The organism is Archangium lipolyticum (genome assembly GCF_024623785.1).
Taxonomy (GTDB): domain Bacteria; phylum Myxococcota; class Myxococcia; order Myxococcales; family Myxococcaceae; genus Archangium; species Archangium lipolyticum.
In genome coordinates, this window is record NZ_JANKBZ010000005.1 from 57288 (window position 1) to 114178 (window position 56891).

52 protein-coding genes (2 of these 52 cut by a window edge) are annotated in these 56891 nt (G+C 69.0%); 24 read left to right on the plus strand and 28 right to left on the minus strand.

Going from position 1 to position 56891, the window contains the following annotated elements; all coding sequences use genetic code 11:
• Positions 1–75: the 3' portion of a single-stranded DNA-binding protein gene (locus NR810_RS13130; protein ID WP_257452236.1), read on the plus strand. It extends 441 nt beyond the left edge of the window; 75 of the gene's 516 nt are visible here — the last part of the coding sequence; the start codon falls outside the window, past its left edge; the stop codon is at positions 73–75.
• Positions 76–157: 82 nt separating this feature from the next.
• Here NR810_RS13130 and NR810_RS13135 read toward each other — a convergent pair whose 3' ends face one another.
• Positions 158–823 (minus strand): succinate dehydrogenase, encoded by a 666-nt coding sequence (locus NR810_RS13135; RefSeq protein ID WP_257452238.1) that lies wholly within the window; start codon positions 821–823, stop codon positions 158–160.
• 225 nt (positions 824–1048) lie between these two features.
• Between NR810_RS13135 and hslO the strand changes: the two genes are divergently transcribed.
• From hslO to NR810_RS13165, 5 genes are all read left to right on the plus strand, one after another.
• A complete protein-coding gene (gene hslO / locus NR810_RS13140; RefSeq protein WP_257452241.1) occupies positions 1049–1948 on the plus strand; it encodes an Hsp33 family molecular chaperone HslO in 900 nt (299 codons plus the stop codon).
• Between the two features lie 159 nt (positions 1949–2107).
• A complete protein-coding gene (locus NR810_RS13145) occupies positions 2108–2692 on the plus strand; it encodes a phosphoribosyltransferase (RefSeq protein ID WP_407653784.1) in 585 nt (194 codons plus the stop codon).
• A gap of 24 nt (positions 2693–2716) precedes the next feature.
• On the plus strand, positions 2717–4633 hold the full coding sequence (gene selB, locus NR810_RS13150) for a selenocysteine-specific translation elongation factor (RefSeq protein WP_257452245.1): 1917 nt from the start codon (positions 2717–2719) through the stop codon (positions 4631–4633).
• A complete protein-coding gene (locus NR810_RS52100) occupies positions 4630–7149 on the plus strand; it encodes an ATP-binding protein (RefSeq protein ID WP_306818143.1) in 2520 nt (839 codons plus the stop codon). Before selB ends, NR810_RS52100 begins: the two co-directional genes overlap by 4 nt.
• Positions 7146–8582, plus strand: a complete 1437-nt coding sequence (locus NR810_RS13165) for a sigma-54-dependent transcriptional regulator (protein ID WP_257452247.1) — start codon at positions 7146–7148, stop codon at positions 8580–8582. Before NR810_RS52100 ends, NR810_RS13165 begins: the two co-directional genes overlap by 4 nt.
• Before the next feature lie 1375 nt (positions 8583–9957).
• On the opposite strand, the gene NR810_RS13170 is transcribed toward NR810_RS13165, so the two are convergent.
• The 7 genes from NR810_RS13170 to NR810_RS13200 all read right to left on the minus strand — a co-directional run bounded on the left by NR810_RS13170 (position 9958) and on the right by NR810_RS13200 (position 18222).
• Positions 9958–11517, minus strand: a complete 1560-nt coding sequence (locus NR810_RS13170) for an NADH-quinone oxidoreductase subunit N (RefSeq protein ID WP_257452250.1) — start codon at positions 11515–11517, stop codon at positions 9958–9960.
• Positions 11518–11532: 15 nt separating this feature from the next.
• Positions 11533–13221: a complex I subunit 4 family protein gene (locus NR810_RS13175; RefSeq protein WP_257452253.1), complete on the minus strand. Its 1689-nt coding sequence runs from the start codon at positions 13219–13221 to the stop codon at positions 11533–11535.
• A complete protein-coding gene (gene nuoL / locus NR810_RS13180; protein ID WP_257452265.1) occupies positions 13218–15455 on the minus strand; it encodes an NADH-quinone oxidoreductase subunit L in 2238 nt (745 codons plus the stop codon). Before nuoL ends, NR810_RS13175 begins: the two co-directional genes overlap by 4 nt.
• A gap of 40 nt (positions 15456–15495) precedes the next feature.
• Positions 15496–15798, minus strand: a complete 303-nt coding sequence (gene nuoK / locus NR810_RS13185) for an NADH-quinone oxidoreductase subunit NuoK (RefSeq protein ID WP_257452267.1) — start codon at positions 15796–15798, stop codon at positions 15496–15498.
• A 62-nt stretch (positions 15799–15860) separates the two neighbouring features.
• Positions 15861–16376: an NADH-quinone oxidoreductase subunit J gene (locus NR810_RS13190; protein ID WP_257452270.1), complete on the minus strand. Its 516-nt coding sequence runs from the start codon at positions 16374–16376 to the stop codon at positions 15861–15863.
• Positions 16373–17707 (minus strand): NADH-quinone oxidoreductase subunit NuoF, encoded by a 1335-nt coding sequence (gene nuoF, locus NR810_RS13195; RefSeq protein WP_257452272.1) that lies wholly within the window; start codon positions 17705–17707, stop codon positions 16373–16375. The genes NR810_RS13190 and nuoF overlap by 4 nt, the downstream gene beginning before the upstream one ends.
• A 26-nt stretch (positions 17708–17733) precedes the next feature.
• A complete protein-coding gene (locus NR810_RS13200; RefSeq protein ID WP_257452275.1) occupies positions 17734–18222 on the minus strand; it encodes an NADH-quinone oxidoreductase subunit NuoE family protein in 489 nt (162 codons plus the stop codon).
• 103 nt (positions 18223–18325) lie between these two features.
• Here NR810_RS13200 and NR810_RS13205 point away from each other — a divergent pair, with 103 nt between their 5' ends.
• From NR810_RS13205 to serB, 3 genes are read left to right on the plus strand one after another with little or no spacing between them, the layout of a single operon-like run.
• Entirely contained in the window at positions 18326–19081 is a 756-nt protein-coding gene (locus tag NR810_RS13205) for a TIGR02266 family protein (RefSeq protein ID WP_257452277.1), read from the plus strand.
• 59 nt (positions 19082–19140) lie between these two features.
• Positions 19141–20631 (plus strand): serine/threonine-protein kinase, encoded by a 1491-nt coding sequence (locus NR810_RS13210; protein ID WP_257452280.1) that lies wholly within the window; start codon positions 19141–19143, stop codon positions 20629–20631.
• Between the two features lie 44 nt (positions 20632–20675).
• Positions 20676–21875, plus strand: a complete 1200-nt coding sequence (gene serB, locus NR810_RS13215; protein ID WP_257452282.1) for a phosphoserine phosphatase SerB — start codon at positions 20676–20678, stop codon at positions 21873–21875.
• Between the two features lie 6 nt (positions 21876–21881).
• Here the strand turns inward: serB and NR810_RS13220 are convergent, their stop codons facing one another.
• Positions 21882–22712, minus strand: a complete 831-nt coding sequence (locus NR810_RS13220) for a GspE/PulE/PilB domain-containing protein (protein WP_257452284.1) — start codon at positions 22710–22712, stop codon at positions 21882–21884.
• Positions 22713–22753: 41 nt separating this feature from the next.
• Between NR810_RS13220 and NR810_RS13225 the strand changes: the two genes are divergently transcribed.
• From NR810_RS13225 to NR810_RS13235, 3 genes are all read left to right on the plus strand, one after another.
• Entirely contained in the window at positions 22754–23113 is a 360-nt protein-coding gene (locus tag NR810_RS13225; RefSeq protein WP_257452287.1) for a DUF309 domain-containing protein, read from the plus strand.
• Positions 23113–23307: a CPXCG motif-containing cysteine-rich protein gene (locus NR810_RS13230; RefSeq protein ID WP_257452290.1), complete on the plus strand. Its 195-nt coding sequence runs from the start codon at positions 23113–23115 to the stop codon at positions 23305–23307. The genes NR810_RS13225 and NR810_RS13230 overlap by 1 nt, the downstream gene beginning before the upstream one ends.
• Before the next feature lie 182 nt (positions 23308–23489).
• Positions 23490–23936: an Hsp20/alpha crystallin family protein gene (locus NR810_RS13235; RefSeq protein ID WP_257452292.1), complete on the plus strand. Its 447-nt coding sequence runs from the start codon at positions 23490–23492 to the stop codon at positions 23934–23936.
• A gap of 173 nt (positions 23937–24109) precedes the next feature.
• On the opposite strand, the gene NR810_RS13240 is transcribed toward NR810_RS13235, so the two are convergent.
• The 7 genes from NR810_RS13240 to kdsB all read right to left on the minus strand — a co-directional run bounded on the left by NR810_RS13240 (position 24110) and on the right by kdsB (position 31106).
• Positions 24110–24703 carry a response regulator gene (locus NR810_RS13240; RefSeq protein WP_204221889.1) on the minus strand — a complete coding sequence of 198 codons (594 nt, stop codon included), beginning with the start codon at positions 24701–24703 and terminating at the stop codon, positions 24110–24112.
• Between the two features lie 85 nt (positions 24704–24788).
• Positions 24789–25367 carry a KdsC family phosphatase gene (locus tag NR810_RS13245; protein ID WP_257452297.1) on the minus strand — a complete coding sequence of 193 codons (579 nt, stop codon included), beginning with the start codon at positions 25365–25367 and terminating at the stop codon, positions 24789–24791.
• 42 nt (positions 25368–25409) lie between these two features.
• Positions 25410–26240 carry a 3-deoxy-8-phosphooctulonate synthase gene (gene kdsA, locus NR810_RS13250; protein WP_257452301.1) on the minus strand — a complete coding sequence of 277 codons (831 nt, stop codon included), beginning with the start codon at positions 26238–26240 and terminating at the stop codon, positions 25410–25412.
• Positions 26237–27865: a CTP synthase gene (locus tag NR810_RS13255; RefSeq protein WP_257452304.1), complete on the minus strand. Its 1629-nt coding sequence runs from the start codon at positions 27863–27865 to the stop codon at positions 26237–26239. The genes kdsA and NR810_RS13255 overlap by 4 nt, the downstream gene beginning before the upstream one ends.
• A 94-nt stretch (positions 27866–27959) precedes the next feature.
• Entirely contained in the window at positions 27960–28193 is a 234-nt protein-coding gene (locus NR810_RS13260; RefSeq protein ID WP_257452307.1) for a hypothetical protein, read from the minus strand.
• Between the two features lie 352 nt (positions 28194–28545).
• Positions 28546–30306 (minus strand): ABC transporter ATP-binding protein, encoded by a 1761-nt coding sequence (locus NR810_RS13265; RefSeq protein ID WP_257452309.1) that lies wholly within the window; start codon positions 30304–30306, stop codon positions 28546–28548.
• A gap of 62 nt (positions 30307–30368) precedes the next feature.
• On the minus strand, positions 30369–31106 hold the full coding sequence (kdsB, locus tag NR810_RS13270; protein ID WP_257452311.1) for a 3-deoxy-manno-octulosonate cytidylyltransferase: 738 nt from the start codon (positions 31104–31106) through the stop codon (positions 30369–30371).
• 94 nt (positions 31107–31200) lie between these two features.
• Here kdsB and wecB point away from each other — a divergent pair, with 94 nt between their 5' ends.
• Both wecB and NR810_RS13280 read left to right on the plus strand, forming a co-directional pair.
• Entirely contained in the window at positions 31201–32328 is a 1128-nt protein-coding gene (gene wecB / locus NR810_RS13275; protein WP_257452313.1) for a non-hydrolyzing UDP-N-acetylglucosamine 2-epimerase, read from the plus strand.
• Positions 32329–32357: 29 nt separating this feature from the next.
• Complete coding sequence (locus tag NR810_RS13280; protein ID WP_257452315.1) at positions 32358–33098, plus strand: hypothetical protein; 741 nt, start codon at positions 32358–32360, stop codon at positions 33096–33098.
• A 28-nt stretch (positions 33099–33126) separates the two neighbouring features.
• Here NR810_RS13280 and NR810_RS13285 read toward each other — a convergent pair whose 3' ends face one another.
• Positions 33127–34701, minus strand: coding sequence for a serine/threonine-protein kinase (locus NR810_RS13285; protein ID WP_257452317.1), 1575 nt, complete (start codon positions 34699–34701; stop codon positions 33127–33129).
• A 117-nt stretch (positions 34702–34818) separates the two neighbouring features.
• Between NR810_RS13285 and NR810_RS13290 the strand changes: the two genes are divergently transcribed.
• From NR810_RS13290 to NR810_RS13310, 5 genes are all read left to right on the plus strand, one after another.
• The gene (locus tag NR810_RS13290) at positions 34819–35838 is read left to right on the plus strand and encodes an RluA family pseudouridine synthase (protein WP_257452320.1); all 1020 of its coding nucleotides are present in this window, start codon (positions 34819–34821) and stop codon (positions 35836–35838) included.
• Between the two features lie 86 nt (positions 35839–35924).
• The gene (locus NR810_RS13295; RefSeq protein WP_257452323.1) at positions 35925–37088 is read left to right on the plus strand and encodes a phosphatase domain-containing protein; all 1164 of its coding nucleotides are present in this window, start codon (positions 35925–35927) and stop codon (positions 37086–37088) included.
• A 171-nt stretch (positions 37089–37259) separates the two neighbouring features.
• Positions 37260–37628, plus strand: a complete 369-nt coding sequence (locus NR810_RS13300; protein WP_257452325.1) for a hypothetical protein — start codon at positions 37260–37262, stop codon at positions 37626–37628.
• A 3-nt stretch (positions 37629–37631) separates the two neighbouring features.
• Positions 37632–37937, plus strand: coding sequence for a hypothetical protein (locus tag NR810_RS13305; protein WP_257452328.1), 306 nt, complete (start codon positions 37632–37634; stop codon positions 37935–37937).
• 59 nt (positions 37938–37996) lie between these two features.
• Entirely contained in the window at positions 37997–38497 is a 501-nt protein-coding gene (locus tag NR810_RS13310; protein ID WP_257452330.1) for a GNAT family N-acetyltransferase, read from the plus strand.
• Positions 38498–38522: 25 nt separating this feature from the next.
• Here NR810_RS13310 and purF read toward each other — a convergent pair whose 3' ends face one another.
• A complete protein-coding gene (gene purF, locus NR810_RS13315; RefSeq protein ID WP_257452334.1) occupies positions 38523–39917 on the minus strand; it encodes an amidophosphoribosyltransferase in 1395 nt (464 codons plus the stop codon).
• 148 nt (positions 39918–40065) lie between these two features.
• Between purF and NR810_RS13320 the strand changes: the two genes are divergently transcribed.
• Positions 40066–41370 (plus strand): hypothetical protein, encoded by a 1305-nt coding sequence (locus tag NR810_RS13320; RefSeq protein ID WP_257452336.1) that lies wholly within the window; start codon positions 40066–40068, stop codon positions 41368–41370.
• 9 nt (positions 41371–41379) lie between these two features.
• Here the strand turns inward: NR810_RS13320 and yhbY are convergent, their stop codons facing one another.
• The 3 genes from yhbY to NR810_RS13335 all read right to left on the minus strand — a co-directional run bounded on the left by yhbY (position 41380) and on the right by NR810_RS13335 (position 45205).
• Complete coding sequence (yhbY, locus tag NR810_RS13325; protein ID WP_257452347.1) at positions 41380–41670, minus strand: ribosome assembly RNA-binding protein YhbY; 291 nt, start codon at positions 41668–41670, stop codon at positions 41380–41382.
• Between the two features lie 54 nt (positions 41671–41724).
• Positions 41725–44325: a J domain-containing protein gene (locus tag NR810_RS13330; protein WP_257452359.1), complete on the minus strand. Its 2601-nt coding sequence runs from the start codon at positions 44323–44325 to the stop codon at positions 41725–41727.
• Positions 44326–44401: 76 nt separating this feature from the next.
• Positions 44402–45205 (minus strand): hypothetical protein, encoded by an 804-nt coding sequence (locus NR810_RS13335; protein ID WP_257452361.1) that lies wholly within the window; start codon positions 45203–45205, stop codon positions 44402–44404.
• Positions 45206–45292: 87 nt separating this feature from the next.
• Between NR810_RS13335 and NR810_RS13340 the strand changes: the two genes are divergently transcribed.
• The 3 genes from NR810_RS13340 (at position 45293) to NR810_RS13350 (ending at position 48006) form a co-directional block, all read left to right on the plus strand.
• Complete coding sequence (locus NR810_RS13340; RefSeq protein ID WP_257452389.1) at positions 45293–46060, plus strand: TSUP family transporter; 768 nt, start codon at positions 45293–45295, stop codon at positions 46058–46060.
• 273 nt (positions 46061–46333) lie between these two features.
• Positions 46334–47422, plus strand: coding sequence for an AHH domain-containing protein (locus NR810_RS52590; RefSeq protein ID WP_257452391.1), 1089 nt, complete (start codon positions 46334–46336; stop codon positions 47420–47422).
• A gap of 191 nt (positions 47423–47613) precedes the next feature.
• Positions 47614–48006 (plus strand): imm11 family protein, encoded by a 393-nt coding sequence (locus NR810_RS13350; protein ID WP_257452394.1) that lies wholly within the window; start codon positions 47614–47616, stop codon positions 48004–48006.
• Between the two features lie 22 nt (positions 48007–48028).
• On the opposite strand, the gene NR810_RS13355 is transcribed toward NR810_RS13350, so the two are convergent.
• The 7 genes from NR810_RS13355 to NR810_RS13385 all read right to left on the minus strand — a co-directional run bounded on the left by NR810_RS13355 (position 48029) and on the right by NR810_RS13385 (position 56307).
• On the minus strand, positions 48029–48544 hold the full coding sequence (locus tag NR810_RS13355) for a YfbM family protein (RefSeq protein ID WP_257453240.1): 516 nt from the start codon (positions 48542–48544) through the stop codon (positions 48029–48031).
• Positions 48545–48590: 46 nt separating this feature from the next.
• A complete protein-coding gene (locus tag NR810_RS13360) occupies positions 48591–50252 on the minus strand; it encodes an acyl-CoA mutase large subunit family protein (protein WP_257452397.1) in 1662 nt (553 codons plus the stop codon).
• Between the two features lie 21 nt (positions 50253–50273).
• Complete coding sequence (locus NR810_RS52110) at positions 50274–50783, minus strand: biotin/lipoyl-containing protein (RefSeq protein ID WP_306818147.1); 510 nt, start codon at positions 50781–50783, stop codon at positions 50274–50276.
• Positions 50784–50803: 20 nt separating this feature from the next.
• Positions 50804–52315, minus strand: a complete 1512-nt coding sequence (accC, locus tag NR810_RS13370; RefSeq protein ID WP_257452400.1) for an acetyl-CoA carboxylase biotin carboxylase subunit — start codon at positions 52313–52315, stop codon at positions 50804–50806.
• Positions 52316–52429: 114 nt separating this feature from the next.
• Positions 52430–53074: a hypothetical protein gene (locus NR810_RS13375; RefSeq protein ID WP_257452403.1), complete on the minus strand. Its 645-nt coding sequence runs from the start codon at positions 53072–53074 to the stop codon at positions 52430–52432.
• A gap of 112 nt (positions 53075–53186) precedes the next feature.
• Positions 53187–54749 carry an acyl-CoA carboxylase subunit beta gene (locus NR810_RS13380; protein WP_257452406.1) on the minus strand — a complete coding sequence of 521 codons (1563 nt, stop codon included), beginning with the start codon at positions 54747–54749 and terminating at the stop codon, positions 53187–53189.
• A gap of 145 nt (positions 54750–54894) precedes the next feature.
• The gene (locus NR810_RS13385) at positions 54895–56307 is read right to left on the minus strand and encodes a hypothetical protein (RefSeq protein WP_257452409.1); all 1413 of its coding nucleotides are present in this window, start codon (positions 56305–56307) and stop codon (positions 54895–54897) included.
• A 150-nt stretch (positions 56308–56457) separates the two neighbouring features.
• On the opposite strand from NR810_RS13385, the gene NR810_RS13390 reads away from it, so the two are divergent.
• Positions 56458–56891, plus strand: the beginning of a protein-coding gene (locus NR810_RS13390; RefSeq protein WP_257452411.1) for a M3 family metallopeptidase. Its footprint extends 1699 nt past the window's final position; the window shows 434 of its 2133 coding nt (coding positions 1–434); the start codon lies at positions 56458–56460; its stop codon lies off the right edge, out of view.

Here is a 56891-nt window from a genome sequence, read left to right on the forward strand (position 1 = left end):
CCTCCGATGGACGACGGTGGTGGCATGGGCGGCGGTGGCGGCAACGGCGGCGGGGACGACGACATCCCGTTCTAGGCCGGCAGTACGGAAGTGAAACGGCCGCTCCCGGAACCCCGGGGCGGCCGTTGTCGTTGCGGGGTTGCTCCGGGGAAGCCCCTCACCCGTAGGCGGCGCCGGCCTTGTACAACGCGAAGATGGCGCCCCAACCCATGGCCAGCAGCACCAGGAAGATGGCGATGGACCACGGCTCGAAGCGGCGCATGGAGCGCTCGGAGGCCAGCAGACCCCAGCCCATGGCGAAGCCCTGCAGGCCGTTGGCGATGTGGTACGCCGTGCCCAGCACGCCCAGCAGGTAGACGACGATCGTCGGCGTGTGGAAGTGCATCTCCCGCGCGATGTCCGAGAACGGCTCCGGGTGACCCTGCACCAGCCGCGGGTGCAGGAAGGCCAGCCACATGTGCGCGCCCAGGAAGAAGAGCACGCCGAGGCCGGCCACGCGCTGAACGATGTACTTGAGGTTGCCGTAGTACGGGTAGGCCGCGTTGTTCGGCTTGAAGCTCAGCATCCGCACGATGCCCCACCCGGTGTGGAGGAGCAGCGGGAGGAGGACGATCAGGAACGTGGCGGCCTGGGCGTAGGGGTGCTTGTACTGCGTCACCGCCGACTGCCAGGCCTCGGCGCCCTGCCAGGCGGCGAGGTTGTCCCACAGGTGGTTCACCACCCAGATGCTCAGCGGCACCACGGCGAGGAACGAGCCCAGGCGGGACTGGAGGAGCGGCGTCTTCTGCGAATTGGCGGGGGCGGCTGCGGCGTGGGTGCTCATCGGTACTCCGGAAGACGGACGGACAGACGGACAGTGGGTTATAGCCCGGTCCCGTCCGGGGGGAGCACTTTCCTCCATCAGCCGGCGGCAGCCGGGGCACACGGAGGTATTAGGTGGGACGATGCTTCCAAGGAGGCCCCTCCGCCCGGACCCCGGACGGGGGAGCCCGCGCGCTCATTGTCATTGGCGAGCGGCGCGCGGGTGGGCACGCTACTTCCACGACCTATGGCCGATGAACTCGTCAGTGGATTGTTGAAGGAAACCGACCTGCGCGTGGTGCTCGTCACCGCCAGCGAGCTCGCTCGCCGGGCGCGCGAGCTGCACCGCTCGGCGACGGCCTCGGCCTCGTTGATGGCGCAGGGACTCACCGCCGGTGCCCTGCTCGCCGCGCTGCAGAAGAGCGACTCGCGCATCAACCTGCAGCTCGAGTGCGACGGGCCCCTCCGGGGCCTCTTCGTGGATGGGGACACCTCGGGTGTGCTGCGCGGCTACGTGAAGAACCCCCTCGTGTCCCACCTGGGCGCCGAGGGCCAGTATCACTGGCGTCCGGCGCTGGGGAACAAGGGCTACCTCTCCGTGCTGCGCGACCTGGGTGGGGGCGAGTACTACCGCTCCTCGGTGGAGTTGGAGAGCTTCGACCTGGCCAGGGACCTGGAGCGCTACTTCACCATCTCCGACCAGCTGCCCTCGCGCGTCTACCTCACCGTGCTGCCGGAGAAGTCGGATGGGACCGGCGAGCCGCTGGGGCTGGTGGTGGGTCTGCTCCTCCAGCCGCTGCCCGATGGGGACCGGGGCGCCTTCCAGGCACTCGGCGACAGGCTCGTCAAGGACTTCGAGCCCGCCGTGCGGGCCCATGCGGCCCAGGGCGCCACGGCGCTCCTCAAAGCGTTGGTGCCCCAAGCGGATCTGGAGGTGATGTCGCGCTACCCCATCTCCTTCACCTGCAGTTGCAGCAAGGACCGGGTGAAGCGGGCCCTGATGTCCATGGGCCGCGAGGAGCTGGAGGACATCCTCGCCAAGGAGGGCAAGGCCGAGGCGGACTGCCATTTCTGCACCACGCACTACGTGGTCACCGGGGATGAAATCCGCGCGCTCCTGGCGGAGATGACCCAGTCCATGAGTTGAGGAGGGGGCAGGCAGGCTCCGGCGGGAGTGGCGGTACCGCGTTGCCCAGGGTATGACGGCACCGCACCCCACACTGGAGTCCTCGCCGTGGCCACCAAGCGGGCAACGCCGAAGGCAACGCCCAAGGGCACGAAGGGCAAGCCTTCCCAGAAGCACCAGGTGGAGACGCTCGTCTCCATCCCGTCGGACCTGATCCTCGCGCCTCAGGTGGAGGCGCCGCGCCAGCTCACCGGACGCGACCAGTCCCACAAGAAGACCCGGGTCCAGGAGTTGTCCTGGGCGCAGTTCGACCGATCGGTTCAGGGGCTCGCGCGGGAGATAGGCAAGAGCTACAAGCCCCAGGTGGTGGTGGGCGTGGCGCACGGAGGAGTCTTCGTGGGCGGAGCGCTCTCCAGCGCGCTCGGCTGCGAGTTCTTCCCGGTGCGCATCAGCCGCCGCAGCCGGGACAAGGGCGGGGCCAAGCCGAAGCTGAGCGGAGAGATGCCGCGGGAGCTCAAGGGCAAGCGCGTGCTCATCGTGGACGATGTGGCCTCCAGCGGGGACACCCTGGAGCTGGCCACGGCGCTGGCGCAGAAGGTGGGGGCCAAGGAAGTGAACACCGCGACGCTGGTGGCCCGTACCGGTGGCTTCGCCCCGGGCTTCAGCGCGCTGACCACCGAGGCGCTCGTCGTCTTCCCGTGGGACTACGAGGCCGTCACCGAGGACGGGCGCTTCGACGTGGACCCGGACAAGGCGGGGGCCTGAACCGAGGGAGAGCCGGGGGGTGAGATGATCATCGGCACCGCGGGGCACATCGATCACGGCAAGACGTCACTGGTCAAGGCGCTCACCGGTATCGACACGGATCGGCTCAAGGAGGAGAAGCGCCGGGGGATTACCCTGGAGCTGGGCTTCGCGCACTTGAAGCTCGACGATGGCACCGTGGCGGGTGTGGTGGACGTGCCCGGCCACGAGCGCTTCGTGAAGGCGATGGCCGCGGGCGCCGGCGGGGTGGACGTGGCGGTGCTGGTGGTGGCCGCGGACGAGGGCGTGATGCCCCAGACGCGCGAGCACCTGGACATCTGCCGGTTGCTGGGGGTGAAGGCCGGTGTCATCGCCCTCACCAAGTCGGACCTGCTGGCGGAGCTGGGCGCCGAGTGGCGCGCGCTGGTGGAGGCGGACCTGGCCACGCTGGTGGCGGGCACCTTCCTGGAGGGCGCGCCGGTGGTGCCCGTCTCCTCGAAGACGGGGGAGGGGCTGGAGGGGCTGCGCGCCGCGCTCACGCGGGTGGCCCAGGGGCTGCCCTCGCGTCCGTCCGAGGGTCCCGCCTTCCTGCCGGTGGACCGGGCCTTCACCATCAAGGGGTTCGGCACGGTGGTGACGGGCACGTTGCTGTCCGGAATCCTGGCGGTGGAGGACCCCGTGTCGCTGCTGCCGGGCCTGCCCGGTCCGCTGCGCGTGCGTGGGTTGCAGATGCATGGCGAGGCGGCGCCGAAGGTGGCGGCGGGCCAGCGCACCGCGGTGAACCTGACGGGCGTGGAGCCCGAGGCGATTTCCCGCGGCATGGTGCTGGTGAAGGCCGGCGAGGTGCCCGACACGCGCATGCTGGACGTGGAGCTGAGCCTGCTGCCCGCGGCGGAGGAGGCCCTGCCCCGGCGCCGCAAGCTGCTCCTGCACCTGGGCACCGCGCAGGTGGAGGCCACGGTGGCGCTGTTGGACCTGGAGAAGCTGGAGCCGGGGGAGACGGCGCTCGCGCAGCTGCGCCTGTCCGAGCCCATGGCCGCGCTGCCGGGCCAGCGCTTCATCCTCCGGGGCTCGCGTGCGCTGCCGGGGCGGGGCGCTACGCTGGCCGGTGGGCGCGTGCTGTCCATCACCCCGCCACGACGCCGCAAGGGCGGCTCCGAGGTGGTGGCCCCGCTGCTGGAGGCGGACGCGGGGGGCCAGGTGGCGTGGTTGCTGCGCCAGTCGGGCTACCGGGGCCTCACGCAGCAGGAGCTCTTCGCGCGCTCGGCGCTCGCGCCCAAGGTGTTGGGGCGGGCCCTGGAGCTGCTCGGCTCGCGCGGCACGGCGCTGCTGGTGGACCGGGAGCGGCGCCTGTACGTCTCCGGCGAGGTGTTCGAGGGCCTGCGGGCGCGGGCGCTGGCGCTGCTCGCCGCCTTCCACGAGCGCGAGCCCCTGCGCGAGGGCCTCTCGCGGGAGGAGCTGCGCCAGCGTCTGTCGGGCGAGCTGGACGCGCGCCTCTTCGCCCGGGTGGTGCAGGCGTTGATGGACGCGGGGAAGGTGGAGGCGGAGAAGGAAGTGGTGCGCCTCAAGGGACGCGGCCGGACGCTCACGCTGGACGAGGACGCGGCGCGCACGCGGTTGGTGGCCGACCTGTCGGCGGCGGGACTCGCGCCGCCCACGCTCAACGAGCTGGCGCAGCGGCTGCGCCTGCCGGCGGCCCGGGTGCAGGAGTTGCTCAAGGTGGCGGTGGCGGAGGGCAGGGTGGCGCGGGTGAGCGAGGAGCTGTTCTTCGACGCGGGAGCGCTGGCCGGGCTGAAGGAGCGGCTGGTTGCCCACCTGCGCGAGAAGAAGGAGATTTCCACCCAGGCCTTCAAGGAGCTGGTGGGGCAGAGCCGGAAGTTCGTCATTCCCCTCTCGGAGTACTTCGACCGCGAGAAGGTAACGCTCCGGGTCGGAGAGAAACGGGTCCTGCGGCGCGCATGACGACGAAGCGTTTCAACGAGACGGCCCTGCGGGCCCTGATCGAATCCTTTGGCAACCCCATGTATGTCGCCAGGGGAGGCCGGGTGTGGGCGGCGAACGAGGCCTACCTGGAGATGCTGGGCCAGGGCCGGGCGCAGGTGGAGGGCCGCCTGTTCCTGGACTTCGTCCGTCCGGAAGACCGGGCGCGTCTGGAGGCGCGCTACCGCAAGCGCGAGGAAGGGGTGCTGAAGGAGTCGGGCCCCCAGCGCTACCTGTTGCCCCGGGCGGGCGGGGGGTCGCTCGAGGTGGCGACCTACGTGCAGGAGGTGGAGCTGGAGGAGAGCGGCCGCGCGATGCTCATCAACCTCCTGGTGCTGGGCGAGCGGCCGGCGGAGCTGGTGGTGGCCGAGCGCCTGGTGGAGACGTCCGCGGAGCTGGTCGCGGCGCGCTCGGAGGAGGCGGTGCGGAGGGTGGCGCTGGCGGGCCTCACGGGCGCGGGGTTCTCCGCGCACTTCCTGGTGCGCGAAGGCGAGCGCTTCGTCATCCGGGACGGAGATGGGGCACTGCCTCCGGAGGACATGGCGCTGGGGCTGCGGGCACTCGCCGAGGGGCGGCCCACTTTCGGGCACCAGCCCGAGTGGGAGTCCAGCCACGTCTACCTCCCCCTGGGCACCACGCTGTCGGAGGTGCTGTGGGTGTCGGGGCAAGGGCTGTCGTCCTCGTACGGCTCGGTGCTGGCGCTCTTCGCCAAGGTGGTGGGCGCCGCGCTCACCGACGCGCGGCTGCTGGCGGAAGTGGAGCGGGGCCGGTTGGAGCTGGGGGCCGTGGCCGAGCTGGCGCGCTTCGTCGCCCAGCCGGAGCCGCCCTCGCCCGAGGCCTTCCTCTCGCGCCTGGCCACGCTGCTCAGCGCGGACGCCGCCCTGCTGTATGCCCCCGAGTCTCCAGAGGGGGAGCTGGTCCTCACGGCGCAGGTGGGACTGGATGGACAGCTGAGCGCCGTGCTCGCCGCGCCGCTCGGAGGCATGTCGCCGTCCCTGGCGGCGGCCCGGGGCGCGGTGCTCTCCAGCGAGGCCGAGGAGGGGGTGTTGATGGAGGCCACCGGCGGGCGCCTGGGCTGTGGCGCGGCGGTCCGCCTGGCCCATGGTGGCCACCCGCGGGGGTTGCTCCAGGTACTGCGTGCCCCGGGACGCCCCTTCGCCGGGGGAGATCTGCGGCTGCTGTTCCCACTGTCCGAGCTGATGATGACGCTGCTCGACCAGCGCCGCCTGCGCAGCGAGTCCGCCCGGCAGCTCGCCGATACGCGCCTGCTGCTGGACCTGGCCCGCACCACCACCGCCACGCTGGAGGTGGCCAGCATCCTGGACGTGGCCTCGGACTTCCTCGTCAAGCTGCTGGACGTCTCCAACTGCTTCATCCTGCTGCATGACGAGCAGTCGGGAGTCCTGCGCGGCGCCGCCGCCTCCGCCACCCACCGCGACTTCTTCCGCGGCGTGGTGATTCCGGTGGAGGAGCCCGTGAGCATCGCGGCGCGCGTGGCCCGCGAGCGCCGGCCGTTCGCAGTGCCGGACCTGTCGAAGGTCGCGGAGCTGGCGCAGCGCGAGCTCGTCCGCCGTTTCGATGAGAAGGCCGTGCTGGCCCTGCCACTCACCTCGCGCGAGGAGCTCATCGGCGTGGTGCTGCTGGACGACACCCGCCGCCCGCGCACCTTCCCGCCCGCCTTCATCGAGCTGGCCGAGGCCACGTGCGGGCAGATCGCCCTGGCCATCGCCAACGCCCGCCTCTACGAGTCCCTCTGGGCCTCCTACGCGGAGCTGGCCGCGGCGCGCGCGGAGATGGTCAAGCGCGAGCGCCTGGCCGCGCTCGGCGAGCTGTCCGCCATCGTGGCCCACGAGGTGCGCAACCCCCTGGGCGTCATCTTCAACGCCGTGGCCTCGCTGCGCCGCATGATCAAGGCCGAGGGCGACGCGGGCATGCTGCTGGACATCCTCGCGGAGGAGAGCGACCGGCTCAACCGCATGGTGGGGGACCTGCTGGACTACACCCGCCCGCGCGAGCCCATGCTGCACCCGGAGGAAGTCCCGCGCGTGCTGCAGGAATCGGCGGACTCCGCGCGGGCTCAGCAGGGGGGCTCCGGCCGCATCTCCTTCACCGTCGACGCGGACCCGGAGCTGCCGCGGGTGCCGATGGACCGGCGCCTCATCCGCCAGGCGCTCGTCAACGTGCTCATCAACTCCATCCAGTCCATGCCCCAGGGCGGCCCCATCCAGGTGCGCGCCCGGCGCGAGCCGCATGGCGGCAAGGACATGCTGCGCATCGACGTGACGGACCAGGGCTGTGGCATCCCCACCGAGCTCGTCCACCGCGTCTTCGAACCCTTCTTCACCACCAAGGCCCAGGGCACGGGCCTGGGGCTCGCCGTGGTCAAACGCATCATCGAGGAGCACCACGGGGAGATTTCCGTGGAGAGTGCTCCGGGCCGTGGCACCACCTTCACCCTCCGCCTTCCCCTCACCCAGCTGACGACGAGCCTGCCGTGACCGACGCACCCACTCAGCTCTCCCGGGGCCGCATCCTGGTCGTGGACGACCAGCGCAACCTGCGGACCACCACCGCGCTCCTGCTGCGCTCCGCGCAGTATTCCGTCTTCGAGGCCGCCAACGGCGAGGAGGCGCTCGCGACCCTGGCGAACAACGGGGTGGACCTGATGTTGACGGACCTGAAGATGGAGCCGATGGACGGGCTCACCCTCCTCAAGAAGGCGCTGGAGGTCAGCCCGCGTCTTCAGGTCATCATGATGACGGCCTTCGGCTCCATCGAGAGCGCGGTGACGGCCATGCGCGAGGGGGCGTTCGACTACATCACCAAGCCCTTCAAGGAGAGCGAGCTGCGCCTGCGGGTGGAGCATGCGCTGGAGCGGGCCCGGCTGCTGGCGGCGGTGGACATGTTCGCCGGTGAGTTCAACGAGCGCTACGGCCTGTCCGCGCTGGTGGGCCGCAGCCCGGCGATGCAGGAGCTGCAGTCGCGGTTGATCCGCGTGGCGCAGAGCGACGCCACGGTGCTGGTGCAGGGCGAGAGCGGCACGGGCAAGGAGCTCGTCGCCCGGGCGGTGCACGCGCAGAGCCGGCGCAAGGACAAGCCCTTCGTCCCGGTGAACTGCGCCGCCATCTCCGAGACGCTGTTGGAGAGCGAGCTGTTCGGCCACGCCAAGGGGGCCTTCACCGGCGCGGTGCGTGCCCGGCGTGGCCTCGTCGAGGAGGCGGACGGAGGCACGCTCTTCATCGACGAGGTGACGGAGACGACGCCCGCCTTCCAGTCCAAGCTGCTGCGCACCCTGCAGGAGGGCGAGGTGCGGCGCGTGGGCGAGTCCGTCCCGGTGAAGGTGGACGTGCGCATCGTCGCCGCCACCAACCGGGACATCGAGCTGGAGGTGCGCGAGAAGCGCTTCCGGCAGGACCTGTACTACCGGCTCAACGTGGTGTCGTTGCGCGTGCCACCCCTGCGCGAGCGCCTGGAGGACGTGCCGGCACTGGCCGAGCACTTCCTCAAGCGCGCCAACGCCCGCAGCCCGGCGCCCAAGCGCCTGTCGAAGGCGGCGGTGGAGCACCTGATGAACTACAGCTTCCCCGGCAACGTGCGCGAGCTGGAGAACCTGGTGGAGCAGGCGGCGGCGCTGGCCGAGTCGCCGGAGCTGCTTCCCGAGGACTTCCCCGTGCGCCTCGAGGCCCGCGTGGATGCCGCGGGCCCCGTGGGGGCCACGTCCTCAGCCCTGGTGGCGGACACCAGCACCCGGATGCCCACGCTGGCCGAGGCGGTGGATGATGCCGAGCGCCGGGCGATCGCCCAGGCCCTGGAGCGGCACGGGACGGACCTGGGCCGGGTCGCCGAGGAGCTGGCCATCTCCTCGACCACGCTGTGGCGGAAGATGAAGCGCCTCAACCTGCGTCCACCCGGGGCCGAACACCGGGACTGAGGCTGTACGGGCGATGTCTCCTGCTTCACTCCTTGTCAGGATTGCAAAGCGTATTCAATCCTGAAAAGCAGAAGTGCCCGGGATGAGGCCAGATTTTCAGATCTGGAAGTGGATTGCAGCGCTGCAATGGCTGGAGGGGGGGCCTGGGAGGCAGGGGGAATGCTAAGTGCCTGAAATTACTGGCCTCTGAGAGTCTGGGGGCCGTGGCATGGCGAGTGCTAAAGAGAAGACCCGGAGCACATCGAAGCGAGGCTGAAGGCGGTTCCCCCCCACCCCTTCAGCACTTCCGGTGAGCTTTTCGAGAAGAACCCGCGGCCCGGTATCCTCCATGAGGGTGCCGGGCCGCCTTCTTTTTGGGGCCTCGGGGCCCGGGTCCTTCTTTCCACTGCTGAAAGCCCTTTCACTTCTGCAAAGCGGATTTCAAGATTGCAATTCAAGGGTGAAAAGCAGGAGGGCGTGCTGGGGTCGAGCGGCGCCAAGTGCCCGGAAGGATTGGCCTTCGAGACCGTCTCCGGCTGGCATGGCGAGTGCTAAAGAGAAGATTCAGAGCACGTCGAAGCAGGCTGAAAGAGGTTCCCCCCCACCGCTTTCAGCGCTTCCGGTGAGCTTCCTGAGAAGAACCCGCGGCCCGGTATCCTTCATGAGGATGCCGGGCCGCCTTCTTTTTGCGGCTCTGCTCACGGCCCCCGCTGCTCGAGCGGAGTGGTTTTCACTTCTGAAAGCGGATTTCAAAGCTGCAATTCAAGGGTGAAAAGCAGGAGGGCGTGCCGAGGCCGAGCGGCGCCAAGTGCCCGGAACGACTGGCCTTCGAGGCCATCTCCGGCTGGCATGGCGAGTGCTAAAGAGAAGATCCGGAGCACGTCGAAGCAGGCTGAAGGAGGTTCCCCCCCACCGCCTTCAGCACTTCCGGTGAGCTTCCTGAGAAGAACTCGCGGCCCGGTATCCTTCATGAGGATGCCGGGCCGCCTTCTTTTTGGGCCTCGGGGGGCGGCGGAGATGGGCGTTTGCACTTCTGCAAGGCGGATTGCAAGGCTGCAATTCAAGGGTGAAAAGCAGGAGGGCGTGCCGGTGTCGAGCGGCGCCAAGTGCCCGGAAGGACTGGCCTTCGAGCCCCCCTCCGGCTTGGCATGGCGAGTGCTAAAGAAGACTCGGAGCACGTCGAAGCAGGTCGAAGGAGGTTCCCCCCCACCGCCTTCAACCGCTTCCGGTGAGCTTCCTGAGAAGAACCCGCGGCCCGGTATCCTTCATGAGGATGCCGGGCCGCCTTCTTTTTGCGGCTCCGCGGCTCTGCTTCGGCTTCCGATGCCTGTGCGCCCAAATGAAAACGCCCGGGCGGAAGCCGCCCGGGCGTCGGTGAATCCAGCGGACTGGGAGCTCAGCGGCTGAAGATCGAGCCGGCCTGGACGATCCACTCGCCGACGGGGCCGGGCATGATGCCCATCAGCACCACGGCGACGGTGGAGAGCACGAGGGCCAGCTCCGTCATCCAGTTGCGCTCGAGGGTGTGGGCGCCCTCGGGCACGGGCCGCATGTACATGTAGACGACCACGCGCAGGTAGTAATAGGCGCCGGCCGCGCTGGAGAGGACGGCGATGATGGTGAGGCCCACGAGGCCCGCGTCCACGGCGGCCTGGAAGAGGATGAGCTTTCCGATGAAGCCGACGGTGGGGGGGATACCGGCGAGCGACAGCATGAAGGCGGCCATGGCGAAGGCCCAACCTGGCCGGCGCTGCGCCAGGCCACTGAAGCGCTCGAGATCCCACGCGGTGCCCTTCTCCTCGTCCTCGCGGCGCTCCAGCATGGAGATGATGCCGAAGGCGCCCACCGCGGTGACGGTATAGGCGAGCAGGTAGAAGAGGATGCTGCGCAGGGCCTGGTTCTGGGCGATGGCCTCGGGGCTGGCGCCCACGAGCGCGGTGGGGCCCAGCAGGTTGAACTCCTGGCCCGGCTGCGACACGAAGAGGGCAGCCACGCCCAGCATGAGGTAGCCGGCGTGGGCGATGGAGGAGTAGGCCAGCATGCGCTTCACGTTGCGCTGCGGGATGGCCAGCAGGTTGCCCGCCACCATGGTGAGCAGCGCCAGGGCGGAGAAGAGCGCCAGGGGCAGCTCCGGGCTGATGCCCTTGCTCAGGACGACGAACACGCGCACCAGGGCCACGAAGGCGGCGGCCTTCACACCGGCGCTCATCAGCGCGGTGACGGGGGTGGGAGCGCCCTCGTACACGTCCGGCGTCCACATGTGGAAGGGCACCGCGGCCACCTTGAAGGCGAAGCCGGCGGCTACCAGCACCGCGCCCGCGTAGACGAGCGCCGGGTTGACGGTCATCGCGCTCTTGAGCGGGGCCGCCATGTCGCCCAGCAGCGTGGTGCCGGTGGCGCCGTACAGCAGCGCCGAGCCGTACAGCAGCACCGCCGAGGAGAAGGCGCCGAGGATGAAGTACTTGAAGCCCGCCTCGCTCGGCCGCGTGCCGCGCCGCAGGTAGGACGTCAGCGCGTACGTGGAGATGGAGAGGACCTCGATGTTGACGAAGAGCGTGATGAGCTCGTTGGACACGCCCAGCAGGCTCATACCGGCGCCCGCGAAGAGCATGAGCGCGTAGAACTCACCGCGCTCGGCGCCGCGCTTGCGCAGGAAGCCGGCCGAGGTGAGCGCCGCCAGCCCCACCGACACGCAGACGATGAAGGTGAGGAAGCTGGAGAACGGGTCCAGCACCCCGAAGCCGAGGAACACCTCGCGTGGCGGCTCGGCCAGCAGCGACAGCGACACGATGCCCGCGATGACGGACGTGACGGTGGCGAGCACCGCCTGATAGCCGCGCGACGAGGTGGCGGAGAGGAACACCTCCGACACCAGCAGGATGCACGCTCCCAGCACCAGGATGAGGGCGGGGATGAGCGGCAGGAAGTCCGCCGAGGTGAGGTTGGGAATGTTCATGGTGGGGACTCTCGACTAGCGCCGGTCGGCGAGCTGGCCCGACGGCTGGGCGGTGGGGGCGGCGGCCATTCCGGAGGGAGGCAGGGGCATCACGGTGATCTTCACGTCACCGGGCTGCACCTTGCTGCCGGGGGCGCCCAGGTTGGCGCGGGTGATGAAACGCTCGGTGGACGGGTTGATGCGGTCCAGGAAGGGCTGCGGCATCAGGCCCATCACCACCACCAGGATGAGGAAGGGCAGCACCGTGGCGAACTCGCGCAGGCTCAGGTCCGACAGGTGCTGGTTCTCGCGGTGGGTGAGGGGGCCGAAGAACACCTTCTGCACCATCCACAGCATGTACGCCGCGCCGAGGATGACGCCCAGGGCGGCCAGCGCACCGACGGCCAGGCCCAGGTTGCTCTTGAAGGTACCCAGGAGCACCAGGAACTCGCCCACGAAGCCGTTGGTGCCCGGCACCGCCACGGACGAGAAGGTGATGATGAGGAAGGAGGCCGTGTACACCGGCACCACCTTGGCGATGCCGCCGTAGTCGGACATCAGGCGGGTGTGGCGCCGCTCGTAGAGGAAGCCGAACAGGAGGAACAGCGCGCCCGTGGACACGCCGTGGTTGAGCATCTGGTAGGCGCTGCCGGTGGCGCCCTCGGCGGTGAGCGCCAGCATGCCCAGCATGCAGTAGCCCAGGTGGCTGACCGAGGAGTAGGCGATGAGCTTCTTGATGTCCCGCTGCGCCAGGCACATGAGCGCGCCGTAGACGATGCCGATGACGGCCAGGGCCGACAGGAAGGGCCGGGCCTGGTGCGTCGCCGCCGGGAAGAAGGGAATCGCGAAGCGCCAGAAGCCGAAGGTACCCATCTTCAGCATCACGCCGGCCAGGATCATGGAGCCCGCCACGGGCGCCTGCACGTGGGCATCCGGCAACCACGTGTGGACCGGCCACATCGGGACCTTGATGGCGAAGGCCAGCGCGAAGGCGGCGAACAGCCAGGGGCCCCAGCGGTAGAGCGTTCCGGCCAGACCCGCGAGCTGCCCGCAGTCACCACCGGTGGCCATGCAGGTGGAGATCTCCCGGTTGGCGGCCACCAGGCTGTTGTAGATGGCGGCGTAGTCGAAGGAGCGGTTCCCCGGCGTGCTGCTCATGAAGTACACGGCGACGATCGCCACCAGCATCAGCAGCGAGCCCACCAGGGTGTAGAGGAAGAACTTCACGGCCGCCATCTGGCGGTCCTCGCTGCCCCACACGCCCACCAGCAGGTACATGGGGATGAGCATGGCCTCCCAGAAGACGTAGAAGAGCAGCACGTCCAGGGACACCAGCGCGCCGAGCATCACCGTCTGCAGCGCGAGGAGCGACAGGTGGAACTCCTTCACGCGCTCGGTGATGTACGTCTGCGAGGCCATCACCACCAGGGGCCCGAGGAACACGGTCAGCAGCAGCAGGCTGATGGCCAGGCCGTCCACGCCGATGTGGTAGCTGACACCGAGCTGCTCGAGCCACCGGGTGCGGTACTCGAGCTGGAACTCGGCCCCTCCCGGCTCGAAGCGCATGTAGGCCCAGACGCCGAACACCAGGTCCACCAGCATGCCGATGAACGTGAGGGTGCGGATCTGCCCGCGCTCGGTGCCCGGGAGCAGCCAGATGAGGGCCGCGAAGAGCAGCGGCAGGTAGACGACGATGTTGAGCAGATGGGTATCGAAGAAGCTCATTGCAGCACCTGGATGAGCGCGTAGACCGCGCCGCCGAGCAGGGCCAGGGCCATCACCGCGGCATAGCCCTGTGCATCTCCCGTCTGCACGTAGCGCAGGGCGCTGCCCACGCGGGCCGTGACCCACGCGGTACCGCGCACCGCCACCGTGTCGATGAGGAGCGTGTCCACCAGCTTGTAGAGGATGCCGCTCACGTTCTTCACCGGCCGGATGACCAGGAACTCGTAGGCCTCATCCACGTAGAACTTGTTCTGGGTGAAGCGGCGCACCGAGCGGGCGAAGGCCGGAGCCGGCTTGCCCACCTGCGCGGGGAAGTACTTCATGTACAGGAAGGCCGCCGCGGCACCGCCCGTCAGCGCCACCAGCCAGGCGAAGAGGTAGTCCCCGAAGCCGGGAACGCTGTGGTCCAGCTTCACCAGGTCGGCGCGGCCGGCGATGCGCTCGGCGCTGGCGAACACGGGGCCCAGGAAGTTCTCCATCACCGGCTGGGGCCCGCTGCGGCCCGGCATCAGCGGCAGCGCGTACACCAGCGCCACCACGCTGAGCACCGCCAGCACCACCAGCGGCAGCGTCATCTGCCAGGCGCTCTCGTGCGCGTGGGCGATCTTCGCCTCCGGCGAGCGCTTGCCCTCGAAGGTGAGCAGGTAGGCGCGCGACATGTAGAAGGCGGTGCTCGCCGCGATGAGCAGGCCCACGTAGTACAGCGCGTGGGTGACGCTCTCGTAGCCGTGCAGGTGGTTGTGGTGCAGGCCGTGGAAGATGGCGTCCTTGGAGAAGAAGCCGGAGAGCGGGACGATACCGGTGATGGCCAGGGTGGCCACCAGGAAGGTGCCCCACGTCCACTTCATCTCGTGACGCAGGCCGCCCAGCTTCTTGATGTCCGTCTCGTCCGCGTTGCCGTGCATGACGCTACCGGCGCCGAGGAAGAGGCAGGCCTTGAAGAACGCGTGGGTGACGAGGTGCAGCACCGCCGCCCAGAAGATGCCGGCGCCCACGCCCATGAACATGATGCCCAGCTGGGACACCGTGGAGTAGGCGAGCACCTTCTTGATGTCGTCCTGCGCGAAGGCGATGAGCGCGGCCAGCAGCGAGGTGATGGTGCCGATGATGGCCACCGTCGTCATGGCGGTGGGGCTGAGCACCAGCAGGAAGCTCATGCGGCTGAAGAGGTAGACGCCCGCGGTCACCATCGTCGCCGCGTGGATGAGGGCGGAGACGGGGGTCGGACCGGCCATGGCGTCCGGCAGCCAGACGTACAGCGGGAACTGGGCGCTCTTGCCCGCCGCACCCAGGAGGAACAGGAGCAGCGCCACCGTCAGCACGCCACCGAAGGTGCGGCCGGCGAGCGGCCCCTCCGCGATGGGCGTCTCCAAGGTGACGGCCGCCTGGGCGTTGACCTTCGCGTTCTGCGGCAGCGCGTTGGCCAGGACCTCCAGGCCCTGGAAGGCCACGGGGCCCTTGAGCTGCTGGCCCTCGCGGAAGCGCACCTGGGCGGTCTCTGCGGCGCCGCTCACCGTGGTGAAGTTGGCCACGTTCGCCTGGCTGTTGAAGGCGCTGACCAGCAGCACGATGAGGAAGGTGGCGATGAGGAACGCGAAGTCACCGATGCGGTTGGTGATGAACGCCTTGCGCCCCGCCCACGCCTTGGCCGCGTCCGTGTACCAGAAGCCGATGAGCAGGTAGCTGGCCATACCGACACCCTCCCAGCCCACGAAGAGCAGGACGAGGTTGTCGGCCAGCACCAGCGTGAGCATGGCCGCCACGAACAGGTTGAGGTACGCGAAGTACCGCCAGTACCCGTCGTCGTGCTCCATGTAGCTGGTGGAGTACAGGTGGATGAGGAAGCCCACGCCGGTGATGACCAGCAGGAGCGTTCCGGACAGGTGGTCCACCAGCAGGCCGAAGTTCACCCGGAAGGTACCCACGGAGAACCAGGTGCCGTAGTCGTAACCGATGGCGTAGCGGATGGCGTTGGGCGAGTAGACGCTCTCCATGGCCACCGGAGTGCCGCCCTGCACGTGGCTGACGGACCAGAAGGCCAGCACGGACAGCACGAAGGAACCGGCCACCGTCGCGCACGCGATCAGGTGGACGTTGCCGCGGCCCAGCATCTTGCCGAACACGCCGCACACGAACGCGCCCAACAGCGGCAGCGCGATGATGAGCCACAGGGACTGCGCGAAGGTGGCGGGGTCCACCGGCGCGGTCATGAAGAATTGCTTGAGGGCTTCCATGGGCAGAGGGGCTCTCTTGGCGGAAGGAGGGGCCGGGCCGTCAGTGCTTCATCGTCCGGATTTCGTCGATGTTGACGGTGCCTCGGCTGCGGAACACGGCGATGACGATGGCGAGGCCGATGGAGGCCTCGGCCGCCGCGACCGCGATCACGAAGAAGGCGGACACGTGGCCCGTCAGGTCGCCGTTCTGTTTGGCGAAGGCGAGAAACGTCAGGTTCGCCGCGTTGAGCATCAGCTCCACGCACATGAACACCACCAGGGCGTTGCGGCGGATGAGCACGCCGAACATGCCGAGGCAGAACAGGGCTGCGGCGAGGATCAGGTAGTACGAGATCGGGACCATGGCCGGACTTGGGGGAGGGCGAGCGCCGCCCGCCTTCTAGCAGAGGGTTGAAGGGGACGGGCTCAAATCCGCGACTTGGCCACCACCACCGCGCCCACCATGCCCACCAGCAGCAGGAGGCTGACGGCCTCGAAGGGCAGCAGCCACTTGGTGTAGATGGTCTGGCCGATGACCGCCAGGGTGCCGAAGCCGTTGGCCACCGCCTGCGCGCCCGTGAACGTCTCGACGCGCTCCGGCATCCGCCAGATGGCCACCACCAGCACCGCAAGCAGCCCCGCCGCCGCCGCCCCGCCCGCGATGCGCGAGAGCGTCAGCCGCGGCCCGGTCGAGGTGGACTCGCCCAGGTTGAGCAGCATGATGACGAAGAGGAAGAGCACCATGATGGCGCCCGCGTAGACCAGCACCTGCAGCACCGCCACGGTGTGGGCCCACAGCAGCACGTAGATGCCGGCCAGGAAGAAGAACGTGGCCACCAGCGACATCGCGGAGCTGATGGGGCTCTTGGCGAAGATGACCAGCCCGGCCGACAGCAGCGTCAGGAGCGCGAAGGCTCCGAAGAGAATCAGCTCGATGTTCACGACCACTCTCCGAACGCGCCCCAGGGCTTGTCGCCGAACGGGCAGCGGTGCTCGCGGATGTGCGCCTCGAACTCGTCGCGGAAGCGCATGAGGAAGGAATGCGTCGGCAGCGCCGCGGCATCGCCCAGCGCGCAGATGGTGTTGCCCAGGCCGATGGGCGGGTAGGGCGCGATGGAGGACGCCACGTTGCTCAGGATCTCCACGTCACCCGGCTCGCCGCGGCCCTCTTCGATCTTCCGCAAGAGGCGCGTCTGCCAGGGGGTGCCCTCGCGGCACGGCGTGCACTGGCCGCACGACTCCTCGGCGTAGAAGCGGGCCACGCGCCACAGGCTGCGCACCATGCAGGTGGTGTCGTCCATGACGATGACGCCGCCGGAGCCCGCCATGGTCTGCTTGACCTTGACGGCCTCGAACTCCATGGCGATGTCCAGCTCGTCCGGGCTGAGGATGGGGGCCGACGAGCCGCCGGGGATGACGGCCTTCACCTTGCGGCCCGCGGGCAGGCCCCGGCCGTACTTGTCGTCGAAGATGAGCTCGGTGAAGGTGGTGTGCAGCGGCACCTCGTAGACGCCCGGCCGGTTCACCGTGCCGGAGAGGCACACCAGACGGGTGCCACCCGACTTGTCGGTGCCAAGGCCCGCGTACCAGGCCGAGCCGCGGGTGAAGACGTGGGGCACGCTGGCGAGCGTCTCCACGTTGTTCACCACCGTGGGGCAGCCGAACAGGCCCACCACCGCGGGGAACGGCGGCTTGAGGCGGGGCCAGCCCTTCTTGCCCTCGAGGCTCTCGAGCAGCGCCGTCTCCTCGCCGCAGATGTAGGCGCCCGCGCCGCGCACCACGTAGCAGTCGAGCTGGTAGTCCTTGCCCAGCATCTTCTTGCCGAAGATGCCGGCGGCGTAGGCCTCGCGGATGGCCGCGTTGGCGCGCTCCGCCTGCAGCTTGAACTCGCCGCGCAGGTACACGTAGCAGGTGTGCACGCCCAGCGCGTAGGACGCGATGGCGATGCCCTCCAGCATCATGTGCGGGTCGTTCTCGAGGATGTAGCGGTCCTTGAAGGTGCCCGGCTCGGACTCGTCGCCGTTGACCGCGAGGTACTTGGGCTTGGGGCTGTCCTTGGGGACGAAGCTCCACTTGAGGCCCGTGGGGAAGCCCGCTCCGCCGCGCCCGCGGAGGTTGGACTTCTTCACCTCGTCGATGATCTGCGCGGGCGTCAGCTCCAGGGCCTTCTCCAGGCCCTTGTAGCCACCGCGCTTCCGGTACTCATCCAGCGTCCAGGAGTTGGGCTTCCCCCAGGCGCTCGAGATGATCGGTTCAAATGCCGTTGTCGCCATGGAATCAGGTTCCTTGATGCAGGAGTTCAGGGGAGCTTGTCGAAGATCGCGTCGACCTTGGCCTTCGTCAGGCTCTCGTGGTGCTCCTCGTTGATTTGCAGGCACGGCGCGGTGCCGCAAGAGGCCAGGCACTCGGTCTCGCGCAGGAAGAAGCGCTCGTTCGACTCACCGGCCTTCAGCCCGAGCTTCTGCTCCAGGTAGGCGAGCATCTTCTCCGCGCCCCAGAGGGAGCAGGAGAGATTGGTGCAGACGTCGACGGTGTACTTGCCGGGCTTCTTGAGGTGGTACATCACGTAGAAGCTCGCCACCTCGTAGGCGCGCTCGGGGGTGACGCCCAACCGGCTGGCGACCAGCTTGAGTCCCTCGGGGGGCAGCCAGCCTTTCAACTCCTGCAGCAGCCGGAGCGCGGGCAGCATCGCTGCGCTCTTCCGATCCGCGGGGTAGTGCGAGAGGATCTCCGCGATCTCCGCGTCGAACTTCTTCTGCTCTTCGGGGGTGAACAGGGGCTCCGCCATGGCGGGCGCTTCGTAAGGCTCGAATGGCCGCGTTGTCAACATAAACCCTCGGAGCTACACTCCGTCCCATCAGCGAAATGCCGAGCGATTTCAACCCCTTGTTATGAATCGGGGATCAGACGACAAGCGAGATGAGCCCCGAGTGCCGCTCGTGCTGCGGGTGCGCTTCCCGGATCAGGCTCGGATGGCGGCCGTGACGGAGAACCTCTCCAAGGGGGGCATCTTCGTCCAGACGGACCGTGTATTCACGGCCGGTGAAGAGGTGGGGTTGGCACTTTCTTTCCCGGGGCTGCTGAATCCGGTAGAAGTCGTGGGGACGGTGGCGTGGGTAAGGCCAGCGTCGGCCGAGGCGCCGGGTGGTGTCGGCATCCGGGTGGTGCGCGATCAGGACCGGCAGCGATTGGGTGAAATCTTGAGTTCGGCAGGACAGACCCGCGCATCGGACCAGAAGGCGCTCCCCGCCGAGGGTTATCGCGTCCTCATCGTCGAGGACAACCCGCACATCGTGGAGATGTACAGCTACGTGCTCAAGAAGCTGGCGAGCGGCGAACTGGCGGGCAAGGTGCCGCTGGAGGTGCATTTCTCTCCGGATGGGCACCACGCGCTGCAGGCCCTGCGCTCCAGCCGCTTCAGCCTGGTGATGACGGACCTGTACATGCCGGTGATGGACGGGTTCGCGCTCATCGAGCGCATCCGCGCCGAGGAGCCGCTCAAGTCCATTCCCGTGGTGGCCATCTCCGCGGGAGGCCCCGAGGCGCGTGAGCGCGCCATGCAACTGGGCGTGGACATCTACCTGCGCAAGCCCGTGCGCTTCCAGGAAGTGCTGGAGACCGTGAAGCAGCTGCTTCACATTCCCTGACAGTCGGAGGGGAGGCCCGCTTTGTGGCGCGGAGCCGGGACGGCTAGAGTCCGGCTCGCATGCCCAAGTCCGCCATCCACCGCGATACCGTCTGCGGCGAGGCGCTGTTCATCCTCCGGAGTCTGAAGGAGAACGGCCGTCTGGGGCGCTCGAACAAGCTGGCCGATGTGAAGGCCTCGCTCGAGCCCTCCGTCTCGCTGGAGTTCGACAGCTACTACCTCTTCCTTCGCAAGTACCTCTACATCGCGCTGGACCCGCGGGAGGCGCAGCTGCGTCTCACCGAGCCGGGTGAGCGCGTGGTGGACGGCGAGCTGCAGGACAAGTTCTCCCTGGAGGTGGACGAGTTCTTCGCCGAGCAGCTGCTCGGGGACGACGCCGTCCCGGCCGATGACGAGGAGGGCGACCCGAGCATGCCGCCTCCCCCTCCGGACATCCTCCTGGACGAGAACGAGGTGCTGCCGCACGTGGAGCAGCCGCCCGCGTTGCCGAGGGCTCGCGCGTCCGTGGCGTTGGAGGTGCCGCTGCCGCCGTCCGTGCCCGTGCCTCCCCCGGTGGCGAGCATGCGCAACGAGGCCGTCCCCCTGCCGCCCGCCGTGCCCGTTCCCCCCGCCGCTCCCGTCGCGCCCCCCGCTCCGATGCCCGCTCCCGCCCCCGCGCCCATCCCTCCGCTGGCCACCTCTCCCGCTCCCAAGGCCGCCGAGGTGCTGGACCAGCGCTACCAGAAGCTTGAGGCCATCGGCTCCGGGCCTCTCGGGACCGCCTACAAGGGCCGCTTCAACGCGCTCGGGCTGGACATCTGCGTCAAGGAGCTGAAGGACATCTTCGGCTACTTCTCCTTCCTGCAGCGCGGCGAGGTGCTCAAGCGGCTGAGGAAGGAGCTGTGCGCGCAGGCCCAGGTGCGCCACCCGGGCATCATCCAGGTGCTGGACCAGAACGCGGAGGCGGCCCGGCCCTACTACGTGCTGGAGCTGCTGCACGGCAGCCTCAAGGACAAGCTGGAAGAGGGTGGAGGCAAGGGCGTGCCGGTGTCCCTGGCCATGCGCTGCTTCCTGCAGCTCGCCTATGCGCTGCGCGCCGCGCACGCCGTGGGCCTCACGCACCACAACCTCAAGCCGGAGAACGTCCTCTTCGACCTCTACGGCAACGCGAAGCTGGGTGACTTCGGCCTGAGCCGCGTGGTGGAGCAGGACGCCTCCAAGGGCCTGCCCCAGGTCTTCGTGGGGGCCGGTGGCATGGCCTACCTGGCGCCCGAGCTCCTCCAGCCGCAGCGCGCGAAGGATGCCGGCCCCGCCTCGGACGTCTACGGGCTGGGCATCATCCTCTACGAGATGCTCACCGGGCAGATTCCCGGCCGCCGCTCGCCGCTGCCCTCCGAGGTCAACCCCGAGGCTCCCGCCGGCCTGGACGCCATCTTCGACAAGATGACCCATGACCGGGTGGACCAGCGCTACCCGGACATCGACACGATGCTGGAGGACTTCTACAAGTCCTTCACCGAGGCGCAGTTCCTCGCCAGGGGCGACCTCATCCTGTCCTCCGAGCCACAGTAACGAGTGCTCGCGGTGGACGGGCCAGGCTGTAAAACTCGTCCTCCATGAGCAACAGCCCGAATTCGCAAGACTCCGTGCTCGTCACCGTCACCGGACGGGACGAGCCCGGCATCCTGGCCCGCCTGACCGGCATCCTGTCCGAGGTGGGCGCGGTATTGCTCGACATCGAGCAGGTGGTGGTGCACGGCCAGCTCACCCTGTCCCTGCTGGTGCGCCTGCCCGAGACGCGCAGCGTCCTCAAGGAGCTGCTCTTCGCGGCGAAGGAGCTCGGCATGTCGCTGGACTTCAAGCCGGTGGAGGGACCGAGCACTCCCGTCGCCCCGAGCCTCAGCCGCCATGTCGTCACCGTGGTGGGCGCCCTGGGAGCCCGCGAGCTGCACGCCGTCGCCGAGCGCCTGGCCCGGCACGGGGCCAACATCGAGCGCATCAACCGCCTGTCCGACGCGGAGCTCGGCTCGGTGGAGATCCACATCGCCCTGCCGCCGGAGAGGGATCCGGAGGAGCTCAAGCGCTCGTTGCTGGAGCTGGCCATGTCCACCAGCGCCTTCGACGTGGCGCTGCAGCGCGAGAGCCTCTACCGGCGCAGCAAGCGGTTGGTGGTGATGGACATGGACTCCACGCTCATCCGCATCGAGGTCATCGACGAGCTGGCGCGGGCGTACGGGGTGGGGGAGCAGGTGGTGCGCATCACCGAGCGCGCCATGCATGGGGAGATGGACTACGACGAGTCCCTGCGCCAGCGCGTGGCGCTGCTGAAGGGCATGGACGCGAAGGTGCTGAGGGATCTCGCCGCCAACCTCCCGCTCACCCAGGGCGCGGAGACGCTCATCCGGGTGCTCAAGCGGCTGGGCTACCGCACCGCCATCATCAGCGGCGGCTTCTCCGTGGCGGCCGAGGCCCTCAAGGCACGGCTGGGTATCGACTACGCCCACTCCAACATGCTGGAGGAGGCGGACGGCAAGCTCACCGGGCGCACGCTCGGGCCCATCGTCAACGCGCGCCGCAAGGCGGAGCTGCTGGAGAACATCGCCCAGGCGGAGGGCATCCTCCTCGACCAGGTCATCGCGGTGGGTGACGGTGCGAACGACCTGCTGATGCTGGAGCGCGCGGGCCTGGGCATCGCCTTCCGCGCCAAGCCCAAGCTGCGCCAGGCGGCCGATACCTCCATCTCCGCCGGCGGCCTGGACACCATCCTCTACCTCCTGGGACTCAGCGCTCGCGAGCTCCAGGAGGTGCTCGGCTAGGACGGCTCACGAGGCGCGCATGCGCGCCGCCAGCTCCCTCTGCTGGATGGCGCCCTTCTCCAGCAGCAGCTCGAGCAGGGCGCGCAAAATCTTGGAGCTCTTCTCCTGGTTGACCTGCACCGTCTGCAGCCGCTGCATCTCCTCGGGGGAGAACACCTCGGCCGGGGCGGGCGAGGCGCTGAGGATCTCATCGAGCAGATCCGCGGCGCTCGCCCCTCCACCGGGACGCGGGGTCGCGGCGGCCGCCGCCTGGCGCTGGGCGTTCTCCTCGGCCAGCTTCGGGGAGATGTCGGCGAGGGACTTCCTCACCGTCTTGCCGCTCATGTCGACGATCTTGAACTCGTCCTCGTCGCCCGAGGGCTTGTCCCTGCGCATGCCCGTTGGCGTGAGGGACGGCTCCATGTTGCGGTAGTGCCGCATGATGGCGTTCTCGATCTCCCGGTCTCCCGCCACCATGGGGATGACGCGCGTGCGGCTGCGCGCGGCCACCTGATCGATGGTCTGCAGGTCGGACGGGTCCGCCATGGCGAGCACGAGCGTCTTGCCGTTGTCGCGCAGGGCCACGGGGAAGACGCCCTTCTGCTCGGCGAAGGTGACGTCCAGCTTCGCGAGGGCGCCCGGATCCTTGGCGGTGCCCAGCTGGACGCGCTGCACGCCCAGGCCCTGGGCAATGGCCTCGGTGAGGGTGTCCTCCGCGGCGAGCCCCATGTCGGTGACGATGCGCGACAGGCGTCCGCCCCACTGGTCGTGCTGGGCGAGCGCGCTGCGAAGCTGCATCTCGTCGATGACGCGGGCCTTGACGAGAATCTCTCCGATACGGTTGCGAGGTGCGGCCATGCTCGTCAGTCTACGGAGGAAGGAGCCCGGAGTCGCGTTCGATGCCGCGAGGATTCGATACCTGCCTGGCAGAAGGGGTGGCGCTCTTCAACGCGGGGCACTTCTTCGAGGCCCACGAGGCCTGGGAGGAGGCCTGGACGCACGAGCGCGGCCCGCGCCGGCTGCTCCTCCAGGGCCTCATCCTCGTGGCGGCGGGCTGGCTGAAGCGGGACGCGGGCAATGTCCGGGGGGCGTGGACGCTCTTCTCCCGCGCGCTGGACCGGCTCGAGTCCCTGCCCCCCGTCTGCGAGGGCGTGGACGTGGGCGGCCTGCGCCCCCGGGTGCAGCGCTGGCGCGAGGGCGAGGCCCCTGACCGGCCCCTGCTCGCTCGGCTGGCCACCGGCCAGGGAGGAGACTTCTGATGCAACCCTTCGCGGACGAGCAGACGCACCTGTGCCCCTACTGCGGCGAGGAGGTGGAGGTGGCGGTGGACCCGGGCGGTCCCTCCTCGGAGACGTACGTGGAGGACTGCCCGGTGTGCTGCCGGCCGTGGGTGGTGCACGTCTCCCGCGAGGGGGACGAGGTGTCCGTCCACCTGGGGCGCGAGGACGACTGAGCCGGCCGGAACGGGCTCGCGGCGCGTCGCCTTGACACGTTCCGAAGCATGGTTCTCTTGAAGCTGTGAGAGGCGCCGGGCCCGAAGGAACGAGGGCCCGGCGCGGTGGAAACAACCGTTCAAACCCAGTCGAGAGACGCGCCGTCACTCCGTCCGGAGTGCGACGCGATGAGGAGACGTCCATGCAGACCCGTTGGAATCCGTTCGCCGTGAGCAATGGTGCCGTCGCCCTGGGCCCCCTGATGGCGCGGGAGTTCGACCAGCTCTTCCGTGACCTGTCCCTGCGCCCTGATTCGCGCGAGCTCGTGCCGCCGGCGGACATCTACGAGACGGCCGAGGGCATCACCCTGCAGGTGGACCTGCCGGGACATGACCCGAAGGCCATCGAGGTGAAGGTGGAGAACGACACCCTCACGCTCAGGTCGGAGCGCAAGACGGAGCGCTCGGACAAGGACGGCGCGCGGCGCCTGGAGCGCAGCTTCGGCGTGTACGCCCGCACCTTCGTGGTGCCCCGCACGGTGGACGCGTCCAAGGTGGAGGCCCGCTACGACAATGGCGTGCTCACCCTGACGCTGCCGCGGCGCGAGGAGTCCCGCCCCCGCGTGGTCGAGGTGAAGGTCAACAGCTGAGGCGTGACGCGGAGAGGTGACGCATCACAACTGGTGGGGACGGGTTCCCGAGAGGGGGCTCGTCCCCGAGCCGTTGCCGATGCATGCGAAATACACGAGCGGCGACGCGCCCTCACACGGGGCCTGGGAAGGGACCCCGTGGAGACACTTCGCCGCTCTCGTCGTCTGGCGCGCTAGCGCTTGACGGCGGTGTTGGCCCCGAGCGCCAGCGGCACGCGGAACAGGTCGAGCACCTGCTGCACGTCCAGCGGCTTGGGCAGGCACGCCACGGCGCCCGCCTGCTTCGACTGCTCCACCACCTCGGGCGAGTGGGCGGACGTCATGGTGATGAGCCGCACGCCCTCCATCTGCTTGCGGGCGCGGATGCGGCGGCACACCTCGATACCGTCGATGTCCGGCATGTTCAGGTCGATGAGCATGCCGTGCGGCTTCTGCTCGCTCACCAGCAGCAGCGCCTCGACGCCACTGGTGGTCGTCTGCAGCTCCACCTGGTTGGCGTATGGCTTGAAGGCACGCTTGATGGCGTCGAGCACCTGCCGCTCGTCATCCACCACCAGCAGGCGCACGGTGCTGCTGCCCAGCTCCTCGGGCACCGGCATCTGGTGGGTGATGAGGAACGTGCGGAGATCCGCCGAGCGAACCCTCCGGTGACCACCCGGCGTCCGGAACGCCATGAGGATGCCGCGGTCGATCCACTTGCTCACCGTGGACGGGTCCACCTGGAGCAATCGACTGATGTCGTGGGTCGTGTAGAGCTGATCCGTCATCGAACTCCCCTCACTCTGCACTGCTGGCTGGCTTCCGGCCTTCATAGGATAAGACACCTAAGCGGGAAGCGAAAATTCTTCGATTTCACAACTTGACAGCTTGTAGGGCATCAGGGTCTCTCATGTGTTGAACGGTGGTCTCCCATTGGCCCGAGGCCTTCAAGCAGAGCTCCACCAGCTCACGCGCGGCGCCGTGTCCCCCTCGGCTCCGAGCCACATAATGCACTTCCTGGCGTACCTCGGGGGCTGCATCCGCGGGACACGCCGAGAGACCCGCCATCCCCAGGGGACCCAGGTCGTTGATGTCATCCCCCATATAGGCACACTCCTCAGGGGAGACCTCGAGCTGCGCCAGCAGTTCACGAAAACCCGCTGCTTTGTTCTTCCGGCCCTGGAGCACGGCGGTGACACCCAGCTCGAGGCCACGCACCTCCACGATGGAGGAGGAGCGCGCGGTGAGGATGGCGGTGCGCAACCCCGCCAGCCTCGCCATCACCAGCCCGTGACCATCCTTGACGTCGAAGCGCTTCATCGCCTCGCCGCCATCACCGTAGTAGAGGCCGCCATCCGTGAGCACGCCGTCCACGTCGAACACGAGCAGACGCACGCGCGAGGCACGTTCCGTCAGCTCGTCCTTGTTCGGCTTTGGTGGCAGCTCCGTCATGTCGTGTCCCCTCGGACTCCCTCCCCACGGTTTCGTTTCACTTCACCCCGGCTCGTGCCCCAGCGCGCGCCGGATGGCCAGCACCTGACGTAGCACGTCCTCGAACATCTGGGGATTGAGCGAGCAGGGACCGTCACACAGGGCACGGTCCGGGTCTTCATGCACTTCCGTGAAAAGCGCGTCTATTCCGGCGGCGGCGGCGGAGCGCGCCAACAGGGAGACGAACTTGCGCTCTCCGCCCGTCTGTCCATCCCCGGAGGAGGGCAGCTGCACGGAGTGGGTGGCGTCGAAGCACACGACGAGCCCCGCCTCGCGCATCTGGGCGAAGCCGCGCATGTCCACCACCAGGTTGTTGTAGCCGAAGGTGGCGCCGCGCTCGGTGACGAGCACGTTGGGGTTGCCCACCTCCACGGCCTTGCGCGCCGAGTGGACGATGTCCTTGGGCGCGACGAACTGGCCCTTCTTGAGGTTGACGCCCTTGCCGGTGCGCGCCACCGCCTCCACCAGGTCCGTCTGGCGGCAGAGGAAGGCCGGAATCTGGATGATGTCCACCACCTCGGCGGCGGGGCCCACGTGGCTCGTCTCGTGGACGTCCGTGAGGATGGGCACGCCCACTTCGCGCTTCACCCGGTCGAGGATGCGCAGGCCTTCCTTCAGGCCGGGCCCCCGGAAGGACTTGCCGCTGGTGCGGTTGGCCTTGTCGTAGGAGCACTTGAAGGCGTAGGGCACGCCCAGCCGGCCCGTCAGCTCCTTGAGGAGCTTCGCGTGCCGGAGCGCCATGTCCTCGGACTCGATGCTGTCCGGGCCCGCGATGACGAAGAGCTTCTGGCCGGGGCCGACCTTGTAGCCGCAGAGGTCGATGCTCTGGTTCATGCCTGCGTCCTCCCCGCGTCACGCTGCGTGAGGGCCGCGCGGATGAAGCCGGAGAAGAGCGGGTGGGGCGCGAAGGGCTTGCTCTTGAACTCCGGGTGGAACTGGCAGCCCACGAAGTAGGGGTGGTCCGGCAGCTCGATCATCTCCACGAGGTTGAGGTCGGGGTTGTGCCCGGACACGACGAGGCCCGCCTCCTGCAGCCGGCCGCGATAGGCGTTGTTGACCTCGTACCGGTGGCGGTGCCGCTCGTGGATGACGTCCTCCCCGTACAGCTTGTGCGCCAGCGAGCCCGGTTTGAGCGCGCAGGCGTAGCTGCCCAGACGCATGGTACCACCCTTGTCCTGCACCTTCACCTGGCTCTCCATGAGCGTCACCACCGGGTGGGGGGTGTGCTCGTTGAACTCCAAGGAGTTGGAGCCGGCCAGGCCCAGCACGTTGCGGCTGAACTCCACCACCGCCATCTGCAGGCCCAGGCAGATGCCGAAGAAGGGCACCCGCTTCTCCCGGGCGTAGCGCACCGCCGTGATTTTACCCTCGGTGCCGCGCACCCCGAAGCCGCCGGGCACCAGGATGGCGTCCACCCCGCTCAGCAGGGCCTCGGGACCCTTCTCCTCCACGTCCTGCGAGTCCACGAACTGCAGGTCCACCTTCACGTCGTTGGCGATACCGCCGTGGAGCAGCGCCTCGTTGAGGCTCTTGTAGCTCTCCTTGAGGTCCACGTACTTGCCGACGATGCCCACCTTCACCTCGCCGCGGCCCGGCGAGTACACCTTGCGGATGATGTCCTCCCAGCGGTCCAGCCGGGCGGCGCGCGTCCAGATGTTGAGCGTCTCCGCCAGCCGCTCGTCGATGCCCTGGCGGTGCAGCTCCAGCGGCAGCTCGTAGATGCTCTTCACGTCCGGCGAGGTGAACACGTTGCCGTTGTCCACGTTGCAGAACATGGCGATCTTGTCCTTGAGCTCGCGCGAAATCTCCCGGTCCGTGCGGCAGATGAGGAAGTCGGGCTGGATGCCGATCTCCCGCAGCTTCATCACCGAGTGCTGGGTGGGCTTGGTCTTCACCTCACCGGCCGCGCCGATGTAGGGCAGCAGCGTCAGGTGCATGTAGACGGCGTTGCCGCTGCCCACGTCGTAGCGCATCTGCCGGATGGCCTCGAGGAAGGGCAGCGACTCGATGTCGCCCACGGTGCCGCCCACCTCGACGATGACGGCGTCCATGCCCTGCGCCGCCTGGCGGATGCAGGACTTGATCTCATCCGTGATGTGCGGAATCACCTGGACCGTCTTGCCCAGGTACTCGCCCCGGCGCTCCTTCTGGATGACGGAGTGGTAGATGCGCCCGGAGGTGAAGTTGTTGAGCCGGGACATCCGCGCGTTGGTGAAGCGCTCGTAGTGCCCCAGGTCCATGTCGGTCTCGCCACCATCGTCGGTGACGAAGACCTCCCCATGCTGGAACGGGCTCATCGTGCCCGGATCGATGTTGATGTAGGGGTCTAGCTTCAGCAGCGTGATGTCGAGCCCGCGATTCTCGAGCAGGGCGCCGATGGATGCGGAGGCAAGCCCCTTGCCCAGCGAGCTCACCACTCCGCCGGTCACGAAGATGAACTTGGTCTTCTTGGAGCGCATGACCCTTCCTGCCAAGAGACCCCGGGGGCGTCAATGATTCTGTCAGGCGGCGCGGACGGCCGCCTGGTCCCGGAAGTCCGGCAAGGGACGGATCTCAATCCTGCCCCTGGGTCCGCGGGCGGGATTCGGCGTAGTCCCGGGCGCGGGGCTCGCTGTCGCGCTGCTCGCGCAGCGGGCAGTGGCGGCAGGTCCAGCCGTCCCAGCCCCGCTTCACCGCGAGGTGCAGGCAGGCGTCATAATTGAAGCAGAACAGGTTGCGCTGGGCCTCCACCGCCGACTCGTCACGCAGCGCGGAGGGCAGAGGGCTCGGGCAAGGTGTGATGGACAAGGTCAGGGCCTCCTGCGGATGAACGGGCCGGTACCCCCCGGCGCGTGCAACAGGTCCGTCGCACGCTCATTCCCGAGGTCCGGGCAAAAAAAGACCCGCCCGTCCCGCGGCCCCGGTTTTTGGTGGGGTGCGCGAAACGGGCGGGCCCGAACTGCCTGGCATCTCACTTCCGCCGCATGGTGGCTTCTTCAGCGCGCCAGACGAGCGGAGGTGGACGCCTGACTCTTGCTGTCGGTCAAGGCATCACCTCCTTTCTGCGGCCACTTACTTAATGAGGGGATTCTGGCGGCGCCATGTGTGATGCCGCACGAATCCAATCCGGAAGGAGGGCAGGCGAGGAGGCAGGCACTCCTCAAGCGGCCACGAACTGGCGTTCCACCAGGCGGCGGTAGAGGCCGTCCTGGCCCATGAGCGCGGCGTGGTTGCCGCTCTGCACCACCTTGCCGCCCTCCAGCACCAGCACGCGGTCCGCGCCGATCACCGTGGACAGGCGGTGGGCGATGATGAGGGTGGTGCGGCCCTTCATCAGCCGCTCCAGGGCCTCCTGCACCAGGTGCTCGCTCTCCGCGTCGAGCGCGCTCGTCGCCTCGTCCAGCACCAGCAGGCGCGGATTCTTGAGCACCGCGCGGGCGATGGCGATGCGCTGCTTCTGCCCACCGGACAGCTGCACGCCGCGCTCGCCCACCAGGGTGCGGTAGCCCTCGGGGAAGCGGGAGATGAAGTCGTGCGCGTTGGCGGCGCGCGCGGCGGCCTCCACCTCTTCGTCCGAGGCGTCCATGCGGCCGTAGCGGATGTTGTCGGCGATGGAGGAGGCGAAGAGCATCGGCTCCTGGGCCACCGTTCCCACCTGCTGGCGCAGCCACTCGGGGTCGAGCGTGCGCAGCTCCGTGCCGTCCAGCAGCACGCGCCCGCCCTGCGGGTCATACATGCGCGCCAGCATGGCGGCGATGGTGGACTTGCCCGCGCCCGAGGGGCCGACGATGGCCACCACCTCGCCCGGGGCGAGCGCCATGTCGATGCCCTGGAGCACCGGGACGTCCGGGCGCGTGGGGTAGGCGAAGCGCACGCTCTGGAACTCGACGCGGCCCTGCACGGACGGCAGGCGCTCGCCGCCCGAGGCGGGGATGGCGGGCTGGCGGTCGATGAGCTCGAAGACGCGCTCGGCGGCGCCGGAGGCGCGCATGAAGTCCGCCCAGAGGTCCGCCAGGGCGCCCAGCGCGAAGGCCACCATCAGCGAGTAGATGAGGAAGGAGGTGAGGCTGCCCACGGACATCCTGCCGTCGAGCACCAGACGGCCGCCGTACCAGAGCACCACCGCCGAGGCGATGTAGCCGGCCGAGGAGGCCCCGGCCAGGAAGAAGGAGGACTGCTTCACCCGGCGGCGCGCGACGTCGAAGGCGCGCTCGGTGGTGTCGCGGTAGCGATCCACCTCGTGGCGCTCGGCGGCGAAGGAGCGCACGGTGCGGATGCCGGAGAGGCTCTCCTCGGCCACCTCGTTGGCGGCGGCGAGTGCGTCCTGCACTTCCTTGGACAGCCCGCGCACCTTGCGGCCGTACGTCACCGCCCCCACCGCCACCGCCGGCACGATGGCCAGCATCAGCCCCGTGAGCACCGGCGAGGTGTAGAAGAGCAGCGCGATGCCGCCCAGCGCCTGCGCCGCGTTGCGCAGCCCCATGGAAATGTTCACGCTCACGGTGTTTTGCAGCACCGTGGTGTCCGAGGCGAGGCGGTTGGTGAGCTCACCCGTCTTGCGCTCGTCGAAGAAGCCCACCTCCTGGCCCATGAGGCTGGCGAAGAGGTCCTGCCGCAGTTGCGTCACCACGCGCTCGCCCGCGGTGGTGAAGAGGTAGAAGCGCAGGGCCATGGCCACGCCCTGGAAGATGAAGACGGCCACCATGGCCAGGGCGGCCTTGTCGATGAGGCCGTGGTCCTTGGCTCCGAGCGCCTCGTCGATGATGTAGCCGATGGCCTTGGGGTACAGCAGGCCCAGGCCACTGGCGAGCAGCAGGAAGAAGGTACCGGCGAGGAGTCTGCGCGCCTGGGGCCGGGCAAGGCCCAGGATGCGGCGGAACGTCAGGCGGGAGAACTTGGGTTTCTTGGGGGCGTCGGACACGGGCGCAGACTAACGCGGGATGCCCACCGCCGCACGATTGCCCGCGTGTGGAGCGGGCGGGCTCAACCGCGCATCGCCTCCTCCACCCGGGCCACGTCCTCGGGCACGTCCACCGCCACCGTGCGCCCCGCGACCTTCCCGCAACGGATGCGGATGCCGTGCTCCAGGGCCCGGAGTTGTTCCAACTTCTCAGACTGCTCCAGTGGCGTGGCGCTCAGGCCCGCCAGCCGCAGCAGCGTCTCGCGCCGGTAGCCGTACAGCCCCAGGTGCGCCCAGCGCTTCACCGCCGCGGCCTCGGCCGGCTCGCGCAGGAAGGGGATGGTGCTGCGGCTGAAGTAGAGCGCGTCTCCGTTGAGCGCTAGCACCGCCTTCACCACATGCGGGCTCTCCGCCTCGATGGCATCCAGCGGGCGCACCAGCGTACCCATCCCCACCTCCGGGTCGGCGAAGAGGCCCGCCAACACCCGGAGTGAATCCGGATCCACCAGCGGCTCGTCGCCCTGGACGTTGATCCAGACGTCCACCTCCGGACGGGCCCGCGCCACCTCGGCCACCCGGTCCGTGCCCGTGGCGCAGTCCGGCGACGTCATCACCGCCGTGCCGCCGAAGCGCGCCACCGCCTCCTGGATGCGCGCGTCGTCGGTGGCCACCACCACCTCGTCGAAGACGCGCGCCTCCTGGCAGCGGCGCCAGACGTGCTCGATCATCGGCCGGCCGGCGATGAGGGCCAGGGGCTTGCCGGGAAAGCGCGTGCTGGCGTAGCGGGCGGGAATGACGGCGAGGGTGCGGTGGGAGGACATGGCGCCGCCTGTCTATCAGATTCAGGACGCCGCGAGGCACCGTCGGACGGGGGGCACTAGGCACCCGGGGGGGCATGCCTAGCTTCCCGCCACCATGAAGAAGGTTCTCCATATCGTTGGGGCGCGTCCCAACTTCATGAAGGTCGCGCCCATCCACCGGGCCATTTCCGAGCGTGGCGTGCTCGCCCAGAAGCTGGTGCACACCGGCCAGCACTACGACGTGAAGATGAGCGACGTCTTCTTCACGGACCTGGGCATGCCCGCTCCGGACATCCACCTGGGTATCGGCTCCGGCAGCCACGCGGAGCAGACGGCCCGGCTGATGATCGAACTGGAGAAGGTGTTCACCAGTGAGAAGCCGGAGCTCGTCTCCGTGGTGGGAGACGTCAACAGCACCCTGGCCGCCGCGCTCGTGGCGGTGAAGATGGGCATCCCCATCGGTCACGTGGAGGCGGGTCTGCGCAGCTTCGACCGCGCCATGCCCGAGGAGATCAACCGCATCCTCACCGACAGCATCGCGGACCTGCTGCTGACGCCCTCGTCCGACGCGGACGCCAACCTCATCCGCGAGGGCGTGGAGCCCCAGCGCATCCGGCTCGTCGGCAACGTGATGATCGACTCGCTCCTGGCGGCCCGGGAGAAGGCGCTGAAGCTCTCCACGCTCGCGGACATGGGGCTCACTCCGCGCGGCTACGCGGTGTGCACGCTGCACCGGGCCTCCAACGTGGATGACGCGAAGGTGCTCGGGGGGCTGCTGTCCGCCCTGGGCCACCTGTCCCACCGGCTGCCCGTCGTCTTCCCCGTCCACCCGCGCACCCGCAAGCGCATCGCGGAGACGGGGCTGGAGGCCTCGCTGGCGCGCACCCCGGGCCTGCGCCTGGTGGAGCCCATGGGCTACCTGGAGTTCCTCGCGCTCACCTCGCAGGCCCGGCTCGTCTTCACCGACTCCGGTGGCCTCCAGGAGGAGACCACCGTGCTCGGCATTCCCTGCCTCACCGTGCGCGAGAACACCGAGCGTCCCATCACCGTGGACGTCGGCACCAACCTCGTGGTGGGCACCGAGCCGGCCCGCATCCAGCAGGCCGCCGAGCGCATCCTCGATGGTCACGAGAAGAAGGGCCGTGTCCCCGACCTGTGGGACGGGCGCTCCGGGGAGCGCATCGCCCAGGTGTACGAGGAGTTCCTCGGGGTGGGGCAGACGCCGCAGCGCGCGGCCGGCTAGCCGCGACGAGCGAAGACCGGGAGGTCCACATGGCAGGGGTGCGCGTGCTCACGTCGTCCAGGGGCTTGCTCGGGGCGGCTCTGCTGGGGGCCTCCCTGGCCTGCGCGCCGCCTCCGCTCCAGGAGGTCATCACCACCGAGCGTTGTCACACGGTGTCCCTGGAGCCCGGTTCCTCCATCCCCTTCTCCGCGGGCTTCTTCCGCATGGGGCAGAGCGAGGAGGAGCAGCTCTGGCGGATGCGGGTCCGCATGCCCGCGCTTCCCGAGGGACTCTCGCTCTCCCCCGAGGAGATCATCATGGACGGCACGGGGCCCCTCACCGCGCGCGGTGTGCTCTCCGCCGCGCCAGGTGTCACGTTCCGGGGGCCCTCCCTCATGATGGTGGAGGCCCACTCCGACAACTCGAGCGCCATGGCTGGCCAGCCCTGCTACCTCGTGGTGCTCGATCCACCCGTGGCCACCCCGGACTTCTCCCTCACGGTTCCCCAGCAGGTGTCGATCCTCCCGGGTGGCCAGAGCCCCGTGCCGGTGTCGCTCGTGCGCGCGGAGGGCTTCACCCAGGAGGTCCGGGTGACGGTCGATCCTCTACCCCAGGGCATCTCCGCGGAGCCGATCACCCTGCCCGCCGGAGAGACCCTGGGAACACTCCTCCTTCATTCGATGAAGAGCGTCTCCACCGGTCCTCTCGTGCTCAGGGTGGTGGGCTCCTCCGCGAGCGGACAGGCCGTGGACCCGTTCACCCTCGAGGTGTCCTCGCGCGTCGATCGCTGAGGGACTCGCTCCTCCCGGGTTTCGAGCGTCAGCGCCGCGCGGTCACTTTGGGAAGGAGTCTGGCCGCCCGGCTCTGGACGTTGGCATAGGAGGCCGAGCGCGCCGCTTCCTCGAGGAACGGGGCCGCGGGGGCGCCCACCTCGCGCACGAGGAACTCACCGCACTTCGCATGGAAGCGATCGCTCACCAGGCAGCGGATGACGTTGCGGATGAGCTTCGGATCCGAGCGGTAGGCGGAGTCGTTGCGGATGGCCGCGCCATAGGAGGCGAGGCCATCCATCCAGCGGAGATTGTCGAAGTTGACGTGTCCCTCGAGATAGGGAGCGTAGGCACTCGCGGGGTACTGCGCGCGAAGCTTCGCGAGCGCGCGGAGCGACTGATCCCGCCGCCGCTCTCCCTCCTTCACCCAGCGTTCGATCTGCTCGATGCCGGGGAGCTCCTCGCGGGGAGGTGTCTGTTCCCCAGCGGAGTCCTCCACCTCCTCGACGGCGGTTGGCTGTTGTGGCTTCGGTGCGGAGGTGTCCCGGGTCACGGGAGGACGCATGTTCGAGGCGGGCACCGCGCCCTGCTTCGTCGGCCAGAGCAGGGCCGCGCCGAGTCCCAGCAGCACCAGTCCCGCGGCACTCGCGGCCACCCACCGCCTTCGTCCCGTGAACCGGTTCATCTCCCGCAGGAGGGACTGCGTCGAGGGCGCCTCCGGCCGAGGGACGGACGTGTCGAAGCCCGGGGCGGGTGTGGCGGCCATCTGCGGGAGCGCGTCCAGCGCGGCGGCGAAGTCCGCGGCCGACTGGAAGCGATCTCCTGGATGTTTGGCCAGGGCCTTGCCGACCACCCGCTCCAGCTCCTGGGAAAACCCTCCTCCGGGGGTGGTGCTGCCCAGCGTCGGCGGAGTCGCCTGCTGGTGCTGACGCATCAGCTCGGCGGACTGTTCCGCGTGGAAGGGTTTGGTCCCGGTGAGCAGCTCGAAGAGGAGCACGCCGACGGAGTAGAGGTCCGTTCGGGCATCGACCTCGCCGGTGCTGATCTGCTCCGGAGCCATGTAGGCCGGGGTGCCCACGATGAGGCCCGCGGTCAGGCCCGTCACCGTGTCGCGCAGCCGGGCCAGTCCGAAGTCGAGGATGCGGACCTGCTCTCCGAGCCCGATGGCCTCCGTCAGGACGATGTTGTCCGGCTTGATGTCCCGGTGGACGATGCCCTGGGCGTGCGCGTGAGCCAGCCCCGCCAGCACCTGGCGCACGAGGCCCAGCGCCCGCTTCACGGGGAGCGGACCGCCTTCGCGCACCAGCGAGCCCAGCGTCCGCCCCGTGACGAAGTCCATCACCATGAAGGGTGAATCGCCCTCCACGCCGAAGTCGATGAGCGAGACGCAGCAGGGATGGGACAGCCGGCTCATCGCCTGCGCCTCGAGCTGGAAGCGCCGCTGGAAGCTCGGCTCCGCGGCGATCCAGGGATGGAGGAACTTGATGGCCACGGGGCGCCCGACCTCCAGGCGCTCGCCGCGATACACCACGCCCATGCCACCGGCCGCGAGCCGTTGGAGGAGCCGGTAACGTCCTTGCAGGATGGTGCCGAGGCGGGGGTCGGAGACGAGGGTCGGGTCCATCAAGGGCGCGCAGGTTATCAGGCCGGCTCCCAGGTAGGGAGCGGGCGGGCAGCATGACGGGGCCTCGCACGCGGGGGAGAAAGCGGTCCTTCCGCTGTGTTAAGCCCACGCCGCCGCATGCGAGACCCGAGCGAGGACATCCCCCACGCCATCGGCGAGGCCCCCGAGGGCTACGTCGACATTCCATTCGTCGTCGAGCCGAACTACGCCGGCTGGCGGTTGGAGCGCTACCTCTCCGAGAAGCTCCGCCGCCTCACGCGCGAGCGCCTCCACGGCATCATCCAGCGCGGCGTCCTCTGTGAGGAGCGCCGTCTCAAGCCCTCCACGCCCGTCTACCCGGGCCTCGCCTTCCGCATCCGTCGCCCAGCCAACACCGAGCCGGAGACTCCCACCGAGCTGCCCGCCCTCTTCCAGGACGACTGGTTGCTCGTGCTCGACAAGCCCGCCGGGCTCCCCATCCACCCCACCGCCCGCTACCACAAGGGCACGCTCGTCTCCCTCCTGCGCGAGCGCTTCGGCGAGGCCTTCGCCGAACCCGCCCACCGTCTGGACCGCGAGACGAGCGGCCTCGTCGTCTGCGGGCGCACCACCGAATCCTGCCGCGTCCTCGGGCGTCTCTTCGTCTCCCGCGACGTGCACAAGGAGTACCTCGCCATCTGTGAGGGCCACCCGCCCGAGGACTCCTTCTCCGTGGACGCCCCCATCGCCGAGGGCACCGAGCTCATCCGCATCGCCGTGCGCATCGACCCCGTGGAGGGCAAGGAGAGCCGCACCCGCTTCCAGGTGCTCCAGCGCTTCACCCATGATGGCCAGCCGTTCGCCCTGCTGCGCTGCTACCCGGAGACCGGGCGCCAGCATCAGATCCGCATCCACCTGCGTGAGGCCGGCTTTCCCCTGGTGGGGGACAAGATGTACGGCCCGGACCCTGGCTACTTCGATCGCTTCAGCAAGCACTGCCTGGAACCCGAGGCCTGGGTGAAGCTGCGTCTGCCTCGCCACGCCCTCCACGCCGCGCACATCTCCTTCCCCCACCCGGGCACGGGGGAGACCGTCTCCTTCGACTCGCCCCTGCCCGCGGACCTTCAGGATTTCATTGTCCGAGGGCCTTCCCACGAGCGGCGCCAGGCCGGTCCATGAGCACCCGTTCGTGAGTCAGCGTTCGTGTCAGAAGAGGTGAAGGCAGGCACTCATCGCGGTAGGCTTGGGGGGTGGACATCACAGCCGTGGCCCTGAAACTTCAGACGCTTCGCTCCCTGATGACCGGTCACACCGACCGGAACGACGAGCGGCGCATCCTGGACCTGCTCTCCGACGCGACCACCGCCGAGCTCAACCACCTCCTGCTCAACGTGGACCTGAACCGGTTGCTCTCCGACGTGGATGACCGTGTCGTCGGCCCGGACAACCTCACCACGCTGTTGGACCTGCTGTGCGTGAAGCGGGCGCGCGAGCTGGGCCTGCCGCTGCGCGCCGCGCTCGTGGCGGCGCTCCAGAAGGGCTTCACCCACGAGGCCTTCGAGCGCCGGGTGCGCGACCTGTTCCTCGGGCTGCACGGCCGGGAGCTGACGGAGTTCAAGAACCTGCTCGACGGCCGAGGCAGCTACCACGACCTGCAGCAGCTCCTCTTCCACGACGTGGATGACGAGGCCATCCGCCAGGACATCCTCGCGCACATCTTCCGGGAGGCCATCCCGAGCGGCGAGAACAAGGTGCTGAGCGACATCGACGACACCTTCCTCGCCAACTGGAAGGACACGCGCTACCCGTCGAAGACGGTGTACCCGGGAGTGCTCCAGTTCTACCGCGAGCTGGACCGCGGGCCGGGCGTCATCCCCGGGCGCGAGGGCGACCTCACCTTCATCAGCGCGCGGCCGGCGGATCCGCTCGGCCTCATCGAGGATCGCACGCTGGCCACCCTGAGCCAGCACGGGGTGGGCCCCTCCGTGATGCTCTCCGGTGCGTTCACCCACCTGCTCGGCAACGCGCGCATCGCCGCCATGAAGTTCGAGAACTTCAGCCGCTACGTCCAGCTCTATCCCGAGTACGGCTTCGTCTTCACGGGCGACAGCGGCCAGGGCGACGTGGCCTTCGGCGAGCAGATGCTCGCGGCGTACCCGGAGGTGGTGCGGGCCGTGTTCATCCACGACGTGGTCGACACCCCCGCGCCCGTCCGCCAGCGGTGGCGCGACAAGCGCATCTTCTTCTTCGACACCTACGTGGGGGCCGCGATGGATGCCTTCGAGGTGGGTGTCATCGCCCTCGACGGGGTGGGCCGCATCGCCCGCGCCGCCCAGGAGGAGATGGAGCGGGTGCCGTTCGCCTCCGAGTCCCAGCGGCAGGCCCGCCTGGCCGAGCTGTCGAGGGATCTGCGCCGCGCGGAGATATAGGGAGGGAGATTGGCTCCCCGAGATGCGAGGGAGGGAGCGAGGGCCGCCTGCGAGGGGATGCCCGGATTCCCATCTTCCTCCGGGGGTCATCTGGGGAAGGCCCGGCGGCCCCCGTTCTCTCACCGCAGCGAGGAGCGAGCCATGGCGCAGCGGATGGACGTTCGGGTTGGCATGACTGTGAAGAGCAGGGATGGGCACCGGTTGGGCAAGGTCATCGGCACGGCGGAGGACGCCTTCGTCGTGGAGAAGGGCGTGTTCTACGCCAGGGACTACCGGGTTCCCTTCCGGTCCGTGGAGCGGCTCGAGGGAGATGACATCCACCTCTCGCTCGACAAGGACCAGCTCCAGAAGGCCAGCCTGGGCGAGGTGCTGGAGGCGGCCGACAGATTGGACATGGGGACGGATTCGCTCTCCGAGGCCCGCATGGACAGCGCCAAGTTCCAGGACCATGACAAGTACGACGTGCGCACCGAGGGCGAGAAGGAAGCCGAGGCGACGCGTCCCATCGGGTTCGATCCGAACGCGCCCACGCACTATTAGGGCATGCACATCGTCCAGTTCCTGCTGCCGCTGCGGGACAACGAGCGGCGCCCCTTCGCCCGCGCGGACTTCGAGAAGGTCCGCGCCGAGCTCACCGACCGGTTCGGTGGCGTCACCGCCTTCCTCCAATCCCCGGCCGCGGGCGCCTGGAAGGAGGAGGGCGAGACGGTGCGGGACGAGATGTTGCTCTTCGAGGTGATGGTCGAAGCGCTCGACCGAGCCTGGTGGAGCGGTTACCGCGCGGAGCTGGAGCGCCGCTTCCGGCAGGAGCGCGTGTTGGTGCGCGCCCTCGGGGCCGAGATGCTCTGAGTCCTGTCACAACGGCACGGACACCACTCCTTCCGCGCGGAATGATGGAGGGAATGCCCGTGCTGGAGCTTCGCACCGACCGCCTGTTGCTCCGTCCCTTCGCTCCGGAGGACGAGGACGCGCTCTTCGGCCTCTGGAACGACCCGTACGTCCGCCGCTACCTCTGGGATGACCGGCTCGTGTCGCGCGAGGAGGTGCGGGAGCAGATCGCCCTGAGCGAGCGGGACTTCCGGGAGCGGGGCTACGGCGGGTTCGTCCTCTCCCTCGTGGACTGGCCCGGAGCGCTCATCGGCTTCTGCGGGCTGCGGCGCATCGAGGGCCGTGAGGACGTGGAGCTCCTGTACGGACTCTATCGGGACTTCTGGGGGCGGGGCCTCGCCACCGAGGCGGCCCGGGCCGTGCTGCGCTTCGGCTTCGAGCGGGTGGGGCTGAAGGACATCTACGCCCGCGCGGACCTCGCCAACGCCGCGTCCATCCGGGTGATGGAGCGGCTCGGGATGTCGCCCCACGCACCACCGACGGTGACCTACCGGCTCCGGCGGAGCGACTTCGCCCCATGACACCTGGGGCGAGCGGGGAGGGGGCTCAGGCGCTGACGAGCTTGGGTCCGGCGGGCTGCGCCGAGGCGCCCGCCGTGAGGTTGCCCGTGAGGTACTGGCCGGAGAAGCAGGCGGTGCAGAAGGTGTTGCGTTCCCGGTCTCCCACCGCGGTGCCCAGGCCCTCCAGGGAGATGTAGCCCAGCGAGTCCGCCGTCACGTAGCGGGCGATCTCCTCCACGGTGTGGCTGGAGGCGATGAGCTCCTGCCGGCTCGGCGTGTCGATGCCGTAGAAGCACGGCCACTGCGTGGGCGGCGAGGAGATGCGCAGGTGCACCTCCACCGCGCCGGCGGCCTTGAGCATCTTCACGATCTTCCGGCTGGTGGTGCCGCGCACGATGGAGTCGTCCACCACCACCACGCGCTTGCCCTTGAGTACCTGGCGCACCGCGGACAGCTTCAGCTTCACGCCGAAGTGGCGGATGGATTGCTGCGGCTCGATGAAGGTGCGGCCCACGTAGTGGCTGCGGATGAGGCCCACGTCGTACGGAATCCCACTGGCCTGCGAGTAGCCGATGGCCGCGGGCACGCCCGAGTCCGGCACAGCGATGACCAGGTCCGCTCCGGGCGCCGGCTGCTCCCTGGCGAGCTGCCGTCCCAGCTCCTTGCGCGTCTCGTACACGCTCGTGCCGAACAGCACCGAGTCCGGCTTGGCGAAGTACACGTGCTCGAAGATGCACCGGCCCAGCCGCGTGGGCGGGAAGGGCTGGCTGGCGTGCAGGCCCGTCTCGTCGATGACCACCATCTCCCCGGCCTCGAGCTCGCGGATGAACTCCGCCTCGATGAGATCCAGTGCCGTGGTCTCGCTGGCCAGCACCCAGCTGTTCTTCAGCATGCCGAGCACCAGCGGACGGAAGCCGTTCGGGTCCCTCACCGCCACCAGCTTCTTCTCGGAGAGGAAGAGGATGCTGTAGGCCCCCTTCACCTTGGAGAGCGCCTCGACGACCTTCTTCTCGAAGGTGGGCTGCCGCGAGCGGGCGATGAGGTGGATGACGACCTCGGTGTCCGAGTCCGACTGGAAGATGGCGCCGTCGGCCTCGAGCTCGTTGCGCAGCTCCTGTGCGTTGACGAGGTTGCCGTTGTGGGCCACGGCCAGGTGGCCTCCCACGTACTCCACCGTGAGCGGCTGGGCGTTCTTGAGCTGGCTGACGCCCGCCGTGGAGTAGCGCACGTGGCCGATGGCCGCTCCGCCCGGCAGTTGCTCGAGCACCGGCGCGGTGAAGATGTCCGCCACGAGCCCCATCTCACGATGGGCCCGCAGACTCTGGCCATCCGATGCGACGATGCCCGCTGATTCCTGGCCGCGATGCTGGAGCGCATGCAGACCGAGGTACGCCAGGTTGGACGCTTCCGGGTGACCGACGATTCCGAAGATCCCGCACATGCGCGTTGCCCTTATCCCCTTCGGGTGCCGAACGGAACTGGAGAACGGTTGCTTCGTTCGACGGTATTCCGCGGGCAGGGGGATGTGAGGAACGGACGAGCAGCCGGGCACCCGGAATTCCCCGCTTGGAGGTAGGCTTCCACCCCCCATGTCTCCCCGCTGGCGGCGGTTCCTTCGTTCCCTGCTTCCCCTGTTCGTGCTGACCCTCGGGTCCGCGTACGCGCTCGCGTCATGGAACTGGTGCGGGCGGTGGAGCGAGCGGACGCCCGTGGTGCGAGGGCAGGCGCGCGCCGAGGGCTCCTTGAGGGCCGGAGCGGCGAAGGTGGCCCTGGAACCGCCCTTTCCCGTGGTGGTGGCCGGTTATGGGCCTCCTCGTCCGGAGGCCAGCCAGGCGGATCCTCCCCCCTGGGCGCGCGCGGTGGTGCTGGCCATGGGGGATGTGAAGGTGGGGCTGGTGTCGCTGGAGCTGCTGCTGGTGCCCGACGCGCTCGTGGCCGCGGTGCGCGAGCGTGCCTCCGACCTGGGGCTCCAGGGTCTGGTGGTGGTGGCCACGCACTCACACTCGTCCTTCGGCGGGTATGACCCGCGGCTGGTGTCGCAGCTCGCCGGCACCGGGCGGTACCGGAAGTCCGCGCTGGAGGCGGCGGCGGCCGGAGCCAGCGAGGCGCTGCACCAGGCCGCGGCGAGGCTCACGGACGTCACGCTGGAGGTGGGCGAGGCCCGGGAGCCGGGGCTGGTGCGCTCGCGCTCGGGCGGAGAGGCGCCGGATGGGACGCTCACCCGCGCCGTGCTGAGGAGCGCGTCCGGGCCCGTGGCGGAGCTGCTGGTGTTCTCCTCGCACCCCACGGTGGTTCCGAGGAAGAGGGCCTTCGTGGATCCGGACTGGCCGGGGCGCTTGAGCCTGCTGCGCGAGGAGAAGGGTGGGGTGGCGCTGGTGCTGCAGGGGGCGGCGGGCAACGTCTCGGTGTCCTTCGACGAGGGGGAGGGTGTGGAGAAGGCGGCGGCCTATGCGCGGGCGGTGGCGGGGCTGGCCGAGCGCGCGGCGCCGGTGGCGGCCGGGACGTCGCGGCTGGCCCATGCGCGGGTGGAGGTGGCGCTGCCGAGGCCGGACGCCTCGCGGCTGGTGCCGTCGTACTCGCGGGCGGCGGGGGACAACTTCCTGTGTGCGTCGTCCTCCCGGACGGCGGAGGTGGGGGCGCTGGTGCTGGGGCCGCTGGAGCTGCTGTTGCTGCCGGGCGAGCCCACGGTGGCGGCGGGGTCGGCGCTGGTCCAGCGCACGGGAGCCACGGGGGTGCTGGGACTGGCGGACGGGTACGTGGGCTACGTGGACACGCCGGAGCAGGTGAAGGCGGGCCAGGGCGAGGCCCGTCACCAGTACTTCAGCCCCGCGCTGCTCGACAGGTTGGGCGCGGGGGTGGAAGTGGCGGCCCAGGCCGCGGGCTTCACCCGCTGAGGGCGCTCCTCAGTAGTCCTCGAACTCCGAGTCCTCCGCGCGCTTCTTGAAGAGCAGCGCGGTGCGGCCCAGGAGCTGGACCAGCTCGGCGCTGGTGCCCTGGGCCAGCTTCTCGGCGGCCTCGTGACGGTCCTCGGGACCCTCGTTGATCTTCACCTTGATGAGCTCGTGGTCGTGCAGCGCCTGCTCGACGGCGGCGATGACGCCCTCGGTGACGCCCGACTGGCCCACGATGACCACCGGCTCCAGGTGGTGTCCCAGCCCGCGAAGCTGGCGGCGCTGTTTTCCGGTCAACGGCAAGACTCTTCTCCTCGTGTGGGGGAGCCCACGGTGGCGCTCCCGAGGTGGCGCACCCTACTTCTTTTGCGCCGCCATGCGGATCTCCCGCTGCGCGTCGATGTGATTTGGCTGAATCTCCACCGTCCTCTGGAAGTGCTTCAGCGCGCCGCTGTTGTCTCCGCAAAGTTTGGCGATGACACCCAGGAAGTAGTGCGCCGAGGCGACCTTCTCGTTCTTCTTCAGACAGGCCTGGATGTCCTTGAAGGCCTCGGCGTAGGCCACCTTCTTGTCCTCGAAGGTGAAGAAGCGGGCATAGCCGCGCCAGGCGTAGAACTCGGGCTCCTCGCCGTTGAGCTGGATGGCCTCGTCGAGGATCTTCACCGCCTCGGCGAACTTCCGGGCCTTGATGTGCAGGCCGGCCTTGCGGAAGAGCTCCTCGCTCTTGAGGATGGCCTCCACGTCGACCTGCTGCTCCTGCTTGCCGCCGCCATGCTTGAGCTCCTCGATGTAGGCGGCGCGGCTCTTGTCGTCCGCGAGGGCCCGGTAGGCCTCGCCGATGTAGGCGAAGACGTCGGCCTTGAGCTTCTCCAGCTCCGGAGGCGCGCCGGGCGGCAGGGTGTCCGGGTGGTACAGCCTGGCCAGCTTGAAGTAGGCGATCTTCACCGCCGGGCCGTTGGTGTCCGCTCCCAGACCCAGGCGCTCGAAGTGGTTCTGCTCCTTGAGCTTCTCGGCCAGCTCGCGGAGGACGGGAATCTCGTTGGCGCCCGGAGTGGCGCCCGAGGCGGCGGGAGCCGGAGCCGGAGCGGCCGGTTTGGCGGCGGGAGCGGGGGCGGCTGGTTTCGCGGCGGGCATGGCCGGAGCGGCTGGTTTCGCCACGGGAGTGGCGGGAGCGGCCGGTTTGGCGGCGGGCGCGGTGGGAGCAGCCGGTTTCGCCACGGGAGCTGCGGGAGCCGTCGCCGGGCGTGGTGCCTGGGGAGTGGCACCGGCCTGGGCAACACCCGGAGCGGTGACGGCGCGTCCAGGCGCGGGGGCACCAGCCTGGGCAACACCCGGAGCGGTGACGGCGCGTCCAGGAGCGGGCGCGGCGGGCTGGGGCGTGGCGCCAGCCTGGGCAACACCAGGAGCGGTGACAGCGCGTCCAGGGGCGGGCGCGGCGGGCCGGGGTGCCGAGGCTTGTGGCGGCGGGGCCGCGCGCTGGGCCACGGCCGCGAAGGACACCCCATCGAGTTCCTTGAGGAGGAACACGAGCCGCAGCACGTGGTCGGCGTCCTGGGGAACGTCGGTGAGGAGCTGACCGGTGGAGCGCACCCCGTCGATGAGGGCGAGCACGCGCATCTCGTGAGGGGTGAGGCGCAGGTCGCCGGTGGCCACGCGTCCGTTGGACTTCATCACCGGCAGGCCGAGGACGGGCTGGAGCCTGCGCCGGAGGTCCGCGCTGGGCAGGCGGCGCACGAGGTCGCTCAGCACCGCCCACTTGTTGCCCAGGGGCATGGCCTTGGCGGCGGGCAGGTCCTTGGGCTCGAAGGTGAAGGCGCCGGACTCGGCGCGCAGGCCCTTGAGGAGGATGGTCTGGGCGCGGTGCGCCAGCTGGGTGAAGGCGGAGGGGGGTTGGAGCAGGCCCAGGCCGAAGAGGGCGGCGAGCAGCTCACCGCCGAAGCGGCCCCGGGCGGCCTCGGCCTGCTGGAGCTGCTCCGGGGTGACGAGCTTCGCCTGGAGGAGCGAGGTGCTCAGCGCGTCCTCGGGGTGCGAGGAGTCGATGAACTCGGGGTTGCCCTTGCGGAAGTGGAGGCTGACGGTGCAGTCGGCGAGGGTGAGCGTGAGCAGACCCGTGTGGTTGCCGGCGGCGAGAAGTCCGTAGAGGCGCACGAGCGAGTGCGTCTCGAGCTGCCCGCTGCTGGGAGGCACTTCCGCCGGACCCGTGGCCGCCGTGGGAGCGGGGTGGGTGGGGATGCCCGCTCCGACGGGACGCGCGGTGGTGGCGGGCGCGGGGGCCTGCTGGGGCGTGGCACCGGGCGGCACGGGACGCGCGGCGGCGGGAGCCCCGGGGGCGGCGGCCTGTGGCGCGGTGCCTGGAGCGGGGTGGGTGGGGATTCCGGGCCCGACGGGACGCGCGGTGGTGGCGGGCGCGGGGGGGCGCTGGGGCGCGGCGCCGGGAGCCCCGGGACGCGGAGCCACGGTGGGGACCGCTCCGGGCATTCCGGGCGCGAGCGTCGAGCCGGGCGGGCGGGCGGCACCCGGGGGCGCCCCGGGAGGAACGGCTCCTGGAGGCGCGGCGGGCCGGGCGCCTGGACCCGCCACGGGGGCACCGGGCCGTGTGGCGGCGACGGCCCCGGGACCAGCCATGGGCGCTCCGGCGGGTCCTCGCGGCGCGACGCCGGGGGCGGGCTTGCCCTGGGGGCCGGTGGGCGTGGCGGTCGGGGCGGCTCCCATGGCCGGAGCCATCGGGGTGGTGGGGCCGGGGACCACGACGTCTCCCCACATCTCCCGAGGGAAGGCATCGCGAATGTGGGGGAAGAGCCCCGGGAAGGCGAAGTTGATGCCGTCCTCGGAGACCTGGAGCCGACCCTGGATGCTGCCGTTATCGATGAGCAACTCGATGGTCGGCAGGGCCAGTGGACCCCAGATCATCCCCGTCTCGTTCCGCACGAAGTATTGCCGGACGTCTCCCTCCGCCATCTCCGATGTCACTCCTTGTGTGCGTCGGCCACCCTACCCCTGTCTCGGGGGTTGGGAAAGCAAGCTGCCGGGCGCCCTACGGCGCCTCCATCACGGCCAGACCGATCAGGCTCAGACAGGCGGGGTCGGCGTCCTGGGTGCTCGGCGGGTCGAAACAGTGGACTTCCGTGTCGAACACCTTGCACAGGCCCTTGGGGGTGGCCGCGCAGGCCACCTTGGAGTAGGCCTTGGTGCAGCCGTAGCCGCACACCGGCTGGTTGTCGCTGAGCTGGCACTGCAGGGGCGGCAGCGACTTGCCCCAGGCGCAGAACGCCTGGGCGGGCGGGTCGAAGCAGCTGAGCTGGAGGCCATCGCTCTTGCAGACGCCCACCGGCGTCCTGCTGCAGGCCACCTTTCCGGCGCCGAGGGTGCACTTGTAGCCGCACGAGATCTCCGTGCCATTGCCACGGCACTCGGCCTTGGGCGTCTCCCGGCCGTAGACGGCGTACACCTCGGGGGGAGGATCGAAGCAGACGATTTCGTCATTCCGGCCGGAGCAGATGCCCGCCGGGGTGCGAGCGCACTTCACCTTGCCGAACTGGGTGGCGCACTGGTAGCCGCAGGCGACCTGCCCGTCGATGCTCTTGCACTCGGGCTGGGGCAGCGCGTCGCCGTAGATGCGGACGATGTGAGCGGGCGGGTCGAAGCAGACGGCCTGACCGTCGATGACCTGGCAATATCCCTGGGGAGTCTGGGCGCACCGGACACGCTGGCCATCCGACTTGCACTGGTAGCCGCAGGCCACGTGACCGTCGATGGAGCGGCAGGTGGGTCCTTTCGGGTCCACGGGCGCCGCCGACAGCAGCGCGAGGGTCATCACGGAGACGAGGGACGCGAGCATGATGGAACCTTGGCGGGGGGACTGGGACCCTGATTGACGCCCAGAGTCGCCGCGCGCGCAAGCTTTGGACGTGGTAGGTGGCCGCTCGTGGACGTCACCCCGCTCGAAATCGTCCTGTTGTGCGTCGCGGCCCTCACGGCCGGTGTGGTGGATGCCATCGCCGGAGGAGGAGGGCTGGTGACGCTGCCCGCCCTCCTGGCGACCGGCCTGCCGCCGCACGTGGTCCTGGGCACGAACAAGGGCCAGTCCGTGTTCGGCGCGTTCGCGGCGCTGGTGCGCTTCGCGCGGGCCGGGTTGGTGAAGGGGAAGCTCGCGGTCATCACCTTCCCGATGGGGCTGGTGGGCTCGCTCCTCGGGGCGGCGCTGGTGCTGCTGCTGCGCCCCGAGGTGCTCAAGCCCGTGGTGCTGGTGCTGCTGGTGGCGGTGGCCGCCTTCCTGGCCTTCCGCCGGGGGCCGCCGCCGGGCGAACGGCCGGAACCGCCGGCCCGGCGCATGATGACGCTGGGCGCGGTCATCTCGCTCGTCATCGGCACCTATGACGGCTTCTTCGGGCCGGGAACGGGGACGTTCCTCATCATCTGCTTCTCGGGGCTGCTGGGGCACAACCTGACGAAGGCCTCGGCGGACGCGAAGGTGGTGAACTTCGCGACGAACCTCGCGGCGGTGGGCCTCTTCGCGTACCGGGGCCTGGTGCTGTGGCAGGTGGCCCTGCCCATGGCCGCGGCCCAGTTCACCGGTGCGTGGATCGGCGCGCACATGGCCGTGCGCGGGGGCGACAAGCTGGTGCGCAAGGTGGTGCTGCTGGTGGTGGTGGCGCTCGTCATCAAGCTGGGCCGCGACGTGCTCGTCGGGTAGGCCGGAGGCCGCGTGTCGAGGCAGGGATGCCGTGAGCCCTCCCGCGTGGGGGCGTGTTTGCTGGTGCTTCTCCTGTTGTCCTCATGCACGGGGCCCCGGGTGGAAGGGCCTTGGCTGGAGAGGGGGCGGCCCGTCACGGAGGATCATCGGACGGGCGCTTTCCCCGCGCCCGTCGAACTGACGCCACTTCCGGATGGAAGATGGCGGCTCGTCGTGCGGTCCCCTCCAGATGCGCAGCATTCCAGGGAGTTCACCCTTCAAGAAGCGCGGAGCGTGCTCTCCGTGCTCCACGACGACCGCACCCAGCCACGTGCACGGCCCGCTGTCTTTCAGCTCACTCCGAAGGCGAATGGCTTGGACGAGGGAGACGGACCGTCCGGTTGGGAGCGCCGGTTGTGGTCCGATTACGCGGCCAGGTACGGTGCGTCCTCTCTACCACCACTGGATGAGTTGGCGGATGCGCGTCTCCGTCTCGCGTTGCGTCTCTCGCCTGGGTACATGGACGAAGGCGTGCGAGAGGCCGCGGAGGTGCTCCTCACGGACCCGGTTTTCGTTACGGGCGTCATTGTTTCGATGACCCTCTACATGGCGGCGTGGGCCATGCCGGAGCCGCTCTTCTCCAAGGCGACGGCGGCAGCTCTGACCTTCGTCTTGATGATGAGCTTCACGGTGGCGGAGATCCGGAACGCCGCGGTCGTGTTGTTGCGTCTGGACCGGGACGTGCGGAAGGCACATTCCCTGGCCGAACTGGAGGCGATCTCGGAGCGCTTCGGCCGGGCAGCGGGAGCGACGCTCTTGCGGATTCTGGTGATGGTGGCGGGCTGGGCCGTGGGGAAGGCACTGCCTCCTGTACCTCGCGGAGGGATGGGAGGGCGGCTCATGGCTCCCTCGGGTCCGAGGCTCCCTGATGGAAGCCTTATCTCCTCTGGTCAGGTAGTCGCCGACGGCAGTCTCGTCATGACGGGGATCGCGAGTGGAACCGTGGCCTCAGCCGCACGCCAGGAGAGCCTGTGCAGCGATGGCGCGGAGGACGACGGAGTTCCGGGACACCACATCGCCACCATCCGCAACAGGGCTTCCAACGTACGTGGAGGACCCTGGACATTGGTCTTCGAACCCCTCTTCAAAAAAGCCGGAATGAGTCTCGATGCGCCTGAGAACATCGTCCGGGTCAGAGGACACAAGGGCCCTCATTCCGAGGAGTACCATTCAGAGGTTTTCAGACGGATCTCGACCGCGCTTCGAGGATGCAACGGTGTGGATGAGTGTCGAAGAACTCTGATTTCAGAACTCAAAGCACTTGCAGCGGAGATCTGCACTCCTGGAACCTTACTGAACGAACTTCTGATGCGGAAGCGCTGATGCTGAGGTGATCGCAACCCATGCCGAGATATTTCGACCTGGTAGATGACAAGTACGTGCCTGACAGATGGTTTCTGGGTGCTCCTGTTGATTCGCACGGGCAAGAACTCAACCCCTGGCAATTCACAGAGGGAATTCGGCTCAAGATAGGAGGGAAACTCCGCCTTCCTGTTCTTCAGGAGGGAACACCCTTGGATCTCGATCAGGCGTCTTTCGCCATTCCTGTTGCTCACGCCCGGGTCGTCGACATCTTCGAGCGTCTCGGAGTGAAGGATGTCCAATTCATCCCTGTCGAGATTGAGTCCCAACCCGACAGCTACTTCATCCTCAACGCCACCCGTGTGGTGAAATGCATCGATGACGCCCGCAGCGGTCAGGTGAATTACTGGAAACCCGAGGATGGACAGCCCGCCAAGGTTGGCACCTACCGGGCTGTCCACCGGCTACGCATCGACCCGACGAAGGTCGGTGATGCGCGCATCTTCCGAACTTGGGGCTGGGTGGTGACCCTCGTCATCTCCGAGGACATCAAGGAGGCATTGGAGCGCGAGCACGTGATTGGCACGCGCTTCGTCGAGGTATGACGTCTGCTAGCGCCGCGCCCGCTCAGCCGATGAACACCAGCAGGCCGTGGCCGCGCTTCGCCACGGCGGCCGTGAACTTCTTCAGTTCATCGAAGTAGGAGGCCAGCTCCTCCTTCGGGTCCAGGTCCGGCGGAGGTTCTTCCCAGAAGCCCGGGTAGATGTCCTCTTCCTGCATCCGCGCCGGGTCGTAACGCTCCAGCAGCGTCTTCTCGGTGAGGGCTCCGAGGGACTTGGACAGCGCCTTCACCTCGTCCGCCGTGAAGACGCGCGCCGTACCCTCGTCCGAGGGGATGTCACCCACGTCCTCGCCGCCTCGCACCAGGAAGTCCAGCGGCGCCTTGCCCTCCCACGCCGTTCCCGTCAGCAGGTACTGCAGGCCGTGCCACGTCTCCCCGATGTCCAGGTCCAGGAACCGCGCGCCCTCGGCGTCACCGAAGTCCTCCTCGTCGTCGATGAACTCCTCGAGCGTGTCGGGGTGCTCCAGCAGCTTCTGGCGCTGGTTCTCCGTCAGGCTGCGCAGCGTGCAGAGCATTTCCATCAGGTAGACCCTCACCCCAGCCCTCTCCCAGAGGGAGAGGGGGTTCTCACAGCACCACGTGCTCTCGGTGCTCTCCGAAGACGTCTCGCATCGCGTCGGAAATCTCTCCCAGCGTCGCGTATGACTTCACCGCGTCCAGGATGAGCGGGATGAGGTTCTCCTCCGGGTTCCCCGCCGCCTTGCGCAATGCGTCCACCGTGCGCTGCGCCGCCCCGTTGTCCCGCTCGGCCCGCAGCTTCTTCATCCGCTCCAGCTGCGTGCGCTCCACCGCCTCGTCCACGCGCAGCAGCCCCGACGGTGGCGGCTCCTTCACCTGGAACTGGTTCACCCCCACCACCACCGTGCGCTTCTGCTCCACGTCCCGCTGCGCCTCGTAGGCCGCGTCCTGGATCTCCCCCTGCGGGTAGCCCTTCGCGATGGCCTCCACCATGCCGCCCATGTCGTCGATGCGGCGGATGTAGTCCTCGGCCTTGGCCTCCAACTCGTCCGTCAGCCGCTCCACCGCGAACGAGCCACCCATCGGATCGATGATGTCCGCCACGCCCGACTCGTAGGCGATGACCTGCTGCGTGCGCAGCGCCAGCCGCGCCGACTCCTCGGTGGGCAGCGCCAGCGCCTCGTCCCGGCTGTTGGTGTGCAGCGACTGGGCCCCGCCCATCACCGCCGCGAGCGCCTGCAGCGCCACGCGCACCACGTTGTTGTCCACCTGCTGCGCCGTCAGTGTGCTGCCCGCCGTCTGCGCGTGGAAGCGCAGCATCATCGAGCGCGGATCCTTCGCCTTGAAGCGCTCCTTCATGATGCGCGCCCACAACCGCCTCGCCGCGCGGAACTTGGCGATCTCCTCGAGGAAGTTGTTGTGGACGTTGAAGAAGAAGGACAGCCGGCCGGCGAACTCATCCACCTCCAGCCCCGCCTTCAGCGCCGCGTCCACGTAGGCGATGCCGTCCGCCAGCGTGAAGGCGATCTCCTGGGCCGCCGTGCTGCCGGCCTCGCGGATGTGGTAGCCGCTGATGGAGATGGGGTTCCACTTGGGCACCCGCTTCGCGCAGAAGGCGAAGAGGTTGGTGATGAGGCGCAGCGAGGGCTGCGGCGGGTAGATGTACGTCCCGCGCGCCATGTACTCCTTGAGGATGTCGTTCTGCACCGTGCCGGAGAGCTGCTCCAGCGCCACGCCGTTCTTCTCTCCCACCGCCGCGTAGAGGCACAGCAGGATGGGGGCCGTGGCGTTGATGGTCATCGAGGTGGACACCTGGTCCAGGGGAATCCCCTTGAGCAGCACCTCCATGTCCTGCAGCGAGGAGATGGAGACGCCCACCTTGCCCACCTCGCCGTGCGCGCGCGCGTGGTCCGCGTCCCGGCCCATCTGCGTGGGCAGGTCGAAGGCGACCGACAGACCCGTCTGCCCCGACTGGAGCAGGTAGTGGTAGCGCTTGTTGGCGTCCTCGGCCGTACCGAAGCCCGCGTACTGGCGCATCGTCCAGAAGCGGCCCCGGTACATGGTGGGCTGCACGCCACGGGTGAAGGGGTACTCGCCCGGGAAGCCCAGCTTCTCCCCATACTCCCCCGTCACGTCATCGGGGGTGTAGAGCGGCTCCATCGTGAGGCCGCTGGAGGTACGGAACTCCGGGTGGCGCTCACCGGCCTTTCCCTTGGCCTTCTCGTACGTCTTCTGCTTCCAGCGGGCCTTCTCTGCCTTCGTGTCTGCCATGGCGCTTCCTCGGTGTCGCGTCTACTCGACCACCACGAGCTTCGCGTTGATCTCCACAGCGGTGCCCTCCTTGGCGGGCAGCTCCACCACCTTGCCGGCCTTGGGGCTCTTCAGCTCGTTCTCCATCTTCATCGCCTCGACGACCACCAGCCCCTGGCCCTCCTTCACCTCGTCGCCGAGCTTCACCAGCACCTTCACCACCTTGCCGGGCATGGGCGCGGCGATGACCTGCTTGCCCTCCACCGAGAACGCCGCCGTGCCCGCGCGCAGGCGCAGCCGGCGCTCGTCCGCCACGTCGATGCGGGTCACCTGCCCCCGCACCAGCACCTGCACCTCGTCGCCCTGCTCGTCGAACTCGACACCGTAGGACGTGCCGTCCACCAGCATCGACACCGCGCCGTGGTCCAACGTCAGCGCGTCCACGAGGAACGTCTTCCCGCCGTGCGTGAGCTTGAAGCTGTTCTCTCCGGCCGGCTCGATGTCCACCGGCACCGCTTCCTTCTGTCCCTGCAGCTTCGCGAAGTAACGCATTGGTGTGGTCCCGTGTGGAGTTAGCGCCCGCGGCGGCTCGACAGCCGCCACGCGGAGATTCCGCCCTTGCCGCCTTGAGACGGCGCCTGGGTCAGGGTCTTCGCCCGCTTCTGGTCCCGCTGGTACGCGTACACCACGCTCGCCAGCAGCGCCGCCTCGGTCAGCTGCGGATCTTCCTTGCCCAGCAGCGTCTCGTGCTCGCGCGTGAGGAAGCTCGTGTCGTAGTCACCCTCGACGAACTCCGGGTGCGACAGGATTCCCTTCAGGTAGCGCACGTTGGTGGTGATGCCCTTCACCACGTACTCGCTCAGCGCACGCTTCGCCCGCTCGATGGCCTCTCGCCGCGTGGGGGCCCACACGGACAGCTTGGAGATCATCGGGTCATACGTGTTGGGCACCGTGTACCCGGGGAACACGCCCGAGTCGTCGCGCAGGTACGGGCCTCCCGGCACGCGCAGGTAGTTGATGCGGCCCGGGCTCGGCATGAAGTTGCGCGCGGGGTCTTCCGCGTAGATGCGCACCTCGATGGAGTGCCCGTTCGGCTTGGGCGCCTCGGTGTACGGGAGCTTCTCGCCCTCGGCGACCTTGATCTGCCAGGCCACCAGGTCCAACCCCGTCACCCACTCCGTCACCGGGTGCTCCACCTGGAGACGGGTGTTCATCTCCAGGAAGTAGAAGTTGCGGTGCACGTCCACGAGGAACTCCACCGTGCCCGCGCCCACGTAGCCCACGGCCTTGGCGGCCTTCACCGCCACCTCGCCCATCTTCGCCCGCAGCTCCGGGGTGAGGATGGGGCTGGGCGTCTCCTCCACCACCTTCTGGTGGCGGCGCTGCGCCGAGCACTCGCGCTCGTTGAGGTGGATGGTGTTGCCGTACTGGTCGGCGAACACCTGGATCTCCACGTGGTGCGGCTTCTCGAGGTACTTCTCGATGTAGACGGCGTCGTTGCCGAAGGCGTTCATCGCCTCGCTCTTGGCCGCGCGCCAGGAGGACTCGAAGTCCTCCATCCGCTCCACCTTGCGCATGCCCTTGCCGCCACCGCCGCCGGCCGCCTTGAGCATCACCGGCACGCCGATCTTCTCGGCGTAGGCGCGGGCCTCCTCGACGGTGGCGATGGGCTCGGCGGTGCCGGGCACCACGGGCACACCGGCCTTGATCATGTTCTGCCGGGCGCGCGTCTTCTCGCCCATGGCGTCCATGGCGCTGGCGGGCGGGCCGATGAAGGTGATGCCGGCCTTCTCGCACGCGCGCACGAAGGACGCGTTCTCCGACAGGAAGCCGTAGCCGGGGTGGATGGCGTCCGCGCCGGCCTTCTTGGCGGCCTCCAGAATCCGCTCCTGTACGAGATAGCTCTCGCGCGAGGGCGGGGGGCCCACCAGGAAGGCCTGGTCGGCGGTGCGGACGTGAAGGGCGGAGCGGTCCGCCTCGGAGTAGACCGCCACCGTGGAGATGCCGAGCTCCTTGCAGGTGCGCATCACCCGGACGGCGATCTCGCCGCGATTGGCGACGAGGATTTTGCGGATCTTGGGCATGGACGCTCCCTTTAGCACAGGGGAGCGCGTGCCCGGGCGAGCGCGATGGCGCCCGGTGCCGGGCGCTGGCCGCCGATACGTCGCGCTACTCGGAGCGTGTAGCTCCGGAAGTGGCTACTTGCGGCTGCTGAGGTACTGCTCCATCAGCCGGCGGGCCTCGCTCAGCTTGGCCTCGACGAAGCGGTCATCCTCGTCCGGCTCGGGCGGCGCGGGGGGCTGCTCCGCCGGGTGCCGGCCCTTGCCCTGGGCCTTGCCGCCCTTGGCGGGCGCGGGGGCATGGGGCTCGTCACCGCCGAAGTCCACCGCCGCGGCGAGCAGGTTGCGGGCCGTGGCACCGCCATCGAGCAGCCGGCCGAGCAGGGGAGCCTCCACGCCCAGCCAGCGGGCCGTTTGACGCACCACGTCAATGTACTCGCCCTCGAGGGAGCGCGAGGGGCGGCCGGGCTCGCTCAGGGAGGCGCGGCCATAGCTGCCGGCCTTGTCGGTGTAGAGGCCCACGGCCTGGTCGCGGAAGTCACGGGCCACGGAGCGGACGAGGGAGTCCAGGTGGTCCTCGGGGACGGCCTTGCCACCAGAGGGGGTCAACTTCAGCTCGGCCACCCGCCAGCCGGCATCGGCCAGGGCGGTGGCGGACTCGACCCAGCGGACCTCCGGCATGGGGACGTTGGCGGCCTCACAGGCGCGGGTGAGCGTCTGGCGCAGGGCGGTGAGGTTGCCTTCGATGTCGGCGAGGAAGAGGATGAGGCGGGGTTGAGACAAAAGGGGGCTCCTTATCTGGTGCGCTCCTTCAAAGCGTGAACGCCCCCCCTAAAATTTCCCCGGGGAGGCGTTCTGTCACTTCTCTGTCAGTAACCCCTGCCTGCTCGCCTGCTTACAGGGGGATGTTGCCGTGCTTGCGCGGCGGGTTCTCCTGGCGCTTGTTCTTGAGCATCTCCAGGGCGCGGATGACCTTGGCGCGGGTCTCCTCGGGGCGGATGACCTCGTCGATGTAGCCCAGCTCGGCCGCCTTGTAGGGGTTGGCGAACTTCTCGCGGTAGTCGTTCACCAGGCGGGTGCGCTCGGCGTTGGCGTCCTTCGCCTTGAGCAGCTCGTTGCGGAAGATGATGTTGACCGCGCCCTCGGGGCCCATGACCGCGATTTCCGCCGTGGGGTAGGCGTAGTTGATGTCCGCGCGGATGTGCTTGGAGGCCATGACGTCATAGGCGCCGCCGTAGGCCTTGCGGGTGATGAGGGTGATCTTCGGGACGGTGGCCTCGGCGAAGGCGTAGAGCAGCTTGGCGCCGTGGGTGATGATGCCGCCCCACTCCTGGTCCGTGCCGGGCAGGAAGCCGGGCACGTCCACGAGGGTGAGGAGCGGGATGTTGAAGCAGTCGCAGAAGCGCACGAAGCGCGCCGCCTTCACGCTCGCGTCGATGTCCAGCACGCCCGCCAGCACCGCCGGCTGGTTGGCCACGATGCCCACCGGCTTGCCGTTCATGCGGGCGAAGCCGATGACCATGTTCTTGGCGAAGTGCTCCTGCACCTCGAAGAAGTGCTTGTTGTCGACGACGGCGCGGATGATCTCCTTGATGTCGTAGGGCTTGTTCGGGTTGCTGGGGACGACCGTCTTGAGGCTCTCGTCGGCGCGGAACGGATCGTCCTCGCACGGCTGGACGGGCGGGTCCTCCTGGTTGTTGGAGGGCAGGAAGGAGAGCAGCTCGCGGGTGAGGAGGATGGCGTTCTGCTCGTTCTCCGCGGCGAAGTGCGCCACGCCGGACTTCTGGTTGTGCGCCAGCGCGCCGCCCAGGTCCTCCTTGCTCACCTCCTCGTGCGTCACCGTCTTGATGACGTCCGGGCCGGTGATGAACATGTAGGAGGTGTCCTTCACCATCATGATGAAGTCCGTGATGGCCGGCGAGTACACCGCGCCGCCCGCGCACGGGCCCATGATGAGGGAGATTTGCGGCACCACGCCCGAGGCGAGGGTGTTGCGCAGGAAGATGTCGGCGTAGCCGGCGAGGCTCTCGACGCCCTCCTGGATGCGCGCGCCGCCCGAGTCGTTCAGGCCGATGACGGGAGCGCCCACGCGCATGGCCATGTCCATGATCTTACAGATCTTCTGGGCATAGGCGCCGGAGAGCGAGCCGCCGAAGACGGTGAAGTCCTGGGCGAAGACGAAGATCTGACGGCCCTCGACGGTGCCGTAGCCGGTGACGACGCCGTCGCCGAGGATCTTCTTGTCACCCATGCCGAAGTCGTTGCTGCGGTGGGTGACGAACTTGTCCAGCTCGGTGAAGGAGCCGGGGTCGAGCAGCAGGTCGATGCGCTCGCGAGCGGTGAGCTTGCCGGCCTCGTGCTGCTTGGCGATGCGGTCAGCGCCACCGCCCAGCTCGGCCTGCTTCTCCATCTGCTGCAGCCGGGAGCGAAGAGGGTCCTTCTCGGAGGTTGCGTCCATGTGGCGCGCATCTAGCACGATTGGGCCCGTGCCGGGCACCTGGGGGTGCGGACTTCGAGAGGCCCGGGATGAAGATGGATGAGCCTCACTTACGGACGTCCGTTGGGGATGTGGGTGTATGTATGTGCTGCTTGCGGATGAGCCATCAAGGCGCGGCGGGCAGCTTCCAGGTGGAGGAGAAGCGGTGGGCACCGCCGGAGGTGCTGTCGAGCCAGCCGGAGATTCGTTCGCTATTGGCCAGCAGGGGCCCCAGCTCCAGCCCCACGGCGAAGAGGGTGGCGAGTTGCTGTTGGGAGACCACGTCCATCAGCGACACCTGGTTCAGCCCGCGCGACAGCCGCTTCGGGTCCACCGTGAAGTCCACTGCGTGCGGCAGCTTCGCGCCCTCCTGGGGCAGTCCCGTCATGAGCGACTGGGCCACCGCTTCGTCATTGCCCAGCACGAGGTGCCGGCCCTTCAGCCGGACGAAGACGGTGCCTCCCTGCACGTCCAGCGCATACCCATCCTCCAACGTCCTCGCGCCGGGGAACTTCGCCATCGGCGCGAGCGCGGTCCTCATCGCCGCGGCGTCCGTCACTTCGGCGGCGAGCGCCTGGCGCGGGGCGAAGAAGCGGCCCTCGGGCGTGCGCAGGTTGGGGCGGGATCTCACGCTGTCCACCACCACCACCACGTTGCCGGTGAGGCGCTCGGCCACCGCGCGTGCCACCGCCGAGACCTGGGCCGAAGGGCAGGCGGGGCACACCTGCTGGATGCTCGCGCGCACGCCGCCCACCGCCTGGGCCACCCCGGACGGTGCCACCCGTGCCCGGGACACGAGCATTCCCTCGGGCTTCATCGCGCCGTAGGGGCTCGTCCCCGCGGCCTGGAAGGGCGGCAGCGGAAGCTCCGTGGCGGTGCCCTCCAGCCGCAGCTCGGAGCCGCTGCCATCCACACCCACCACCATGCCGCGCTCGGGCATGAGCACGTAGGCGACCCCGGGCAACTGCGCGAGCCGCGCGTCCGCCTTGGGCGCCTTGCCCACCAGCCGCGAGGCCTCCTTCAACAGCACCTGGCCCTGCCCATCGTCGACGAAGCCCCCACCGGAGCTCGCGAAGGCACACGCCTCCTGGCCCTTGAGGGCATAGCCGGCTTGTCCACCGGACTCGCGCGGGACGCTCACCGAGGTGATGCCTCCGGAGGTGGTGGGCTTCACCTCCGCCTTGCTCCCCGCGGATTCCAGCATCGCGGCGGCTCTCTCCTGGAAGGCCTTGGGGTCCGTCAGGCGCGTGCAGGAGATGCGGCCGTTCCCACGCTGGGAGACGGTGAGGGGGCCGGTGGGGTCGATGCCCGCGCGGGTGAGGGTCTCTGGCTGGCTCGGGTCGAGCGAAAGGAAAGGGTGGAGCTCGGCGAACCAGACGACGGGCCGCATCAGGGCGGCGTTCTGTCCCGCCCGGTCCATGAAGGCGGTCACTCCCTGGAGCGCGTCCAGCCGGGGGATGTGGACGACGGTCCCCGAGGCGGTGGCGGCGCGGGGCGCGGGAGTGGCGGCGAGCGTGGCCGCGAGAACGAAGGAGAACATGGCCACTCGTGAGAGCAGCGCGCCCGGTGACCTGTCAAGGTGAAGTGCCGTGCCATGTCCGTTCCCGTGCGTGCACTCCCAGACGCCCCGCCCGGCCTGCCCCTCGCGATTGCTGCCAACCGCGAGCCCCTGCCCTAACGTCAGAAGGCAATGACCGCGCCTACATCTGACAATCCGCTGCTTCAGACCGAAGGTCTTCCGAAGTTCGACCGCATCCGCCCGGAGCATGTCGAGCCCGCCATCCGGGAGCTGCTCGCACGCCTGCACACCGACCTCGACGCGCTCGAGCGTGACGTACGCCCCACGTGGGAGCAGACGGTTGCCCGCCTGTCCGCCATCACCGAGCCCATCGGTCTGGCCTGGGGCGTGGTGAACCACCTCATGGGCGTGCAGAACAGCCCGGAGCTGCGTCAGGCCCACGCCGCCGTCGAGGGCGAGGTGGTCGAGGCCTTCATGCGCATCGGCCAGAGCGAGCCTCTCTACAAGGCGCTCAAGGCGCTGCGCGAGGGCCCGGACTGGAAGAAGCTCGACGACACCCAGCACCGCATCGTCGACGCCTCCATCCGTGACGCCGAGCTGTCCGG

Coding starts and splice junctions, on each gene's coding strand:
- NR810_RS13135 (WP_257452238.1), bottom strand. CDS start 823: ATGAGCACCCACGCCGCAGCCGCCCCCGCCAATTCGCAGAAGACGCCG.
- hslO (WP_257452241.1), top strand. CDS start 1,049: ATGGCCGATGAACTCGTCAGTGGATTGTTGAAGGAAACCGACCTGCGC.
- selB (WP_257452245.1), top strand. CDS start 2,717: ATGATCATCGGCACCGCGGGGCACATCGATCACGGCAAGACGTCACTG.
- NR810_RS52100 (WP_306818143.1), top strand. CDS start 4,630: ATGACGACGAAGCGTTTCAACGAGACGGCCCTGCGGGCCCTGATCGAA.
- NR810_RS13170 (WP_257452250.1), bottom strand. CDS start 11,517: ATGAACATTCCCAACCTCACCTCGGCGGACTTCCTGCCGCTCATCCCC.
- NR810_RS13175 (WP_257452253.1), bottom strand. CDS start 13,221: ATGAGCTTCTTCGATACCCATCTGCTCAACATCGTCGTCTACCTGCCG.
- nuoL (WP_257452265.1), bottom strand. CDS start 15,455: ATGGAAGCCCTCAAGCAATTCTTCATGACCGCGCCGGTGGACCCCGCC.
- nuoK (WP_257452267.1), bottom strand. CDS start 15,798: ATGGTCCCGATCTCGTACTACCTGATCCTCGCCGCAGCCCTGTTCTGC.
- nuoF (WP_257452272.1), bottom strand. CDS start 17,707: ATGGCGACAACGGCATTTGAACCGATCATCTCGAGCGCCTGGGGGAAG.
- NR810_RS13200 (WP_257452275.1), bottom strand. CDS start 18,222: ATGGCGGAGCCCCTGTTCACCCCCGAAGAGCAGAAGAAGTTCGACGCG.
- NR810_RS13205 (WP_257452277.1), top strand. CDS start 18,326: ATGAATCGGGGATCAGACGACAAGCGAGATGAGCCCCGAGTGCCGCTC.
- NR810_RS13210 (WP_257452280.1), top strand. CDS start 19,141: ATGCCCAAGTCCGCCATCCACCGCGATACCGTCTGCGGCGAGGCGCTG.
- serB (WP_257452282.1), top strand. CDS start 20,676: ATGAGCAACAGCCCGAATTCGCAAGACTCCGTGCTCGTCACCGTCACC.
- NR810_RS13220 (WP_257452284.1), bottom strand. CDS start 22,712: ATGGCCGCACCTCGCAACCGTATCGGAGAGATTCTCGTCAAGGCCCGC.
- NR810_RS13225 (WP_257452287.1), top strand. CDS start 22,754: ATGCCGCGAGGATTCGATACCTGCCTGGCAGAAGGGGTGGCGCTCTTC.
- NR810_RS13230 (WP_257452290.1), top strand. CDS start 23,113: ATGCAACCCTTCGCGGACGAGCAGACGCACCTGTGCCCCTACTGCGGC.
- NR810_RS13235 (WP_257452292.1), top strand. CDS start 23,490: ATGCAGACCCGTTGGAATCCGTTCGCCGTGAGCAATGGTGCCGTCGCC.
- NR810_RS13240 (WP_204221889.1), bottom strand. CDS start 24,703: ATGACGGATCAGCTCTACACGACCCACGACATCAGTCGATTGCTCCAG.
- NR810_RS13245 (WP_257452297.1), bottom strand. CDS start 25,367: ATGACGGAGCTGCCACCAAAGCCGAACAAGGACGAGCTGACGGAACGT.
- kdsA (WP_257452301.1), bottom strand. CDS start 26,240: ATGAACCAGAGCATCGACCTCTGCGGCTACAAGGTCGGCCCCGGCCAG.
- NR810_RS13255 (WP_257452304.1), bottom strand. CDS start 27,865: ATGCGCTCCAAGAAGACCAAGTTCATCTTCGTGACCGGCGGAGTGGTG.
- kdsB (WP_257452311.1), bottom strand. CDS start 31,106: ATGTCCTCCCACCGCACCCTCGCCGTCATTCCCGCCCGCTACGCCAGC.
- wecB (WP_257452313.1), top strand. CDS start 31,201: ATGAAGAAGGTTCTCCATATCGTTGGGGCGCGTCCCAACTTCATGAAG.
- NR810_RS13280 (WP_257452315.1), top strand. CDS start 32,358: ATGGCAGGGGTGCGCGTGCTCACGTCGTCCAGGGGCTTGCTCGGGGCG.
- NR810_RS13285 (WP_257452317.1), bottom strand. CDS start 34,701: ATGGACCCGACCCTCGTCTCCGACCCCCGCCTCGGCACCATCCTGCAA.
- NR810_RS13290 (WP_257452320.1), top strand. CDS start 34,819: ATGCGAGACCCGAGCGAGGACATCCCCCACGCCATCGGCGAGGCCCCC.
- NR810_RS13300 (WP_257452325.1), top strand. CDS start 37,260: ATGACTGTGAAGAGCAGGGATGGGCACCGGTTGGGCAAGGTCATCGGC.
- NR810_RS13305 (WP_257452328.1), top strand. CDS start 37,632: ATGCACATCGTCCAGTTCCTGCTGCCGCTGCGGGACAACGAGCGGCGC.
- purF (WP_257452334.1), bottom strand. CDS start 39,917: ATGTGCGGGATCTTCGGAATCGTCGGTCACCCGGAAGCGTCCAACCTG.
- NR810_RS13320 (WP_257452336.1), top strand. CDS start 40,066: ATGTCTCCCCGCTGGCGGCGGTTCCTTCGTTCCCTGCTTCCCCTGTTC.
- NR810_RS13330 (WP_257452359.1), bottom strand. CDS start 44,325: ATGGCGGAGGGAGACGTCCGGCAATACTTCGTGCGGAACGAGACGGGG.
- NR810_RS13335 (WP_257452361.1), bottom strand. CDS start 45,205: ATGCTCGCGTCCCTCGTCTCCGTGATGACCCTCGCGCTGCTGTCGGCG.
- NR810_RS13355 (WP_257453240.1), bottom strand. CDS start 48,544: ATGGAAATGCTCTGCACGCTGCGCAGCCTGACGGAGAACCAGCGCCAG.
- NR810_RS13360 (WP_257452397.1), bottom strand. CDS start 50,252: ATGGCAGACACGAAGGCAGAGAAGGCCCGCTGGAAGCAGAAGACGTAC.
- NR810_RS52110 (WP_306818147.1), bottom strand. CDS start 50,783: ATGCGTTACTTCGCGAAGCTGCAGGGACAGAAGGAAGCGGTGCCGGTG.
- accC (WP_257452400.1), bottom strand. CDS start 52,315: ATGCCCAAGATCCGCAAAATCCTCGTCGCCAATCGCGGCGAGATCGCC.
- NR810_RS13380 (WP_257452406.1), bottom strand. CDS start 54,749: ATGGACGCAACCTCCGAGAAGGACCCTCTTCGCTCCCGGCTGCAGCAG.
- NR810_RS13385 (WP_257452409.1), bottom strand. CDS start 56,307: ATGTTCTCCTTCGTTCTCGCGGCCACGCTCGCCGCCACTCCCGCGCCC.